Source organism: Streptomyces sp. NPDC051987, from assembly GCF_040680735.1.
Taxonomy (GTDB): Bacteria; Actinomycetota; Actinomycetes; order Streptomycetales; family Streptomycetaceae; genus Streptomyces.
Genome location: NZ_JBFAXI010000018.1, coordinates 9,065 through 64,874 on the forward strand (window position 1 = coordinate 9,065; position 55,810 = coordinate 64,874).

Here is a 55,810-nt window from a genome sequence, read left to right on the forward strand (position 1 = left end):
GGTCGATGAGCGCCAGTGCAGGGCCCGGCTGGGGGTCCGGGGGTTACCCCCCGGGAAAGCACAGTCTCAACACCACGCAGGAGGCCGGTCGATGAGCGCCAGTGCAGGGCCCGGCTGGGGGTCCGGGGGTTACCCCCCGGGAAAGCACAGTCTCAACACCACGCAGGAGGCCGGTCGATGAACGCCCGCACCAACAAGCCGCACGAGATCGTCGAGCGCGCTCTCGCACTGTCCCGGGCCGACGGCTGCGTGGTCATCGCCGACGAGCACTCCACGGCCAACCTGCGCTGGGCCGGCAACGCGCTCACCACCAACGGCGTCACCCGCGGCCGTTCGCTCACCGTCGTCGCCACGGTGGACGGCAAGGAGGGCACGGCCTCGGGCGTCGTGTCCCGGTCGGCCGTGACCGCCGACGACCTGGAGCCGCTGGTGCGGGCCGCCGAGGCCGCCGCGCGGGGCGCCGGGCCCGCCGAGGACGCCCAGCCGCTGGTGACCGGCGTGCCGGAGTCGCCGGACTTCACGGACGCGCCCGCCGAGACCTCCTCCGCCGTGTTCGCCGACTTCGCCCCGGCGCTCGGCGAGGCCTTCGCACGCGCGCGTGCCGGTGGCCGCGAGCTGTACGGCTTCGCCAACCACGAGCTCGTGTCGACGTACATGGGCACCTCGACCGGGCTGCGCCTCAGGCACGACCAGCCCACCGGCACGCTGGAGCTGAACGCCAAGTCCCCGGACCGTACGCGTTCCGCCTGGGCCGGACGCTCCACGCGGGACTTCAAGGACGTCGACCCGGGCGCGCTCGACGCCGAGCTCGCCGTGCGGCTCGGCTGGGCCGAGCGGCGCGTGGACCTCCCGGCCGGCCGGTACGAGACGCTGCTGCCGCCGACCGCCGTCGCCGACCTGCTGATCTACCAGCTGTGGTCGGCGTCCGGACGGGACGCGACCGAGGGTCGGACGGTGTTCTCCAAGCCGGGCGGCGGCACGCGTGTCGGCGAGAAGCTGACCGACCTGCCGCTGACGCTGCGCAGCGACCCGAACGAGCCGGGTCTGGAGTCCGCGCCCTTCGTCGTCGCGCACTCCTCCGGCGGCGACCAGTCCGTCTTCGACAACGGGCTGCCGGTCGGCGCCACCGAGTGGGTGTCGGGGGGCGCGCTGAAACACCTGACGACCACCCGGCACACGGCCGGTCTGACCGGGCTGCCGGTCGCCCCGGCGGGCGGCAACCTGATCCTGGACGGCGGCCTGGACCGCTCGCTGGAGGAGATGGTCGCCGCCACCGAGCGCGGGCTGCTGCTGACCTGCCTCTGGTACATCCGCGAGGTCGACCCGGCGACGCTGCTGCTCACGGGCCTGACCCGGGACGGCGTCTACCTGGTGGAGAACGGCCAGGTCACCGGGCAGGTGAACAACTTCCGGTTCAACGAGTCGCCGGTGGACCTGCTGGGGCGGGCGACCGAGGCCGGGCGCACGGGAAAGACGCTGCCGCGGGAGTGGAGCGACTGGTTCACCAGGGCTGCGATGCCCGCGCTGCGGGTGCCCGACTTCAATATGAGCTCTGTCAGCCAGGGCGTATAACCTCGTACCTGATTACGAGACCACTCAAGGAGATGCGAGAACCGTGACGGACATCGTCGACGAGCTGAAGTGGCGGGGGCTGTTCGCCCTGTCCACTGACGAGGACGCTTTGCGCAAGGCGCTCGCGGACGGTCCCGTCACGTTCTATTGCGGTTTCGACCCGACCGCGCCGTCCCTGCACGTCGGGCACCTGGTGCAGGTGCTCACCGTGCGCCGGCTCCAGCAGGCCGGTCACCGGCCGCTGGCGCTGGTGGGCGGGGCGACGGGCCTGATCGGCGACCCGCGCCCGACGGCCGAGCGCACGCTCAACGACCCCGAGACGGTCGCCGGCTGGGTCGGCAGGCTGCGCGCCCAGATCGAGCCGTTCCTGTCCTTCGAGGGCGAGAACGCTGCCGTCATGGTCAACAACCTCGACTGGACCGAGGGCCTGTCCGCGATCGAGTTCCTGCGGGACATCGGCAAGCACTTCCGCGTCAACAAGATGCTGACCAAGGACTCCGTGGCCCGCCGCCTGGAGTCCGACCAGGGCATCAGCTACACGGAGTTCAGCTACCAGATCCTCCAGGGCATGGACTTCCTCCAGCTCTTCCGGCGGTACGGCTGCACGCTCCAGCAGGGCGGCAGCGACCAGTGGGGCAACCTCACCGCGGGGCTGGACCTGATCCACCGCCTGGAGCCGCACGCCAGTGTGCACGCGCTGGCGACGCCGCTGATGACCAAGGCGGACGGCACCAAGTTCGGCAAGACCGAGGGCGGCGCCGTCTGGCTCGACCCCGAGATGACGACGCCGTACGCGTTCTACCAGTTCTGGCTGAACGTGGACGACCGGGACATCTCGGCGTACATGCGGATCCTCTCCTTCAAGTCCCGTACGGAGCTTGAGGAGCTGGAGAAGCAGACCGAGGAGCGTCCGCAGGCGCGGGCCGCGCAGCGGGCGCTGGCCGAGGAGCTGACGACGCTGGTGCACGGGGCCGACCAGACGGCCGCGGTGATCGCCGCGTCCAGGGCGCTGTTCGGCCAGGGCGAGCTCGCGGAGCTGGACGACCGGACGCTGACCGCGGCGCTGTCCGAAGTGCCGCATGTCCGGGTGGCCGAGCTGGGTCCGGTGGTGGACCTGTTCGCCGAGGTCGGGCTGGTGGCCTCCAAGTCGGCCGCTCGGCGCACCGTGAAGGAGGGCGGGGCCTACGTGAACAACGTGAAGGTGACCGCCGAGGACGCCGTGCCGGATCGTGCGGAGCTGCTGCACGGGCGGTGGCTGGTGCTGCGGCGGGGGAAGAAGAACCTGGCGGCTGTGGAGGTCGTCGGTTCTTGAGCGCCGTCGGTTGAGCGCCGTCGGGTTCTTGAGCGCCGTGGGGTGCGGGGTGCGTTGTCGGCCGCCGGTTCGATGTGGCTGGTCGCGCAGTTCCCCGCGCCCCTGACGGGGCGCTGCGGTCCGGGCGCCTCAGATGTGTTGTTTCCGTTTTCCCAGGGTGGCCATGTACGCCATGTCACCCAGGGCCACGATGATGATCGCGGCCACCAGCTGGAAGAGGTGGCGGGTCCAGTCGATGCCGGGTGTCGCCGCCACGCCGACCGCGCGGGCGAGCGCGTTGCCGGCGATGGCGCCCAGCATGCCGAAGATCGTCGTCAGCCAGAGCGGGCTGTGCTGCTTGCCCGGGATGATCGCCTTCGCGATCAGGCCCAGCACGAAACCCACGATGATCGCCCACAACCAGCCCATGACTGCCTCCTCGTACGGCTCGACGTGAGCATTACGCCAAGTCTCGGCCCGTACGCCGTACGGCGCATGTCGGTGCGGCCGTACGTGCTACTGCGCAGGGCGTTCACGCAGGCGGGCGGGCGACCCGGTCTCGAAGGCGGCGCAGGCGCGGCGTACCGTGGGAGGTGTCCTGGCCCGGTGCTGCGAGCGGGTGCGGACCGGGAAAGGGACGGGGAGAGTCCGATGCGGGCGGATGGTGGAATGTGATGCGGAAGCAGCGCGGCGACGGCAGCGTCCAGGTGTTCCGGATCACCGGGGCCCGTGCCGGCCTGGCGGAGGACGTACGCGGGCGGCAGCGGCGGTACGTCATCTCCATGGGCATCCGGACCATGTCGGTGATCCTCGCGGTGACGTTGTGGAACGTCGAGCGGTATGTCGCCGTGGTGGCGCTGGTGCTCGGGGCACTGCTCCCCTACGTCGCCGTGGTGATCGCCAACGCCGGACGGGAACGGCCGCCGTCGCTCCCGTCGACCTTCGGGGTCGCACCGACCAGGTTGATGATCACACCGCCGCGTGCGGGGACACCGCGGGCGGAATCCGCCCCGGAGGACGCGGTGCCGGACCCGGTGCGCGGGGAGCGGCCGGAGCCGGTCTGAGCGTCCGGGACCCGGGTCCGGACGGGCGGCGCCCGCGCGCGAAGCTCAAGAAAAGCTCAGATCGATCGCGCTGTTCCAGTGCCGGGCCAAGGGTGACCCATGACATACTGCGTACGCGCTCCGCATCCCCCGTCGGAGCGACGGACCGACGCCGGGCAGCTCCCCCCGTGGCTGCTCGGCGTCGCCATGTCAGGCGGGCGAGCCACCTCTGCACATCCACCGCCCGCGACCGCGCGGCACCACCGACCGTCTCGGCTAAGGTCGGTGACGTGATGCCGACCGTCCCTGACTCCGAGCCCGGCTCCCCCGTCTGTTCCGCGAAGGGCTGTCGCGCCGACGCGGTGTGGGTGCTGGCGTGGAACAACCCGAAGATCCATACGCCGGAGCGGCGCAAGACCTGGCTCGCCTGTGACGAGCACCGGGAGCATCTCTCGCAGTTCCTGGGAGTGCGGGGATTCCTCAAGGACGTCGTGCTGCTGCGGGAGTGGGAGTCGGCCGGGTCGCCTGAACAGGCCGGATAGCGGGCAGAACCGACATGGCCCGGCAGGGCCGGCATGACCGACGTGGCCGGGCTAGCCTCCGATCGCGGACATCGGTCGGTCGGGCTGCACGAACGTGGGATCGTCCAGTCCCGCTCCCGCCTTCTTCCCCCACATCGCCAGCCGCCAGATGCGGGCGATCTCCTCGTCCGCCGCGCCCGCGCGGAGGGCACCGCGCAGATCCGTCTCCTCCCGGGCGAACAGGCAGGTCCGTATCTGGCCGTCGGCCGTGAGGCGGGTGCGGTCGCAGGCCGCGCAGAACGGGCGGGTGACCGAGGCGATGACGCCGACCCGGTGCGGACCGCCGTCGACCAGCCAGCGCTCGGCCGGGGCCGATCCGCGGTCGTCCGTGTCCTCGGGGGCGAGGTCGAAGCGGGTGCGGAGCGAGGCGAGGATGTCCCCGGCCGTCACCATGCTGTCGCGCTTCCAGCCGTGCTGGGCGTCGAGGGGCATCTGCTCGATGAAGCGCAGCTCGTAGTCGTGGGCCATCGCCCAGGCGAGCAGGTCGGGTGCCTCGTCCTCGTTCAGACCGGGCATCAGGACGGTGTTGACCTTGACCGGGGTGAGGCCGGCGTCGCGCGCGGCCCGGAGGCCGTCGAGGACGTCCTGGTGGCGGTCGCGGCGGGTGAGGGTCTTGAAGACGTCGGGGCGGAGGGTGTCCAGGGAGACGTTGACCCGGTCCAGGCCGACCGCCTTGAGGGCCGTCGCGGTGCGGCGCAGGCCGATGCCGTTGGTCGTCAGGGACATCCGGGGGCGTGGGGCCAGGGCGGCCACCCGCTCCACGATGCCGACCAGGCCGGGGCGGAGCAGCGGCTCACCGCCGGTGAAGCGGACCTCCTCGACGCCCAGCACGCGGACGGCGATGTCGATGAGCCGGACGATCTCGTCGTCCGTGAGCAGGTCGGGCTTGGCCAGCCACTGCAGCCCTTCCTCGGGCATGCAGTACGTGCAGCGCAGATTGCACCGGTCGGTCAGCGAGACCCGCAGGTCGGTGGCCACCCGGCCGTAGGTGTCGATGAGCACGCGGCCCCCTCCCTCGGTCCGGACCAGATATTCACCGTCACCTGTGAGCCTACGTGACACCACTGACATCGTGAGAGGCCCGATGCCACGAGATACGGCGCGGCCGCGCCGTGGGATCCTCCGATCCCGTCGGCGCGGCCCGTCGTACGGAGTTCAGTGCGCGCCGGTGCCGGTCAGGGACCGCACCTCCAGCTCGGCGTACTTCGCGGCGTCCGGGACCTCCTTCGACAGCAGAGTGCCCACGACGCCGAGGAGGAAGCCGACCGGGATCGAGATGATGCCGGGATTCTCCAGCGGGAACCAGTGGAAGTCGACGCCAGGGAACATCGACGTCTCCTTGCCGGACACCACGGGCGAGAACAGCACCAGGCCGACCGCGGTGACCAGGCCGCCGTAGATCGACCAGAGGGCTCCGGCGGTGGTGAACCGCTTCCAGAAGAGGCTGTAGAGGATGGTCGGCAGGTTGGCGGAGGCGGCGACCGCGAAGGCGAGGGCGACCAGTCCGGCGACGTTCAGGTCGCGGGCGAGGGCGCCGAGGAGGATGGAGACGGCGCCGATGCCGACCGTGGCGTACCGGGCCGCGTTGATCTCCTGCTTCTCGGTGGCCTGGCCTTTCTTGAGCACGTTGGCGTAGATGTCGTGCGCGAAGGACGACGAGGACGCCAGGGTGAGGCCCGCGACCACCGCGAGGATCGTCGCGAAGGCCACCGCCGAGATCGTGGCCAGCAGGACCGCGCCCCAGTTGGAGTCGACGCCGCCCAGGTGGAGGGCGAGCAGGGGGGCCGCGGTGTTGCCGGACTTGTTGGACGCGATGATCTCGTCCGGTTTGATCAGCGCGGCCGCCCCGAAGCCGAGGGCGAGGGTCATCAGGTAGAAGGCGCCGATCAGACCGATCGCCCAGAGGACCGACTTCCGGGCCGCCCTGGCGGTGGGCACGGTGTAGAAGCGGATCAGGATGTGCGGCAGTCCGGCGGTGCCGAGGACCAGGGCGATGCCGAGGGAGAGGAAGTCCAGCTTGCTGGTGCCGGTGGCCCCGTACTTCAGGCCGGGCTCCAGGAAGGCGGAGCCCTTGCCGCTGTTGTCGGCGGCCTTGCCCAGCAGGTCGGAGACGTTGAAGTGGAACTTGGCCAGCACCATGAGGGTGAGCAGCAGGGCGCCCGCGATGAGCAGCACGGCCTTGACCATCTGGACCCAGGTGGTGCCCTTCATGCCGCCGATGGTGACGTAGACGATCATCAGGACGCCGACCAGGGCGACGATGCCGATCTTGCCGCCGTCGCTGGTGATGCCGAGGAGGAGGGAGACGAGGACGCCCGCTCCCGCCATCTGGGCCAGCAGGTAGAAGATCGAGACCACGATGGTGGAGACGCCGGCGGCGGTGCGGACCGGGCGCTGGCGCATGCGGTAGGCCAGCACGTCGCCCATGGTGTAGCGGCCGGAGTTGCGCAGCGGTTCGGCGACCAGGAGCAGGGCGACGAGCCAGGCGACCAGGAAGCCGATGGAGTACAGGAAGCCGTCGTAGCCGAACAGGGCGATGGCGCCGGCGATGCCGAGGAAGGACGCGGCGGACATGTAGTCGCCGGAGACGGCGAGGCCGTTCTGGAATCCGGTGAACTGGCGGCCGCCCGCGTAGAAGTCGGCGGCGTCCTTGGTCTGGCGGCCCGCCCAGACGGTGATGACGAGGGTGGCGGCGACGAACACCGCGAACAGGGTGATGATCAGGGTCCGGTGCTCACTGGCCTCGCCGGCCGCCAGCGTGATCGCGGGGGTCATGCGCCGCCCTCCATCCGGGACTTGATGGCCTCGGCCTTGGGGTCGAGCTTGGCGGCCGCGTGCCGGGCGTACCACCAGGCGATGAGGAACGTGGTGAGGAACTGGGCGAGGCCGAGGACCAGGGCCACGTTGACGTTGCCGACGACCTTGGTGCCCATGAAGTCGTCCGCGTAGTTGGAGAGCAGGACGTACAGCAGGTACCAGGCGATGAAGGCGAAGGTCAGCGGGAAGGCGAAGGAGCGGTGGGAGCGCCGCAGTTCGGCGAACTCCGGACTCTGCTGCACCTCGGCGAACTCCTCGCCGGAGGGGTGCCGGGTCTGCGTGTTCGAGGGCGGTGGTGTCTCGGTGGCCACGGGGTCTCCTCGCGATACGGACATGCGGATTCTGACCTCACAGAGCTGTGGATCGCTCGCCGACGGTGACAGTGCGGCTCCGGCGAGTGATGCCGACGGGGGCCTCGATCCTGCTGCGGCTCCCTCCTCCAGGTCACGGCGCCACGCGTGGGCAGGTTCAACGCGCCCGGGTTCTTTCGGAAGTCGGCGGCGCAACTCGCCTCCGGTCATTGCTGGCCGGTGAGTACGGGAGATAGCTTCGGCCCAGCACCTCCCGTCATGTACCTGCCCAAGCGCTGCCCGCGTCTTGGGCGGTCCCGTTTTCGGCCGCCGGCCGCCGAAGAGGAAGCAGCCAACCGAAGAGCAGGACCTCCCGCACGGCCCGCCCGTTCCGCGAACGAACTGGAGACCTCAGATGACCGCGCCCCAGCCGCGCCACCGCCGCGTTCTCGCCCTCCCGCTCGGCATGGCCCTGGCCACGGCCCTCGCCTTCCTGCCCAACGTCTCGGCGTCCGCCGCCGGCACCGGCGCGTCCGCGACCGCGGCCGACGCCGGCGATCCGACGTCCCTCAGCTATGTCGTCAACGTCCGGCCCGGGCACGGCACCTCCGCACGGGTCCAGCGGGCGATCGAGCGGGCCGGCGGTTCGGTGGTGATCGCGTACGACAAGATCGGTGTGATCGTCGTCCACTCCGCGACCCCGGACTTCGCCGCGCTGATACGCAAGGTGCCCGGCGTGGACTCGGCCGGGAACACCCGCAACGCCCCGCTGCCCGCCCAGTCGACCACCGACGTCGGCACGCCGGAGGTGCTCAGCTCCGCGCAGGTGGCGCGGGCCGACGCGCGGGCGACCGACGGGCAGGACCCGCTGGAGCCGCTGCAGTGGGACCTGCCGGCCATCAAGGCGGACAAGGCGCACGAGAAGACGCTGGGCAGCCCGAAGGTCACCGTCGCCGTCATCGACACGGGCGTCGACGACACCCACCCGGACATCGCCCCGAACTTCGACGCGGCCGCCTCCACCAACTGCGTCTCGGGCAAGCCGGACACCACCTACGGGGCCTGGCGGCCCACCGCGGCGGAGAGCCCGCACGGCACGCACGTCGCGGGCGAGATCGCGGGCGCCAGGAACGGGATCGGCATCACCGGTGTGGCGCCGGGCGTGAAGGTGGCCGGCATCAAGGTCGCCACCACCGCCGGGTACTTCTACACGGAGGCCGTGGTCTGCGGCTTCGTGTGGGCGGCCGAGCACCACATCGACGTCACCAACAACAGCTATTACACCGACCCCTGGTACTTCAACTGCACCGACGACCCGAACCAGAAGGCGCTCGTCGACGCCATCACCCGGGCCTCGCGGTTCGCCGAGCGCAAGGGCACGGTCAACGTCGCGGCGGCCGGCAACGAGAGCTACGACCTGGCCTCCGACTCGATCACCGATCCGGTCTCCCCGAACGACGGCACACCCACCGACCGGGTGATCGACCCGCACACCTGCTTCGACATACCGACCCAGCTGCCGGGTGTGGTCACGGTCGCGGCGACCGGCGCGAAGGGCCTGAAGTCGTCGTTCTCCAACTACGGCCTCGGGGTCATCGACATCGCCGCGCCCGGCGGCGACTCGACGGCCTACCAGGCGCCCCAGCCCCCTGCCACCAGCGGCCTGATCCTGGGCCCGCTGCCGGGCGGCAAGTGGGGCTACATGGCGGGCACGTCGATGGCGACCCCGCACGTGGTGGGCGTCGCCGCACTGATCAAGTCAACCCATCCGCACGCCTCCGCCGCCCTGGTGAAGGCCCTGCTGTACGCCGAGGCGACCGCCACGCCGTGCACCGACCCCTACGACATCAACGGCGACGGCAAGATCGACGCGGTGTGCGAGGGCTCCAGGAACCACAACGGCTTCTACGGCTGGGGCACGGCCGACGCCCTGGCGGCGGTGACGAGGTAGCCCCGCCCCTCCCGCCCTTCCCCGCCCCTCCCTGCATATATTGATCCAGTCAATAATGCATAGTGCAGTCATGACTGGAATCACGTACACGTGGTCCGCGCTGGGCGGCGATCCCTCGCTGTCCGCGCGGGTCACGACGGTGCCCCGCGCGGACACGCTTCCGGCCCGCCTCCCGGTGCGCCGCCTCGCCCGCGCCTGTGTCGGCGCGTGCGCGCTGGCCGCCGCCGAGCTGGCGGCGCGGCGAACCGGGGCGGCGGCCGTCCCCGCGGTGCGGGTGGACGACGGGGCCGTGGCGGCGGCGTTCACCAGTGAGCGCCAGGTGCTGGTCGACGGGCGGCCGCCGGTACTCTTCGCGCCGCTGTCCCGGTTCTGGCGCGCGGCCGACGGGTGGGTGCGCACCCACGCCAACTACCCGCACCACCGGGCCCGGTTGCAGGCCGGGCTGGGGCTGCCCGAGGACGCCTCGCCCGAGGACGTGTCGGCCCGGATCGCCGAACGCCCCGCCATGGAGGTGGAGAACGCCGTCCACGACGCCGGCGGGCTCGCCGTGGCGATGCGCTCGCCCGCGCAGTGGGCCGCGCACGAGCAGGCGATCGCGGTGGCCGCACGCCCCCTGGTCGAGCGCGGCCGTCTGGACTCGGCACGCACACGCGTGCTCCCACCGCTGGACACGGGCGCCGGCGCCCTGCTGCCCGCCGCCGGCCTGCGCGTCCTGGACCTGACCCGGGTCCTGGCCGGCCCGGTCGCCACCCGCACCCTCGGTCTGCTGGGCGCGGACGTCCTGCGCCTGGACGCGCCGTGGCTGCCCGAACTCCCCGACCAGCATGCCGACACGGGCTTCGGGAAGCGCTCGGCGACGCTCGACCTGACGACCGACCGGGCGGCCTTCGAGGACCTGCTGGCCTCGGCGGACGTCGTGGTCACCGGCTACCGGCCGGGCGCCCTGGACCGGTTCGGGCTCTCCCCCGAGGCGCTGGCCGAGCGGCGGCCCGGGGTGGTCGTGGCCCAGGTGTCGGCGTGGGGTGCGTACGGGCCCTGGGGCGGGCGGCGCGGCTTCGACAGCCTGGTGCAGGTCGCCACGGGCATCGCGGAGATGGAGGGCGCGGCGGACCGGCCGGGCGCGCTGCCGGCGCAGGCGCTGGACCACGGCACCGGCTACCTGCTGGCGGCCGGCGTGCTGCGGGCGCTGACCGAGCAGTCGTACGACGGCGGCGGCAGGTTCGTGCGGCTGGCTCTGGCGCGGACGGCGCGGTGGCTCATGGCGGAGGCCGAGGAGCCGCCGGATGCGGACTCTGCGCCGACGGACGGCGAGCCCTGCGCGGGGCCGGACGCCTGGCTCGCCGAGACGGACAGCGCGCTCGGGCGGCTCAGGTACGCGCGCCCGCCGGTGTCCTTCGCGGGCGGCCCGGCGAACTGGGCACGGCCGCCGGTGCCGTGGGGGTCGGCTCCGGCCCGGTGGGCCTAGGGACGGTCCGGACCGAAGGCGGGCGGCCTTCGGGCGTCACGCGTGGTCACGCACGGCCGCAACGCAGCGCGCGGTCGCCCGTGGCCACGCGGTCGCCAGTTGCCGCGCGAAGCCCTGTACTTGCCCGCTGTGACGGTCCTCGTCGCCGCCGTCGCCGTCCTCGGGGCGGTGGTCGCGGTGTCGGGGCTGCTGACGGCAGATCGACAGGGTCAACCGCAGCCGTCGGTCGTTGATTCAGCCGTTCGTGACGAGCACCTTCAGCGCGGTGCGCTCGTCCATCGCCTTGTAGCCGTCCGGCACGCCCTCGATGCCGACGGTCAGGTCGAAGACCGGCGAGGGGTCGATCGTGCCGTCGAGGACGTCGGGCAGCAGTTCGGGGATGTAGGCGCGGACCGGCGCGACCCCGCCGCGCAGGGCGATGTTCCGGTCGAACATGACGCCGAGGTCCAGGCCGGTGCCGCTGCCGTGCGGGACGCCGACGAAGCCGATCGCGCCGCCGTCCCGGGCGATCTCGACTGCCGTCCGCATGGACTGCTCGGTGCCCACGGCCTCGACGACGGCGTGCGCGCCCTGGCCCCGGGTGAGTTCGCGTACGGCGGCCACGGCCGCCTCCCCGCGCTCGGCGACGACGTCGGTGGCGCCGAAGCGGCGGGCGATGTCGGTACGGACCTGGTGCCGGCCCAGCGCGATGATCCGCTCGGCGCCCAGCCGCTTGGCGGCCAGCACGGCGCACAGGCCGACCGCGCCGTCCCCGACGACCGCGACCGTGGCGCCCGGCCGGGCGCCCGCGCCGAGGGCCGCGTGGTGGCCGGTGCCGAGCACGTCCGAGAGGGTGAGCAGGGCGGACAGCAGGTGGTCGTCGGAGGCGGCCTCCTTGGGCAGCCGCACGAGTGTGCCGTCGGCGAAGGGGACCCGCACCGCCTCGCCCTGGCCGCCGTCGTAGCCCACCGAACCCCAGAAGCCACCGTGCTCGCAGGAGGTCGTCAGGCCCTCGCGGCAGTAGTCGCAGACACCGTCGGACCACATGAAGGGAGCGACCACCAGGTCGCCGCGCCGTACGGTGCCCACCTCTGAGCCGGTCTCCTCGACCACGCCGAGGAACTCGTGCCCGATGCGCTGCCCCGGCTGCCGGGCCGACTCTCCCCGGTACGCCCACAGGTCGCTGCCGCAGATGCAGGCGCGCAGCACCCGTACGACGGCGTCGGTGGGCAGCTGCACCATCGGCTCGGGCACGTCCTCCACGCGCATGTCGAACGGGGCGTGGATGGTGGTGGCGCGCATGGCGAGGGTCCTTCTCGTGCGGTGGCGTGAGGGCGCTCAGGGGGTGGCCGAGCGCACTTCACGGTACGCCGTGGCCGGCGCGGGCCGCGCGTCCAGGGTGCCGCGGACCAGCAGGTACTGCGCCGCCGCATAGGTGAGCATGATCCAGAAGTCGGGTCGTGGCAGCTGCGGCCAGTCGGCGACGCCGGTCGCGATCAGCGTGTCGGAGAGCATGAAGAGCGCGCCGCCGAGCCCGGCGAGCGGGCCGAGCCGGGCGGCGGCGGTGTACGCCATGGCGGTGAGCAGCGTGCTGTAGCCGGCCACGGGGACGCGCAGGCCGCCCGGCAGGTCCGGCCAGAGCAGGACGACCAGGGCGACGAGGGCGGCCGCGTAGGCGAAGGCGAGGAGGCGGGCGCGCGCGTGCGGCGGGCCCTGGCGGCGGAAGAGGACGAGATAACAGACGTGTCCGGCGGCGAAGGAGGCCATGCCGGCCATGAAGGCGGGGCCGGCGTCGGAGAGGAGCAGGACGTCGCCGCCCCAGCCGCACAGCAGGGCGGCGACCAGGAGCCGTGGGGCACCCGCGCGGGCGGCGGACGCCGCGAGCAGGGGCATCAGGAGCACCTTGGCGGCGGCATGCCCGCTGCGCAGCCCCACGGCCAGACAGGCGAGGTCGACGACCAGGGCCAGGGCGAAGGCGGCGAGCAGTGCCCGGGACGCTCTCACGCGGCCACGGACTCCTCGGCCTGCTCCACCGCGGGCGCGGGCGCCCACCCCGGTCCCCGGAACACCCGGCCGGCCCGTTCCCGCCAGCTGCGCGCGGCCCTGATGTCCCTGGCGATGGCGACGTACTCGTGGGTGGCCACCTTGACGGGGTTGAACGTGTTGATGTTCTTGGTCAACCCGTACACGGGACGCTCGACCTCGGGCACCCAGGACCCGAACAGCCGGTCCCAGACGATCAGGATCCCGCCGAAGTTGCGGTCCAGGTAGCCGCCCTGGGAGGCGTGGTGGACGCGGTGGTGCGACGGCGTGTTGAACACGAACTCGAACCACCGGGGCATCTTGTCGATGCGTTCGGTGTGGATCCAGAACTGGTAGACGAGGTTGGCGGAGGAGCAGAAGGCCAGCGCGGCGGGGTGCACCCCCACGGCCACCAACGGGACGTAGAACGGCCAGACGGTCAGCGACGTCCAGGGCTGGCGCAACGCGGTGGAGAGGTTGAACTTCCTGCTGGAGTGGTGGACGACGTGGCAGGCCCACAGGATGCGGATGACGTGGTGGCCGCGGTGGGACCAGTAGTAGAAGAAGTCCTGCGCGAGCAGCATCAGCGGGACCGTCCACCACAGGACGGGGACGCGCAGCGGGGTCAGTTCGTAGACCGCCGTGTAGATCGCGACGATGGGGATCTTCCACACGAAGTCGAAGACGAGCGACCCGAGCCCCATGCCGATGCTCGTGGCCGCGTCCTTGGCCTGGTACCCGGCGGCGTCGTCGTCGGGATGGATGCGGTAGCTGATCACCTCGATCACGGTGAGCAGCACGAAGGCGGGTATCGACCACAGCACGACATCGGGCAGGTTCGGCATGGGGGCACCGTAGAACCGCTGGTCGGCCGCGGCTAGACGTTGTTACCCACAAGTATGGGCGGCGGTATGCGCTTGCTTCTTGGCGATCTCCGCCAACGCCGCGGATCGCGACGCCGCAGCCCGCCGACACCGCAGCCCGCCGACACCGCAGCCCGCCGACACCGGGGATCGCCGACACCGGGGATCGCCGGCGGCGGGCGGCCGCTAGACCCCCGCCGCCCCCAGCAGGCTCCCCGCCGCGTAGGTGACCCCCATGGCCAGTGCCCCGCCCGCCACGTTCCGCAGCACCGCGGGCCCCACCGCGGCCGCCCCGAGCCGGGCGCTGCTCCACCCGGTCAGGACCAGGGCGGCCAGGACGGAGCCCACGGTCACCGGCAGCCGCCAGTCCGCCGGCGGCAGGACGATCGCCAGCAGGGGCAGGAGCGCGCCGACCGTGAACGCCAGGAAGCTGGCGAGCGCCGCGTGCCACGGGCTGGTCAGCTCGTCCGGGTCGATGCCGAGTTCCACGCGCGCGTGGGCGCGCAACGCGTCCCGTTCCGTCAGCTGGACCGCCGCCTCGCGGGCCACGTCCCGCGACAGGCCGCGCCGTTCCAGCAGCTCGGTCAGTTCCTCCAGCTCGGCGTCGGGCTGTTCCTTCAGCTCGCGTTTCTCCTGCGCCAGCGCGGCCAGTTCCGAGTCGCGCTGGGTGGAGACCGACACGTACTCGCCCGCCGCCATCGACATCGACCCGGCGAGCAGCCCCGCGAGGCCCGCGGTCAGCAGGGCGTTGCGGTCACCGGTGGCGCCCGCCACGCCGACGACGATGCCCGCCGTCGACACGATGCCGTCGTTCGCGCCCAGGACGGCCGCCCGCAGCCAGTTCAGCCGGGAGCCGAGCGCTCCCCCGTGGGCCTCGTTCTCGTGCGTTGGTTCGGTCACAGCAGGGAGGATCGCACCCCGGGGCCGGTCCGCGCCGCACCGACGTCACCAGACCCGTACCGAAGCCCCTCGCGCGAAGACCGGGCTCGTGGCGTCCGCCGGCGGGTCCGGCAGCGGCTCGGCTGTCTCCGCCACCGTCGGCCCCACCTCCGCCGCGATGGGGTCCAGGAGGTCCAGGTCGAAGCCGTAGACACGGGCCGCGTTGCCGCCGAGCATCGCCGCGACCTCGTCCCGCGGCACGCCGGCGAAGGCGAAGCGCAGGCCCTCCCTGGTGTACGGGTAGGTGCCCTCGTCGTGCGGGTAGTCGCTGCCCCACATGATCTTGTCCAGGCCGATGCGGTCGCGCAGCGGCACCTCGTGCGGGCGCATGAAGCTGGCCCCGACGAAGCAGTTCTCCTGCCACACCTCGGACGGCGGCCTGCCCATCGCCTCCGCCAGCCCGACCCCGAACTTCGCCTCCGCGGTCGTCGCCTGCGCCGCCGCCAGCAGACGGCCGTGGTAGTAGTCCAGCATGGCCAGGACCCCGGGTATCCAGCCGGAGCCCTGTTCGGTCAGGACCAGTTTCAGGCCGGGATGGCGGCGGAAGGCGCCGCCGAAGACCAGGTGCCACAGCGCGCGGTGCGAGAACCAGGTCGTCTCGACCATGAAGATCGCGCGGGCGGCCGGTTCGTCGCCGAGCGGCGGGGACGCGGAGCCCGCGTGGTGGTTGACGGGGACGCCGAGTTCCGCGCAGACGGCCCAGATCGGGTCGTACACGCGCGCGTGCAGTTCGGGCAGGCCCGAGCCGGGCGGGGTGCCGGGGAGCATCAGGCCGCCCTTCAGCCCGGCGCCGGCCGCCCAGCGGATCTCCTTCACCGCCTCCTCGACGTCGTTGAGGAGGATCTGGAAGACGCCGGCCCGGCGGCCGGGTGCGGCGGCGCAGAAGTCGGCCAGCCAGCGGTTGTGGGCGCGCAGGCCCGCCCAGCGCCGCTCGAACTCCGCCGCCGTCGGCGCGGGGGCCATCAGCGAGCCGGAGGGGAAGAACGGCGGGATGGTGTTCGGGAAGATCACCTCCGCGACGATCCCGTCCTGCTCCAGCTCCGCGAGCCGCCGCGCGGAGTTCCAGTTCCGGTCCGCCGAGTCGGCGAGCAGATCCTCGTACGGGTTGACGTAGGTCGCCGCCCACACGTCGAAGTCGTCGTGGTGACGCTTCTCCAGGTACGGGCGGTAGTCGAGGAGGTCCGCCCCCGCGTGGCAGTCGGCCGAGATCACCGTGTAGCGGTCGCCGTTCACGACGTCACCCCCAGGGCCGGGAAGTCGTCGCCGGTCAGCCAGTGGCGGCCCACGGCGCGCGAGCGGGCCCAGGAGGCCTCCACCGCCGCCTGGTCGGCGGGCTGGCCGAGATCGGCGGGGGTGGGGCCGATGCGCCGGGCGAGCGGGGCCAGGCGGTCCACGTCGAAGCCGAAGACCTCGGCCGCCGCCAGGCCGAGCATCCGGCGGGTCTCGGCCACCGGGATGTCGTGGAAGGTGCGGCGCAGCCACGCGCGCGTGTCGGGCCAGGTGCCCTCGGGATGCGGGAAGTCGCTGCCCCAGAGGATGTTGTCGACGCCGATCTCGTAGCGCTGGGCGAGTTCGCGGCGCTTGGTGTTGGTCGCGCAGACGAAGACCTGGCGGTCGAGGTACTCGCTCGGCGGCCGCTTCAGCTCCGCGAAGGGGGAGAGCTTCTTGCCGCCGTGCGCGCCGAGGTAGAGGCGGTCCATGAACCACAGCAGGTTGGGCAGCCACCAGCAGCCCGACTCGGCGACGCCGAAGCGCAGCCCGGGGTGGCGTTCGAAGACGCCGGACCAGAGCAGGAACCACAGCGGCCGGGCCGGCCACCACGTCACCTCGCTGACGTAGATGCCGAGATGGTCGCCGTACTCCTCGCGCGGGGCCGCCCCCGAGTGGGTGAGGACCGGCATGCCGCACTCGGCGGCCGCCGCCCAGACGGCGTCGTAACGGCGGTCGTGGTACGGCTCCTTGTCGACCCACATGGCGGGGATCATCAGCGCGCCGAGACCGGACTCCCTCGCGCGGTGGACCTCCGCGACCACGCGGTCGGCCGGGGCCGTGATCGGCAGCAGGGCGACCCCGCAGTGCCGTTCGGGGTGCTCGGACACGAACTCCGCCAGCCAGCGGTTGTGGGCCCGCGCACCCGCCATGCCCAGCTCCGGGTCGTGGTCCCCGGACAGCCCGAGGCCGACCCCGAAGGGCGCCGCCGTGCGGCTGTCGACGGCGTCGGCGTCCGGGAAGACCACCTCCGCGGCCACGCCGTCCCCGTCCAGCTCCTTCACCCGCCGGGCGGCGTCCCAGCCGCCGCGCAGCCCCTCCTCGTTGTCCTGGAACCACTGCGCGGCGAACGCCTCGTTGCGGATGCCGAGCCGGGTCATCTCCTCCCGGCGGCGCTCCCGCCCGGCGAGGAACTCGTCGAAGTCCCGGTGGAACCGGGCCTCCAGATAGGGCCGGTACTCCTCGGTGGGCAGCCCGGCGTGGCAGTCGGAGGAGATGATCAGGTATGGGTCGTCGTACGCGGTCACCACTGCCCCCTGTTCAGTCCAGGATGAAGCTTTCGAGGTACGAGGGGTTCGTGCGCTCCAGCATCGAGCGCGCCCGCGCCCTGATCTGTGCGTCGCTGTGCTCGCTCTGCGGGAGCAGCCAGAAGCGGTCCGCGCGGATGCCCGCCACCACGAACTCGGCGACGTCCTCCACGGGCGTGAAGGCGACGTCCTTGCCCGCCGCCCGCATCGCCGTCTCCCACTGGTCGAGGCTGCGGTACGGCGTCCGGCGCGGCCGCTCCTTGGCGTAGCGGTCCGGGCGGTTGCGGTGCGACTCCCACAGGCCCGTGCGCAGCATGTGCGGCCCGGGGAAGAGCACCGAGGCGCCGACGCGCGCGTGCTCCGCCCTGAGGTGCGCGTACAGGGACTCGGTGAGCGTGACGACGGCCGCTTTGGTGACCGCGTACACGGAGGCCGTGGGGAGCGGGGCGATACCGCCGTCACCGGAGGACGTGTTGACCACATGACCGGGTTGACCCGACTTGATCATCCTGGGCAGGAAAGCCTGGACACCGTGGAAGACGCCCCACACGTTGACCTCGAACGCCCACTTCCAGTCGTTCGGTTCGTGCTCCCACATCCGGCCCTCGGCGCCCGAGCCGACCCCGGCGTTGTTGCACAGGACATGCACCGCGCCGTAGGTGTCGTAGGCCGTCTCGGCCAGTTCCAGGACCTGCTCGCGGACGCCGACGTCGACCACGCGCGCGTGCACGTCGGCGCCCTCCGCGCGCAGCGCGTCCGCGGCCTTCTCCAGGGCGGCCTGCTCCACGTCGGCGAGCACCACCTTCAGTCCCTCGGCGGCGAACCGCCGGGCCATCGCGAGCCCGATCCCGCTCGCCGCGCCGGTGACGACGGCGACCTGTCCTTCGTGCAGCTCCATCAGGCCTCGCTCCCTTCGCTGTCCTCGGGCGGCGCGTCGTGGATCTGGCGCGGGTCGTCGTAGCGCTGGTGGACGTACGGCAACAGGGCCTGGGCGTCGACCCGTTCGGCGATGCGGCCGCGCTGGTCGCTGGTCTTCTCGCCGAGGGTGAGGTCCAGCAGGCGCAGCACCGGCAGGTCGGCGACCGGGTCGTACGCCGACTCACGGAGGATCACCTCCCCGGTGAGTCGCTCCAGCCTGCGGACCCTCTCCTCGCGCACGCAGTGCACCAGCAGCGGGTCGCCGTCGAAGCCCGAACCGTCCACCGCCGGGAGGAACTTGAAGTAGAAGTCGGTCTTCGGGGCGGGCTCGGGCAGCGGCAGCGGGCCGGCGACCGTGCCGCGCACCTCCACGAAGACCACGCCGTGCCGGGCGAGGGAGGCGCGGACGAGGTCGCCGTCGCGTTCGACGGTCACCTCGCCGAGTTTCTTGGGCTCGCCGAAGACCTCGCGGCCGCCGGTGAGGGCGCGCTCGTGGGTCATCGGCATGACCAGCGGGTACCAGCCCTCGACCGTGCCGTGCGCGGCGGCGACCGCGAACGAGCCCGCGCCGAGGGGATATCCGGGCAGTTCGACCTTGCTGATGTTGACGCGGGCCAGGGGCGGGCCGGCCGGCTTGAGCGGCGGCGGCAGGACGGCGGCGACCGCGTCCGGGTCGGTCTCCCAGACGGCCACCACCCCGGTGGACCAGACGTCCGGGAGCTTCGTGGTGCGCGTGGCCGTGATCTCCGCCTCGGTCCGAGCGCCGTACCGTACGCGTGCCATCCGCCGTACCGCCCTTCCGTCGACCGTCCGCGTGCCGTACCCCCGTACGCCCGTACCGCCGTACGCCCGTACCGCCATGCCGAAGTGCCGCCGATCCGCGGTGCGGTCGTCGCCGCGTCGGCGCCGGGCGGGGTGCACGCTTGCACCGGGCGGCGAAAAGGTCCATAGCCACGCGAAGGGCGATCGGGACGGAGTCCGCCGCCGCGCGACGGGCCGTCAGGACACGCGAACGCGTGCCGGTGGAAACCGACCTGACGGACAGCGCTGTCGGCGCGGGCCCGTATCCTCAGTGACCATGCTCGAAGACCGTACGACCGCAGTGTCCCCCGGCACCCCGTGGCCGGCCGTGTATCCCAAGGGCTACGCGGTCGTCGACGTGGAGACCACCGGACTGGCCCGGGACGACCGGATCATCAGCGCGGCCGTCTACCGGCTGGACGAGCGCGGCGAGGTCGAGGACCACTGGTACACGCTGGTCAACCCCGAGCGCGATCCGGGCCCGGTGTGGATCCACGGTCTGACGAGCGAGACGCTCGAAGGCGCGCCGCTCTTCACCGACATCGCCGAGGAGTTCTCGGCGCGGCTGGACGGGCGGGTGCTGGTCGCGCACAACGCGGTCTTCGACTGGCAGATGATCGCCCGCGAGTACGCGCGGGCGCGGCGCGAGGCCCCGGTGCGGCAGCGGCTGTGCACGATCGCGCTCGCCAAGGAGCTGGCTCTGCCGCTGCCCAACCACAAACTGGAGACCCTGGCGGCGCACTTCGGTGTCGTGCAGCGCCGGGCGCACCACGCGCTGGACGACGCGCGCGTGCTCGCGGAGGCGTTCCGGCCCAGTCTGCGGGCCGCGGCCGCGGGCAACGTACGGCTGCCGCTCCTGGAGTGCCGGCCGCTGACGGAGTGGTCGGACACACCCCGGATCGGGACCCAGGCGAGCGCCGGCAACGGCGGCAACGGCGGCTACGGCGGCTACCGGCCCGGCGGCTGGCGGCCGTCCCGCAAGCGGCCGGCGTGCCCCTATCCGAACCCGGGCCGCTACGAGGACGGCAGGCCGCTGCGGCAGGGCATGCGGGTGGCGTTCTCCGGGGACACCTCGGTCGAGCGGGAGCTGCTGGAGGACCGGGCCGTGGAGGCGGGTCTGCACGTCTCCACGAGCATCTCGCGGCTCACCAGCCTGCTGGTCACCAACGACCCCGACTCGGGCACGTCGAAGGTCCTCAAGGCCCGCCAGTTCGGGACGCCGGTGGTGGACGAGGCGGCCTTCGGGCAGCTGTTGCGGGACGTGGCGCCGGCCGCGGAGAAGTGACCGCGCCGGTGGGCCGTACGCCCGCCCGCAGGGCCGTACGGACGGGTGATTGCGGGGCGACTCGCCAGGCGCCCGCTCGCCCCCGCGCGGCCGACCGCTCACCCTGTGGCGCATGGCGAAATGCGAAGTATGCGGCAATGACTACGGAATGACCTTCGAGGTGCACGCGCAGGGCGCGGTCCATGTCTTCGACTGCTTCTCCTGTGCGATCCACCGCATGGCCCCGCTCTGCGAGCACTGCAAGGTCTCGATCATCGGCCAGGGCGTCGAGGCGGACAACCAGTGGTTCTGCGGTGCCCACTGCGCCCGCGAGGCCGGGAAGGCGGGCATCGTCGACCGCGTGTGAGTCCGTGCCGACCCGGTACCCGCCCGTTCGCGCCCCACGACCGAGATGTACGGTCGTGGGGTGTACCGCTTCCTGTTGACCCGGCAGTGGGTGATCCTCACCCTCATCTCGCTGCTTCTCGTCCCCACCATGATCCGGCTGGGGTTCTGGCAGAAGCACCGGTACGAGGAGCGCAGCGCCCGCAACCGGCTGGTGGCCGAGGCGTTGGGCGCCAAGCCGGTGCCGGTCGAGCAGGTGACCGAGCCGGGGCATGCCGTGACCCGCGCGGAGCGATACCACACCGTCACCGCGACCGGCACCTTCGACACCGCCGACGAGGTCGTCGTCCGCCGCCGTACCAACTCCGACGACGAGGTCGGCTACCACGTGCTGACCCCCTTCGTCCTGGCCGACGGCAAGGTGCTGCTGGTCAACCGGGGCTGGATCCCGGCGGACGGCCCGACCCAGACCGCGTTCCCGAAGATCCCGGCCCCGCCGGCCGGCGCGGTCACCATCCAGGGCCGGCTGATGCCCGACGAGACCACCGCGGCGAGCGGCATCAAGGACCTCAAGGGCCTTCCCGACCGGCAGGTCATGCTGATCAACAGCGCGGAGCAGGCGCGCCGGCTCGGCAGGCAGGTGCTCGGCGGCTACATCGAGCAGACGGCGCCTCAGCCCAAGGGCGACACCCCGGAACAGATCTCCGACCCGGGCAAGGAAGACGCTCCGCTGAACTACGCGTACATGATCCAGTGGTGGTTGTTCGCCGCGGGCGTCCCCTACGGCTTCTTCGTACTGGCCCGCCGTGAGGCACGCGAGCGTGCGGAGGCCGCGGCGGCGCAGGAGAGGTCCACGGAGACCGAACCGGCCGCGGTCTGACCGACGCAGCGGTCCGGGAGCGGCCGCCGGTCGTGCGGGGCGTGAACCCTGAACCGTTCCGTCACTCCGCCGGCCCATTCCCCTGATTGGTCCCCCGGTCGGCAGGGAAACCGGCACCCGTGGACCGACGCATCGAGGACTACGCGCTCATCGGCGACCAGCAGACCGCGGCCCTGGTCGGCCGGGACGGCTCCATCGACTGGCTGTGTCTGCCCCGCTTCGACTCGGCGGCCTGCTTCGCCAGACTCCTGGGCGACGAGGACCACGGCCACTGGCGGATCGCACCCCGCGGCGCCACCACCTGCACCCGGCGCGCCTACCGGCCCGACACCCTGGTCCTGGACACCGAGTGGGAGACCGACGAGGGCACGGTCCGCGTCACCGACCTGATGCCCCAGCGCGACCGGGCGCCCGACGTCGTACGCATCATCGAGGGCGTCAGCGGCCGGGTCACCGTGCACAGCACGCTCCGGATCCGCTGCGACTACGGCTCGGTCGTCCCGTGGATGCGCCGCTCCGGCGGCCACCGGGTCGCCGTCGCCGGGCCCGACGCCGTGTGGCTGCGCAGCGAACCGTCCGTCCGCACCTGGGGCGAGGACTTCGGCACCCACTCGGAGTTCACCGTCGCCGAGGGCGAGCGGGTCGCCTTCGTGCTCACCTGGCACCCCTCGCACGAGCGGCGCCCCCCGCTCACGGACCCGTACGAGGCGCTGCGCGCCAGCGTCTCCGACTGGCAGCGCTGGACCGCCCGCTGCACCTACGACGGCCCGTACCGGGACACGGTCGTCCGGTCCCTGATCACCCTCAAGGCGCTCAGCTACGCACCGACCGGCGGCATCGTCGCCGCGGCCACCACCTCGCTGCCCGAGGAACTGGGCGGGGTGCGCAACTGGGACTACCGCTTCTGCTGGCTGCGCGACTCCACCCTCACCCTCGGCGCCCTGCTCGCCGCCGGTTACCACAAGGAGGCCGAGCGCTGGCGCGACTGGCTGGTCCGCGCGGTCGCCGGCGACCCGGCGGACCTGCAGATCATGTACGGCCTCGGGGGCGAGCGCCGGCTGCCCGAGTTCGAGCTGGAGTGGCTGCCCGGCTTCGCCGACTCCCGACCGGTACGCGTCGGCAACGGCGCCGTCGACCAGCTCCAGCTCGACGTGTACGGCGAGGTGATGGACTCGCTGTCGCTGGCCCGCACCGCGGGGCTGCCCACCAAACCGCACATGTGGGCCATCCAGTGCGCGTTGATGAAGTTCCTGGAGAAGGCCTGGCGGCAGCCGGACGAGGGGCTGTGGGAGGTGCGCGGCGGCCGCCGCCACTTCGTGCACTCGAAGGTGCTGGTGTGGGTGGCCGCGGACCGCGCGGTACGGACCCTGGAGGAGCACGCGGAGCTGAAGGGCGAGCTGGAGGGCTGGCGCGCGCTCCGGGACGAGGTGCACCGGGAGGTGTGCGAGAAGGGGTACGACCCGAAACGCAACACGTTCACGCAGTACTACGGTTCCCGCGAACTCGACGCCTCCCTGCTGCTGATCCCGCGCGTCGGCTTCCTGCCGCCGGACGACCCCCGGGTGGTCGGCACGGTCGACGCGATCCGTGACGACCTGGGCCATGGCGGGTTCCTGCGCCGCTACGACACCGACGCGATCGGCGTCGACGGCATGCCGGGCGGCGAGGGCGCCTTCCTGGCCTGCTCGTTCTGGCTCGCCGACGCGCTGCACATGACGGGCCGCACCGACGAGGCGAAGGAGCTGTTCGAGCGGCTGGCGGGCCTCGTCAACGACGTGGGCCTGCTCTCCGAGGAGTACGACCCGGAGACCGGGCGGCAGCTGGGCAACTTCCCGCAGGCGTTCAGTCACGTCGGGCTGGTGAACACCGCCCTCACGCTCTTCGGCGGCGAGCGGGCAGGATAGGGACCATGGATCTTGGACTGAAGGACCGGGTGTACGTCGTCACCGGAGCGACCCGCGGACTGGGCCACGCGGCCGCGCGCGAGCTGGTCGCGGACGGGGCGAAGGTCGTGGTGACCGGGCGGGACGAGAAGCGGGCCGCCGACGTCGCGGCCGGACTGGGGCCGAACGCGGTGGGCGCGGGCGTCGACAACGCGGATCCGGCGGCGGCGGAGCGGCTGATCGGCCTCGCGCGTGAGCGTTTCGGAGGGTTCGACGGCGTTCTCGTGAGCGTGGGCGGCCCGCCGCCCGGGTTCGTCGCCGACAACACGGACGAGCAGTGGCAGGCCGCGTTCGAGTCGGTGTTCCTGGGGGCCGTACGGCTCGCCCGCGCGGCGGCGGCCGAGTTGGCGGACGGCGGGGTCATCGGGTTCGTGCTGTCCGCGTCGGTGTACGAGCCGATTCCGGGGCTGACCATCTCCAACGGGCTGCGGCCGGGGCTGGCCGGGTTCGCCAAGTCGCTCGCGGACGAGCTGGGGCCGCGCGGGATCCGGGTGGTGGGGTTGCTGCCGTCCCGGATCGACACCGACCGGGTGCGGGAGCTGGACAGCATGTCCGCCGACCCCGAGGCGACGCGGGCCGAGCACGAGTCGCGGATTCCGTTGCGGCGGTACGGGACGCCGGAGGAGTTCGGGCGGGTGGCGGCGTTCTTGTTGTCGCCGGCCGCTTCCTATCTGACCGGGATCATGGTTCCTGTCGACGGGGGGACGAGGCACGGGTTCTGACGGTCGTTCGCCGGGTGCGGGCGGTGGGGGCTGGTCGTGCCCGGGCGGCGACAGCCGCACAAGCATCGACACAGCCCGCGCCCCCGAAGGGGCACTCCCGTTGGACGGCGACGTCAAGCAACCCTTTCGGCACGGTGCTTCACCGAGGTCAGTCTGACCTCCGCCGGCAGCTTCTCCAGCGCGGCCGAGTTCCTGGCATGGGTCAGTGCCTGGTTGGTGAGGTCTCTCAGGGCCGCTTCCGGGGCCACGTCCGGTTCCAGCCGCAACCACACCCGCACCTGCGGGGCCGTACGCGTGCCCCGCAGGACGGCCTCGGCGTGGGCGACGCCCTCCTGGTGGGCGGCGTCCGTCGCCAGGACGGTCTCCAGGGCCCTGCCGCGCAGCAACGCGCTCTCTCCGTCTCCGGTGTCCACCAGGACCTCGGTGAGGCGGCGTCGGCGCAGTTGGGCGGTGAGCCACCAGAGGGAGAGCAGGAACAGCACGGCCAGCGCGGCCAGGACCGTCGGCCACCACCAGCCGGCGGCACGCCAGTGGGTGCGTTCGGCCTGGCTGAGCAGGACGTCGTGCCGGCCCTGGTGGATCCACCAGGACGGGGACGGGGCGCCGAGGCCGACGGCCAGGACCGAGCCGCCGAGGGCGAGGAGCAGGAGGCCCGTGAGGGCGATCAGTACGCGGTTGACGGTGCCGAGCACCACGTCACCCCTTCCGGCCGGGGCGGATCACGTGCAGGGTCAGTGCGGGCGGACGGGCCAGCCCCAGGGCGTCGATCGCGTCGGTCAGGGACGCCTGCAGGTCGCCACGGACCGCGTCGAGTTCGCGGAAGTGGGAGACGGCGAGGACATGGGCGCGGGAGCGGTACAGCCGTACCCGCACCCGGCGCACGCCGGAGATCTCCATGGCCCGGTCGCGCAGCATCGTGGCGGCCGCGTCCCGGCGCAGCCCGGCGCGGACGTCGGGGTGGGTGCGGCGCATCGGCAGGAGGTCGCGCAGGCCGGGCGTGACGGCCAGGACCAGCAGCCACAGGCCGAGGGCGGCCACGACGGCCGCGCCCACCAGGACCCAGGTGCCGTCCAGCGGCTGCGCCGCGAGTCGGCGGGCCAGTTCCCGGCGCCAGCGCATGGCGGGGTGGTGGGCCCGTACGGCCGCGATGTCGTAGAGGAAGGCGCCCGCTACCGCCAGGACCAGGACCGCGACCAGGGTCGCGGGAGCGCGGCGCGGGGACCAGAAACGGGGCTCGCGACCGGCCGGGGGTGCGGCGACCGGTGGCGGCGGCTTCTCGATGACCGGTGTCTGTTCGGAACTCATCACGCCCTCCCCTGGGTCTGCGCCGGGTGCAGCCGCTCGACGTGCACGGCGACCTCCCGGACGTCCATGTCCACCAACGCGCCTACCCGCTCGACCACATGCCGACGCACGGCCGCGCAGCGGGCTCCGATGTCGGACGGATAGTCCAGTTCCAGGTGGACCCGGACGCGGGCCGTGTCGTGGTGGGTGACCACGGTGGCGTGCGGGGGCACGGCGTCCTTCGGGAGGGGGCCGAGCGCCTCGCGGGCCGCCTGGGCGGCGACCTTGGCCACCACCCGGTCGGCGATCCGCAGGGCGCCGCGCTCACCAGGCGCCACCTCGGTCGGGGCACCGCGCGTCTCACCGCTCGCGGAGGTCATCGCCTGCGGTCACGCCGGTCGTCGCGGGTGCGGAAGAAGTCGCCGATTTCCAGGTCCCCCTCCGCGAACCGGCCGACGACGAACCCGACGGCCCCGAGCGCCGCCACCAGCAGAAAAGCGCCGAACCCGCCGAAGTACCCGGCGAAGCCCAGCGCCATGCCGGCGATCATGCCGACGACGGCCATGCCCATGGTGCGCTCCCCTCAGCGGTCCCGGTCAGCGGTCACTGGAGCCGGGACTCCGCTTCCTCGTCCTCTTCCTCCGGAAGCTTGACATCACTCACCGCGATGTTGACCTCGACCACTTCGAGCCCGGTCATGCGCTCCACGGCGGCGATCACGTTCTCCCGGACCGCGCGGGCCACGTCGGCGATCGACACGCCGTAGTCCACGACGATCTCCAGGTCGAGCGCGGTCTGCACCTCGCCGACCTCGGCCTTGACGCCACGGGACACCGACTTGGAGCCGCCCGGCACCCGGTCGCGCACGACGCCGAAGGTGCGGGCGAGGCCGCTGCCCATCGCGTGCACGCCGACCACGTCCCGGGCCGCCAGTCCGGCGATCTTCTCCACGACTCCGTCGGCGATCGTCGTCCGCCCCCGGGTGGCCGGGTCGCCGCCACCGCGCCGGACGGTCTTCCGGGTCTGTACCGTCGGGTCCCTCTCGGGCTCAGCCGCCATCTCGGTCATCTCCGCGCGTCCCTTCCCGTCGTCGTCCTGCGACCACGGTACGTGCGGACGTCCTGTCACGCGGCGAACATGCGGCAGGCTGGAGCAATGACGGTGGACCGAGTGACCGGCAGGGTGCGGCACCCCCTGGGCCTGGGCAGGGTGCTCGCGCTCGGCGGGGCGGACGAGGGGGCCTGGGTCACGGAGGCCGCGGCGGACGCGGTGCTGCGGCGGGCGGCGGCCGAGGTGGCGGGGGTGCGGCTGGGCGGGCTCCGGATCGCCCTGGCGGATCCGGCGGACGTGGCCGAGCCCGTCGTACCGGCACCGCCCGGTGCGGTACCGCCGGGGCCGCTGCGGCTGTCGGCGGACTTCGCGGCGACGGCGGCCGAGCCCCTGCCGGCGACGGCGGCCCGGCTGCGCCGGGCTCTGGCCGGGGCCACGGGGCGGCACGGGCTGGCGGTGACCGACGTGGATCTGCGGGTGACCGACCTGCTGGAGGACGACACGGCGGAACCGGTGGCCGTACCGGCGCCCCGGCCGCCGTCGGTCCGCGAGGGGGCGGATCCCGAGGGGGCCCGGGTGACGGCGGCGGCACTGGCGGTACCGGGGGTGGCCCGGGTGACCGGGGCACTCAGCCGGGAGGTCCACTTCGACACCGCCCTGCCGCGCCGGCACGTCCGGGTGGAGGTGGCCCTGACCGACGGCCCCCGGGCCGTGGAGGTGGCCCGGCAGGTCCGCACGGCGGTAGCCGAGGCCCTGGACGACCTGCCGACAGTGACCGTGCTGGTGACCGACATCAGCTGACGAGCCCCGTGAGAGAGGCCTGCTGGTGAAGGCAGACTCCGCTGCTGACGGACATCAGCGGCAGCGCCCCGTAAGGCAGGCCCTGCTGCTGACGGACATCAGCGGCAGCGCCCCGTAAGGGGCGCGGGGAACTGCGCGACCAGCCCCCACTGGCCCGCGGCGAACCACACACCCGGCCCCACCGGCACGGCCGACCAGGCACCCGGCAGCCAACCGCACCGCAGCCGACCACGCACCCGGCGCCCGCCAACCCGCCGACCTACTCGCCCACCCCCGCGAGATCCCGCAGCCGCCGAGCCTGGGCCTGCCGTTCCGCAGCCCGCTGCTCGTCATACGTACGATCACCGGCACCTCGCAGCAGCGCCTTCGTCTCCACCACGGCGTCCCGCGGCGCAGCCAGCAGCGCCCCCGCAAGATCGCGTACCGCCGCGTCGAGCTCGCCCACCGGCACGGCGACGTTCGCCAGCCCGGAGGCCACCGCCTCCGCGGCCTGGACGTAGCGTCCGGTCGCGCAGATCTCCAGCGCGCGGGCGTAGCCCACCAGCGAGACGAGCGGGTGGGTGCCGGTCAGGTCGGGCACCAGCCCGAGGCTCGTCTCCCGCATGGCGAACTGCACGTCGTCGGCGACGACGCGCAGGTCACACGCGAGGGCCAGCTGGAAGCCGGCCCCGATGGCGTGTCCCTGCACGGCGGCGATCGAGACGATGTCGCTCTGCCGCCACCAGGTGAACGCCTCCTGGTATTCGGCGATGGCCGCGTCGAGCCCGGCGTCGTCGCGGCGCGCGAGTTCGATGAAGGTCGGCTCGCCCGGGATCCCTTCCGGTGTGAACATCTGCCGGTCGAGGCCGGCGGAGAAGGACTGGCCCTCACCGCGCAGCACGACGACCCGGACCGACCCTGGCAGCGACCGCCCGGCCTGAGCCAACGCCCGCCACAGTGCGGGGCTCTGGGCGTTGCGCTTGGCCGGGTTGGTCAGCGTCACCGTGGCGAGCGCGTCGTCGACGGTGAGCCGTACGCCGTCCTTGTCGAGAACAGGAGCGAGGTCGTGGTCGGGCGAAGCCATGGGGCGCCTCCGGTGTGTGCGGTCATCACGCATTGCCATGACGGCATGCCAAGTGACTGCACAGTAACCACCCGGCCGATCACTCGACCGACCGGGTGGCCACCATCGAAGCCGATGGGCCGCCCGGGGTCAGGACGCGGCTTTCTTGCCCCGCGTCGCCCCGCCACGCCCACGCAGCGTGACACCCGACTCGCTGAGCATCCGGTGGACGAAGCCATACGAGCGGCCGGTCTCCTCGGCCAGTGCCCGAATGCTCGCACCGGAGTCGTACTTCTTCTTCAGGTCTGCCGCGAGCTTGTCGCGCGCGGCGCCGGTCACCCGGCTGCCCTTCTTCAGAGTCTCGGCCACCCGTGCCTCCTCATGGGAAGTGCGCTCTGGTCCCCTCATGATCACCCCTCCGGGGCGTGATGGCCACCCATTCGGCAAGGTCCGTGAGACATCGTTGTGACGACAGGAGTGCGTCCCCACATACGGAATCCGTGATTCCGCCATGGGCCGTCCGTACGGCCGAACGGGTTCCTCCGAGAAGTACCAGGTCAGGCACGGACGACGGCCGACCCCTTGTCGACAAAGGGGTCGGCCGCGATTTCGATGTAGGACACACCTCGATACGAGGAGATCTCACACAGATGATGGATCACCGATAGGCCGAATGATCCATAGCCAGTGGATCAGGCATTCGATCAAGCGACGGCGACGGGTCCGGTCCTCAGGCGAGGGCGACGAGGTCCGCGTAGTCGGCACCCCACAGGTCCTCGACACCGTCGGGCAGCAGGATGATCCGCTCGGGCTGGAGCGCCTCCACGGCGCCCTCGTCGTGGGTGACGAGGACGACCGCGCCCTTGTAGGTGCGCAGGGCACCGAGGATCTCCTCGCGGCTGGCGGGGTCGAGGTTGTTGGTCGGCTCGTCCAGGAGCAGGACGTTCGCGGAGGAGACGACCAGGGTGGCGAGGGCGAGCCGGGTCTTCTCGCCGCCGGAGAGGACCCCGGCCGGCTTGTCGACGTCGTCCCCGGAGAACAGGAACGAGCCCAGCACCTTGCGGACCTCGACGAGATCCATGTCGGGGGCCGCCGAGCGCATGTTCTCCAGGACCGTGCGCTCCGGGTCCAGGGTCTCGTGCTCCTGGGCGTAGTAGCCGAGCTTGAGCCCGTGGCCCTCGATCACCTCGCCGGTGTCGGGCTGCTCGACCCCGCCGAGCAGCCGCAGCAGGGTGGTCTTGCCGGCGCCGTTGAGGCCGAGGATGACGACCCGGGAACCCTTGTCGATGGCCAGGTCGACGTCGGTGAAGATCTCCAGCGAGCCGTACGACTTGGACAGCCCCTCCGCGGTCAGCGGGGTCTTGCCGCAGGGCGCGGGCTCCGGGAAGCGGAGCTTGGCGACCTTGTCGGAGACCCGGACGGCGTCCAGGCCGGCCAGCAGCTTGTCGGCGCGGCGTGCCATGTTCTGCGCGGCGACCGTCTTGGTGGCCTTGGCGCGCATCTTGTCGGCCTGGGAGTGCAGCGCGGCGGCCTTCTTCTCCGCGTTGGCGCGCTCCCGCTTGCGGCGCTTCTCGTCGGCCTCGCGCTGCTGCTGGTAGAGCTTCCAGCCCATGTTGTAGACGTCGATCTGGGAGCGGTTGGCGTCCAGGTAGAAGACCTTGTTGACGACCGTCTCGACCAGGTCGACGTCGTGGGAGATCACGATGAAGCCGCCGCGGTAGGTCTTCAGGTAGTCGCGCAGCCAGACGATCGAGTCCGCGTCCAGGTGGTTGGTGGGCTCGTCGAGCAGCAGGGTGTCCGCGTCGGAGAAGAGGATCCGGGCCAGCTCGATACGGCGGCGCTGACCACCGGAGAGGGTGTGCAGGGGCTGGCCGAGCACCCGGTCGGGCAGGTTGAGCGCGGCGGCGATGGTGGCGGCCTCGGCCTCGGCCGCGTACCCGCCCTTGGTGAGGAACTCGGTCTCCTGGCGCTCGTACTGCCTGAGCGCCTTCTCGCGGGTGGCGCCCTGGCCGTTCGCGATGCGCTGCTCGTTCTCGCGCATCTTGCGGATCAGGACGTCGAGGCCGCGCGCGGAGAGGATGCGGTCGCGGGCGAGGACGTCGAGGTCGCCGGTGCGGGGGTCCTGCGGGAGGTAGCCGACCTCACCGGAGCGGGTGACGGTGCCCGCGGCGGGGATGCCGTCACCGGCCAGGACCTTGGTGAGGGTGGTCTTGCCCGCGCCGTTGCGGCCGACCAGGCCGATGCGGTCGCCCTTGGCGACACGGAAGGTGGCGTTCTCGATGAGGATGCGGGCGCCGGCGCGCAGCTCGATACCGGAGGCGGAGATCACGGACAGACTCCAGGGCGTACGGGTTTCTGACGGGTGGGCGGCTGAGGACGTTCCCGCCGTCTAATGCGCGAGGAGAATGGCCATGCGGTAAGTCTAACGGGGCGGCGCAAGCGCTTTTTCGGTGCGCGGGTGTCCGGGACGGTCCGTTCCGGTCGGCTGGTTGCCCAACGGTGCGCGGTGCGGAGCGATTCCGCCCAGGTCGTCCACGGCCACGAGCTGCGCGGTCCAGGCGCCGTGCGCGCAGGGCTGGGCGACGAGCAGGGCGTGGCCGTGACGTACGGCACGTTCGGGGCGGAACGCGCAGCCCGCGCGGGCGGGCAGCACCCAGCGCAGGTCGCCGTCGGTGGTGCGGTACCCGGCGATGCGGGCCGGGGTGACCACCGCGAGAATGCCGCGGCCCAGGGGGCGCAGCACGCCCGCGCCGCCCCGGGCGCGCAGCCAGCCGGTCGCGGCGGGCAGGGCGCGGTGCCAGTGCACGGAGCGGCCGTCGGTGTCGGTGACGAGCCCGTCGTCCCAGACGGTGATCGCCTGCCCGCGCGCGGGCAGCACGCTGAGCGGGCGGCGGCCCACGCGCGCGTACCGCCAGCGCAGGGTGCGCCCGTCGTACGCCTCGACGACGTCCCCCCGCGCGCGTGCGGTGGGCGCCGCCGGGCCGGGGGTGAGGTGGTCGCCGTAGGGGGCCGGACGCATCCGGTGGGCGCCGGCGAGGAGCAGGAGCACGGCCGCGGTCAGGGCGGCGAGGGCGAGGAGGGTCCTGCGGGGGTCGCGGGCCGGCGGTTCTGCCGGGAGGACGGTCGACGGCTGCGCCCGGACGGCGGCCGCGGGCCGCTCCGGGACGGTCGCCGAGGGCGGCTCAGGGACGGTGGCCGAGGACCGCTCCGGGACGGTCGCCGAGAGGGGCTCAGGGACGGTGGCCGGGGGCCGCTCCGGGACGGTCGCCGAGGGCGGCTCAGGGACGGTGGCCGAGGACCGCTCCGGGACGGTCGCCGAGAGGGGCTCAGGGACGGCGGCCGGGGGCCGCTCCGGGACGGTCGCCGAGGGTGGCTTCGGGCGGGCCTGCGTCCCGGGTGGCCCGGTCCTCGCGTGGTGCGCAACGGCCACCCCTCAGCCCTCCGGAGCCCGGTCGGGCGCCTGTGTGCCCTGCGTCAGGCGCAGAGCGTAGCCACGCCCGCGACGCGCGGGCGGACGTGACGCGGAGGCAGGGCGGGACGTCGCCCGTTCGGGCGTCGCCCTGGGCTGCCGGGGCGGGCAACGGGAGTGCGGGCCAGGGGCGTTGTCAGTGCCGGGTGCGAGACTGGGCACCAGGCCGGAACGACGGCCTTCGGGGGCCGACACACAAGGGGAGTGATCGGGATGGCGGGCACGAGTGGCAGGCGGCCGAGCATCTATCCGTCGCTGCTGTACACGGACGCGAAGGCGGCGATCAAGCAGCTGACGGAGGCCTTCGGCTTCACCGAACTGTCGGTGTACGAGGGCGAGGACGGGATGGTGCTCCACGCCGAGCTGGTGCAGGGCAACGGCGCGGTGATGCTGGGCTCCAGGGGCCGCGGCGGCCGGTTCGACGCGGCGATGGAGGGCGCGGGCCCGACCGGGGTCTACATCGTCGTGGACGACGTCGACGCACACCACCAGCGCGCCGTGGACCACGGCGCGGAGATCCTGATGCCCCCGACGGACCAGGACTACGGCTCGCGGGACTACATGGCCCGGGACGTCGAGGGCAACATCTGGAGCTTCGGCACGTACGCCCCGGAGATAGCCGTCTGATCCGGCGCCCCTAGCCGCCGGTGTGCACCTGGAAGGCAGCCCGGCGGACGGCTTTGGCCAGGGCCGGATCGGGGTGGGCGGCGGCGAGCGCGACCAGGACCTGCACGGTGCGCGGGTGGCCGACCGCGCGCACCTCGTCGAGCAGCGCGGGCACGGTGGGCTGCAGTGCCGACTCCAGGTGGCGGACGAGCAGCGGTGCCTCGCCGTGGTCGGCGACGGCGGCGGCCGTGTCCACCCACAGCCAGGTCGCCTCTTCCCGGGTGAGCACCTCGTGGGCGTCCTCGGGGTCGACCCCGTCGTGCTCGGCCAGCCAGAGCAGGGCGTAGGGCCGCAGGGTCGGCTCGTCGACGACCGCGCGGACGTCCGGTTCGGCAGGTGCGCCGACGACCCGCAGGGCCTCGAAGGCGAGGCCGCGCAGCAGCGCGTCCTCGCCCCGGGCGGCGTCGACGAGTTCGGTGACGGCGCTGCCGACGGGGCGGGCGGCGAGCCACGCGCGGTACTCGGCGCGGGCCGCGTTGGGGCGCAGCTGGGCGCAGCCGCGCAGCATCTCCTCGGCGGCGACCTCGATGTTCCCGGCGGGACTCTGCGCGGCGACGCAGATCTGCTCCAGCTTGACCCAGACCGCCCAACTGCCCAGCGGGGTGAGGGTGGCCTGGCCGTCGCCGTAGGTCAGCGCGCCGACGGAGGCGAGGGCGTGCAGGGCCCAGTCGAGGAGGGGGGCGAGCTCGGTCTCGTCGGCGGGGGCCCGGTCCTCGGCCGGGGCGCGGTCCGCCGGGTCGGCGTCGGCGGAGCGCAGGGCGGCCAGGGGCTTGGCGGCCCCGGCGCCGTGCTCGGTCTCGTAGGGGACCTCGCAGCGCTCGGTGCGCAGTTCGGTGACCCGCTGCCCCAGCAGGTCCAGGAGCTGCTCGACCGGGACGGGACCGGCGGACAGCTGGAGGAAGGAGAGCACCTGGGGCATGGCCGAGACGACCTCGGCGACGGCGGCCGGCTCGAACTCCGCGGGCTCCGGGTACGCGAGCGACCACGCGTCGAAGAGGGCGACCCAGCCGCGCAGTACGGCGCTGTCGTCGCGGTCCCAGGCGCGCAGCCGCCAGCCGGGGCGTGCGCTGTCGCCGTGCACCTCGACCAGACCGGCGAGGCGGGCGGTGTCCCAGTCGGCGCGCACCTGAGCGACGGTCAGGCCCAGGTCCTCGGACGCGCGTTCGGCGGACGCGTCGGAGAGGGTGGCCTTGCCGTCGGCGGTCGCGCCATCGCTGCCGGGCCCGAGGGCGGCGTCGGCCCAGTGGGCGACGCGTGCCGCGCCCGCCAGCCCCGAGCGTGCCATTCTGGCCAGCTCGGCGGGGGCCGGGGTGCCCTCCGGAGGGCGGGGTGCGGGGCGGCGCGCGGGCCGCTGGTTCATCGCTCGGGGGGCGGCGGCCAGGGGTCGCGTTCGGACGAGTCGAAGCCTTGAGTCGCGCGGGATACGGGACGTCACGGGTGCAGTCTTCCGGTTGACGGTCCGAAAACCCAAACGGAATGTCACGGCGGGCGACGGGGCTGGCCAACGCACGGGGCGCGAGGGGAGGCAAGGAGACATGTTCAGGCCAGTGGTACGGCCTTAAACGGAACCTCCGGAACCGGCCGGAATCGAGGTCTCCGGCCGGGGACGAGGGGAGGCCGACCGCATGAAGGGGAAGACCCCACGGGTGCGGGAAGAATCACATCGGCGCCGTCAAGGCGCGCGCTCGGGGAGTGCGCGGCACAGAGCGCACGCGGCCACGGTGGGGGCGCACGCGCCGGAGTGCGTCACATCAGGGGCGTGAGGAACCGGCGCAGCCGTTCCTCGTACTCCTCCGGGTCGGCGTTCCACATCGCGCCGTGCGGGGCGTCCGGGACGGTGTGCAGGGCCACCCGGTCGGGGCGCCGCTCGGCGAGCCGGCGGGAGTGGACCCAGGGGGCCACGGTGTCGTCGGGGCCGTGCGCGATCAGGGTGGGCACGGTGAGCTGTTCCGGGTCGACGGGGTCGGCGGCGTGGTCGGCGTGCAGGCGGGCGCGGCCCTGGGCGGCGCGCACCGCGAGCGGCAGCAGGGGCTCGGGGGTGTGCCGGGCCTGGGCGAGGGCACGCAGGGTGGCCTCCCAGCTGAGCACCGGGGAGTCCAGGACCAGCCCGGAGATCCGCTCGCGCAGCGTCGAGTGGACGGCGGCGCGCAGCGCCATGGTGGCGCCGGTGGACCAGCCGTACAGGACGACGCGGCGGGCGCCGTAGCGGACGGCGTAGCGGATCGCCGCGTCCAGGTCGCGCCACTCGCTCTCGCCGAGGTGGTTCAGGCCGTCCGGGGGGCGCGGGGCGCCGAGGTCGCCGCGGTAGGAGAGGGCGAGCACCGGCAGGCGCCGGGCGTGCAGGAACGCCATGACGTTCATGGGGTGCTCGCGGGTGGTGCCGAGGCCGTGCACGGCGATCACCCAGGTGTCCCGGTGGCCGGGCACGAACCAGGCGGGCAGCGGGCCGAGTTCGCCGGGCAGGTCGACGTCCGCGTAGTCCAGGCCCAGGGCCGTGCCCGGGTTGCCGACATGGACGTTGGCGGTGAGCCAGGCCCGGTCGCCGGTCTCGAAGGTGCCGTGGGTCACCCGCTCCAGCCGCCGCACGACGGTGTCGGCGGTCTCCGCCGCGGACTCCAGGACGGCGCCGACGACCGCGTGCGAGCCGTCGCCGGCCAGGCCGTAGGTGCCGGGGCGCAGCGAGGCGAGGTCACGGGTGAGGGTGATCCGGCCGGCCGCGGTGCCGTGGACGGTGAGCCGGGGTTCGGTGGGCAGGGGCCGGCCGGGCGGTGCCTTCAGCGCGGCGTCACTGGCGAACCGCCCCGCGGCCACGCCGGCCGCACCGGCGGCCAGGACGGCACCGACGGCGGCTGCCGTGACTTTGACTGGGCGCACCTGTCCAGTGTCCGGGCGGACTCCGGTGTCGGCCAGCGGGGGACGGAGAAATCGACGAAGCCACTGGATCCGCCTTCCCGCCAGGCCGGGGTTCACCCCTCCGTCTGGCCGTATCCCTTCAGCTTTTCCCCCGCCTCCGCCAGCTGGCCGGGCGAGAGCAGGCTCGGGGTCAGGCCCGGCACCGAGGACGCCGTCAGCCACAGGCGGCACATCCACTCCAGCTGGGCGGTGCGGTCGTAGGCCTGGGTCAGGGTGGAGCCGTAGGTGATCGTGCCGTGGTTCTGGAGGAGGCAGCCGGAGCGGCCGGTCAGGGCGCGGAGCATGTTCTCGGCCAACTCATCACTGCCGTAGGTGGCATAAGGGGCAACCCGGACAGGGCCGCCGAGGTCCGCCGCCATGTAGTGGATCGCCGGCAGTTCGGGGACGAGCGTGGAGACGGCCGTCGCGTGGACGGCGTGTGTGTGGACGACGGCGGCGGCGCCGGTGCTGCCGTAGATCGCGAGATGCATCGGCAGTTCACTGGTCGGGACCAGGGTGCCGAGGACCTGGCGGCCGGTGAGGTCGACGCCGGTCACGTCGTCCGGGGTGAGCCGGTCGTAGGGCACGCCCGACGGCGTGACCAGCACGGTGTCGCCGACGCGGACAGAGACGTTGCCGGAGGTGCCGACGACGAGTCCGTCGGACACGGTGCGGCGGGCGGTGGCGACGAGTTCACCCCAGGCCTCCGCCTCCGCCGCGCGCGCGTCCCGCCTTCGCCGTTCCGGCCCGCCTGGCGCGCCGGAGCGTCCGTCCCGTCCGCCGCGTTCGTCCCGCCCTTGCTCACCCATGGCCCGATCCTGCCAGGCGGCACCCCGAACCGGCCGCGCGGCAGGGCACCGTGGATCGTCCGGCACGGCCCGGCGCACGCGGGGACGCCGCCTGCCAAGTGACCAGAATCTCTTCACCGGGACGACGGACCGGTCGAACTCGCCCGCCCGGGGGCCGCCGGCCAAGCGGCGACTGGGGCGCCGGACCGGAAACGGAAGGGCGACCCTCTCTCATTGACACCCCCAAGCCCACCTCAGTTCACCTGTCGTTCACCCAGGTTGCCTACGGTCCAACAGCCAATGACTTCGAAAGATTGCCTGGGTAAATGGAAAGCTTCTCGCTGATCCTCGCGATTGTGGTGATCACCGCACTCGCGTTCGATTTCACGAACGGTTTCCACGACACCGCCAACGCGATGGCCACGACCATCTCGACCGGTGCGCTCAAGCCCAAGATCGCGGTGGCCATGTCCGCCGCGCTCAATCTGGTGGGCGCCTTCCTCTCCGTGGAGGTCGCCAACACGATCTCCAAGGGTCTCGTCGACGAGAACGGCATTCGTCCCGAGGTCATCTTCGCCGCGCTGGTCGGCGCCATCCTCTGGAATCTCGTGACCTGGCTGGTGGGCCTGCCCTCCAGCTCCTCGCACGCCCTCATGGGCGGTCTGATCGGCGCCACCGTCGCCTCCGCCGGATTCGGCGCGGTCCACGGCGACGTGCTCGTCACCAAGGTCCTGCTCCCGGCGGTCGCCGCCCCGGTGGTCGCGGGACTCGCGGCGGCGGTCTCCACCCGGTTCTCCTACGCGATCGGCGAGAACGCCGACGACAACGCCACCCGCAAGGGCTTCCGCGTCGGCCAGATCGCCTCCGCCGGACTCGTCTCGCTCGCGCACGGCACCAACGACGCGCAGAAGACGATGGGCATCATCACCCTCGCGCTGATCGCGGGCGGCTCGATAGCCCCCGGCTCGAACCCTCCCACCTGGGTCATCCTCTCGGCCGGTCTGGCCATCGCGCTCGGCACCTACATCGGCGGCTGGCGGATCATCCGCACCATGGGCAAGGGCCTGACCGACCTCCAGCCGCAGCAGGGCTTCGCCGCCCAGACCAGCGCGGCCACCGCCATCCTGGCCTCCTCGCACCTCGGCTTCTCCCTCTCCACCACGCACGTCGTCTCCGGTTCCGTGATGGGCGCCGGCCTCGGCCGCAAGGGCGGCACGGTCCGCTGGTCCACCGCGACCCGGATGCTGGTCGCCTGGCTGCTCACCCTCCCGGCCGCCGCGCTGGTCGGCGCGCTCGCCGAGTCCGTGACCGACCTCGGCGACTGGGGCACGGCGGTCGTCGCGGTCTTCCTGGTGGCCTCCAGCGCCGCCATCTGGAAGCTGTCCCGCCGCGAGGTCGTGGACAGCGGCAACGTCAACGACACCGGGGCCGCCGAGCCGGACGGCGTGGTGACCGCGGCGATCGCCGCCGTGACCCCACCGCCCGCCGGCCCGGTCACCGACGGCCTCACCGCCACCATCCCCGCCCCGGCCCCCGCTCCCGCCCCGTCCGCCGCTCCCGCGACCGACCCGGCCGCCACCGTCTGACCCCGAGGAAGAAGCGACATGAACATCGACTGGGCAGCCATCGGCTCCGTCTTCGGCGTCAGCCTCGTGGTCACGGTGGGCCTGGTGGCCCTGTTCACCCTCGGCATCAAGGGCCTGTCCGCCCGCGAACGCGCCACTGCCCAGGGCGGCTCGGCGACCCTGGCCGCGACGGCCGCCTGGCTCTGCTTCACCGGCTGCGCGGCCGCCGTGGCCTGGGGCATCCACCTGATCGTGGCCAAGGCCTGACTCGAGGAGGCCTCGCCGGCGCCAGGAAGGCTCCTCTCCCGTCCGTCCGGAGAGGAGCCTTCGGCATGCCCCACCCGCCTCGTTGGGCAACCGGTGTGGGCCTTCCCACACACTCCCCTCCCAGGTCAACGGCAGGTTGACGGGTCTTCCGGGGGCGTGGTGGACTGCCGGAGCCATGTACGGCGGCAAGGGAGGAAGCCGGTGTGAATCCGGCGCGGTCCCGCCACTGTCACCGGGGAGCAGTCCCCGGAAGCCAGGAACTCCCGCCGCCGTTCTCGTCGAACCAGGGCGTGGACACCCTGAGTGAGGACACAGAGCCATGCGCGGCTGCCGTTCGAGGTTCAGTACCCGGCCCCTCCGCCACCCCGCGGCCGGCTGAGCCGATGGGTGCCGATCGCGTCTTCGCGTACGGTGCCGCCGCCGGCCTTCTCGGTGATCTGCTGCTCGGCGATCCGCGCCGCGGGCATCCGGTCGCCGTGTTCGGGCGGGCGGCCGGGACGGTGGAGCGGGTGCTGTGGCGGGACCACCGCGGGTGGGGCGCGCTGCACACCGCCGTGTGCGCGGGCGGCGCCGTGGCGCTGGGAGTTGTGGCCCAGCGGGCCGTACGACCGTCCACCGCCGCGTCCGTGGCCCTGACCGGCGCGGCCACCTGGGCCGTGGTCGGCGGTACCTCGCTCGCCCGGGAGGCCCGCGCCATCGGACGTCGTCTGGCGGCGGGCGACGTCGAGGCGGCCCGCGCCCGGCTGCCCCATCTGTGCGGCCGGGACCCGCAGGCCCTGGACGCCGACGGGATCGCCCGTGCGGTCGTGGAGTCCGTCGCCGAGAACACGAGCGACGCGGTCGTCGGGGCGCTGGTGTGGGGGGCCGTGGCAGGTGTGCCGGGGCTGCTCGGCTTCCGGGCCGTGAACACCCTGGACGCCATGGTGGGCCACAGGTCGGCCCGTCACCGGCGCTTCGGCTGGGCTTCCGCGCGGCTGGACGACGTGGCCGGGTGGCCGGGGGCGCGGCTCACCGCCGCGCTGGCCGCCGTGGCCGGGGACGACCCGCGCGGGGCCGTACGGGCCTGGCGGGCCGACGCGGCGCGGCATCCGAGTCCCAACGCGGGTCCCGTGGAGGCGTCGTTCGCGGGAGCGTTGGGGGTACGGCTCGGGGGGACGTTGTCGTACGGCGGCCGGGTCGAGCACCGGCCGGTGCTGAACGGGGAGGGGCGGACCGTGCACGTGGCGGACATCGAGCGGGCGGTGCGGTTGTCGCGGCGGGTGGGGTGGCTGGCGCTGGGGGTGAGCGCGGCCGCGGCGCTGCTGCGCGGGGCGTGCCCGGGAAGGACGTCATGAACAACGGCGGTCTCCTGGTGGCCGGTACCACCTCCGACGCCGGCAAGAGCGTCGTCACCGCCGGTGTCTGCCGGTGGCTGGTGCGGCAGGGCGTGAAGGTCGCGCCGTTCAAGGCGCAGAACATGTCCCTCAACTCGTTCGTGACGCGGGACGGGGCCGAGATCGGGCGGGCCCAGGCCATGCAGGCGCAGGCCTGCCGGGTGGAGCCGACCGCGCTCATGAACCCGGTGCTGCTCAAGCCCGGCGGCGAGCGGAGCAGTCAGGTCGTGCTGCTCGGCAAGCCGGTCGGTGAACTGAGTGCGCGCGGCTACCACGGCGGGCGGCAGCGGCAGTTGCTCGGGACCGTGCTCGACTGCCTCGCCGAGTTGCGGGGCACGTATGACGCGGTGATCTGTGAGGGAGCGGGCAGTCCGGCGGAGATCAACCTGCGCCGCACCGACATCGTGAACATGGGGATCGCCCGCAACGCCGGGCTGCCCGTGCTGGTGGTCGGGGACATCGACCGCGGAGGCGTGTTCGCGTCGTTCTTCGGCACCGTCGCCCTGCTCTCACCGCAGGACCAGGAACTCGTCGCCGGGTTCCTCGTCAACAAGTTCCGGGGGGACGTCTCCCTGCTGCAGCCGGGCCTCGACATGCTGCACGGGCTCACCGGGCGGCGCACCTACGGCGTCCTGCCCTTCCGGCACGGGCTCGGGATCGACGAGGAGGACGGGCTCCGGGTCTCCCTGCGCGGGACCGTCCGGGAGTCGAACACCGCCCCGCCCCTCGGTCCGGACGTGCTGCGGGTCGCCGTCTGCGCGATCCCGCTGATGTCCAACTTCACGGACGTGGACGCACTGGCCGCCGAACCGGGCGTCGTGGTGCGGTTCGTGGACCGGCCGGAGGAACTCGCCGACGCCGATCTCGTCATCGTCCCCGGCACCCGGGGGACGGTCCGTGCCCTGGAGTGGCTGCGCGAGCGGGGGCTCGCGGACGCGCTGCGGCGCCGGGCCGCCGAGCAGCGGCCGGTGCTCGGCATCTGCGGTGGCTTCCAGATCCTCGGGGAGCGCATCGAGGACGACGTCGAGAGCCGGCTGGGCCGGGTGGACGGGCTCGGCGTGCTGCCGGTGCAGGTCCGGTTCGCCCACGAGAAGACGCTGACCCGGCCCGTCGGGGAGGCCCTGGGCGAGCCGGTCGAGGGGTACGAGATCCACCACGGGGTCGCCGACGTCCAGGGCGGTGAGCCGTTCCTGGACGGGTGCCGGGTCGGGCAGACCTGGGGCACGCACTGGCACGGCTCCCTGGAGTCGGACGGCTTCCGCCGGGCCTTCCTGCGCGAGGTGGCGGCCGCGGCGGGCCGCCGGTTCGTGCCGGCCCCCGACACCTCGTTCGCCGCGCTGCGCGAGGAGCAGCTCGACCGGCTCGGCGACCTGATCGAACAGCACGCGGACACGGACGCGCTCTGGCGGCTCATCGAGTCGGGCGCGCCGCAAGGACTGCCTTTCATCCCACCGGGAGCGCCCGCATGAGCACTGTGTTGTTGTTGTCGACCGCGGACACCGATCTGCTGGCGGCCCGAGCCGCCTCCGGTGCCGGCTACCGGATCGGCAATCCGACGCGCGTCGACGTCACGGAGGAGCTGCCCGCGCTGATGGACGGCGCGGACATCGCCGTCGTACGGCTGCTCGGCGGCAGGCGGGCCTGGGAGGACGGGCTCGCCGCGCTGCAGGCCGCCGGGATCCCGACCGTGCTGCTGGGCGGCGAGGCGGTGCCGGACGCCGAGCTGATGGCGGAGTCGTCGGTGCCCGCGGGCGTGGTCGCGGAGGCCCTCAGGTACCTCGTCGAGGGCGGCCCCGACAACCTGCTGGAGCTGTCCCGGTTCCTGTCCGACACCGTGCTGCTGACCGGCGAGGGGTTCGTCGAGCCGCGGAAGATGCCCGAGTACGGCGTCCACGGCGAGCGCCCGGTCGTGGCCGGGCGTCCCACGGTCGGCGTGCTCTTCTACCGGGCCCATGAACTGAGCGGCAACACCGGCTTCGTGGACACCCTGTGCGACGCGATCGAGGCGCACGGCGCCAACGCCCTCCCGGTGTACTGCGGTTCGCTGCGCGGGGCGGACGCCGGACTGTACGAACTGCTGGGCCGGGCCGACGCGCTGGTGGCCACCGTGCTGGCGGCCGGCGGCACGCACGCCTCGCATGCCTCGGCCGGCGGCGACGAGGAGGCCTGGGACATCGGGGCGCTCGCCGAGCTGAACGTGCCGGTGCTGCAGGGCCTGTGCCTCACCTCCTCGCGCGCGGCCTGGGACGAGTCGGACGCCGCGCTCTCCCCCATGGACGCGGCGATGCAGGTCGCCATCCCGGAGTTCGACGGACGGCTGATCACGGTCCCCTTCTCCTTCAAGGAGCAGGGCCCCGACGACGTCCCGGTCTACGTCGCCGACCCGGAACGGGCCGGGCGTGTCGCCGGGATCGCCGTACGGCACGCGGTGCTCCGGCACAAGCCGAACGCCGAGAAGAAGGTGGCGCTGGTCTTCACCGCCTACCCGACCAAGCACTCCCGGGTCGGCAACGCGGTCGGCCTGGACACGCCCGCTTCGGCGGTCCGGGTGCTGGACGCGCTCCGGGACGCCGGTTACCGGGTGTCCGGACACCCCGCCGAGGGCGACGAGCTGATCCACCGGCTGATCGCGGCCGGCGGCCACGACGTGGAGTGGCTGACCGAGGAGCAGCTGGCCGCCGCGCCCGCGCGGGTGCCGCTGGCGGACTACCGGGCGTGGTTCGCGAAGCTCGACCCGCAGCTGCGGGACGCGATGACCGAGGCGTGGGGCGAACCGCCGGGCGGCCTCTACGTCGACGGCGACGACATCGTGCTCGCGTCGCTGCGGTTCGGGAACGTCGTGGTCATGATCCAGCCGCCGCGCGGCTTCGGGGAGAACCCGATCGCGATCTACCACGACCCGGACATGCCGCCCTCGCACCACTACCTGGCGGCCTACCGGTGGCTGGAGAACAGTTTCGGCGCGGACGCGATCGTGCACATGGGCAAGCACGGCACGCTGGAGTGGCTGCCGGGCAAGGGTCTCGGGCTGAGCGCCGGCTGCGCGCCGGACGCGGTCCTCGGCGAGCTCCCGCTGGTCTACCCGTTCATCGTCAACGACCCCGGCGAGGGCACCCAGGCCAAGCGGCGCGGCCACGCCACGGTCGTCGACCACCTGGTGCCGCCGATGGCCCGTGCCGACACCTACGGCGACCTGGCCAAGCTGGAGCAGCTGCTCGACGAGTACGCGCTGGTGTCGGATCTGGACCCGGCGAAGGCGCCGGCCGTCCGCGCCCAGATCTGGACCCTGGTGAAGGCGGCCGAGCTCCACCACGACCTGCACGTGGACGAGCAGCCGGAGGACGGCGACTTCGACGAGTTCGTCATGCACATCGACGGCTACCTCTGCGAGATCAAGGACGTGCAGATCCGCGACGGTCTGCACGTCCTCGGCGGCGGCCCGGTCGGCGAGCCGCGGGTGAACCTGGTGCTGGCCGTGCTGCGCGCCTCGCAGGTGTGGGGCGGGCAGGCGAACGCGCTACCGGGGCTCAGGGCCTCCTTCGCGGCCCATTTCGGGCTCGACGAGAAGGAGTTGCTGGCCGAGCCGGGCGCGCCGGTGAAGGTGCCGGTGGAGCTGACGGACCTCGTCGAGGGCCCCTCGCGCACCGCGGCCGACGCGATCGACCTGCTGGAGCAGCTGTGCCGCCGGGTCGCGGAGGGCATGGAGCAGCGGGACTGGGCGGCCGCCGAGAGCCGTGCGCTGGTACGGGAGGTCCTCGGCACCGAACTCCCCACGGCGGTCGCGGTGCTGGAGTTCGCGTGCACCGAGGTCGTACCGCGGCTCGCGCGGACCACCGACGAGATCGGGCACATCCTCAGGGCCCTGGACGGCGGTTACGTCCCGGCCGGGCCGTCCGGCTCCCCCACCCGCGGCCTGGTCAACGTGCTGCCCACCGGCCGGAACTTCTACTCGGTGGACCCCAAGGCCATCCCGTCCCGGCTGAGTTGGGAGGTCGGCCAGTCGCTCGCGGACTCGCTGGTGCAGCGGTACCTGAGCGACACCGGCGCGTACCCGAAGTCCGTCGGCCTGACGGTGTGGGGCACCTCCGCGATGCGCACCCAGGGCGACGACATCGCCGAGATCCTGGCGCTGCTGGGCTGCCGGCCGGTCTGGGACGACGCGTCGCGGCGGGTGACCGGCTTCGAGGTGATCCCGCCGGACGAGCTGGGCCGGCCGCGCATCGACGTCACGGTCCGCATCTCCGGGTTCTTCCGGGACGCGTTCCCGCACGTGGTCGGGTTGATCGACGACGCGGTGCGGGCGGTGGCCGAGCTGGACGAGCCCGCCGAGTCGAACTACGTGAAGGCCCACGCCGACGAGGACACCGCCGAGCACGGCGACCGGCGGCGCGCGACCGCCCGGGTCTTCGGCTCCAAGCCGGGAGCGTACGGGGCCGGGCTGCTGCCCCTGATCGACGCCCGCAACTGGCGCTCCGACGCGGACCTCGCCGAGGTGTACGCGGTCTGGGGCGGCTACGCCTACGGGCGCGGGCTGGACGGGCGGGCGGCGCGCGGGGACATGGAGACCGCGTTCCGGCGGATCGCGGTCGCCGCGAAGAACGTCGACACCCGCGAGCACGACCTGGTCGACGCCGACGACTACTTCCAGTACCACGGCGGCATGGTCGCGATGGTCCGCCACCTGACCGGCGCCAACCCCGAGGCGTACGTGGGCGATTCGGCCACCCCCGACCAGGTGCGGACCCGCACCCTCGGCGAGGAGACGCACCGCGTCTTCCGAGCCCGGGTGGTCAACCCCCGCTGGATGGCGGCCATGCGCCGGCACGGCTACAAGGGCGCCTTCGAGATGGCGGCGACCGTCGACTACCTCTTCGGGTACGACGCCACCGCGGGCGTGGTCGACGACTGGATGTACGAGAAGCTCAGCGCCGAGTACGTCTTCGACGCGGAGAACCGGGACTTCATGAAGAAGTCCAACCCGTGGGCGCTGCGCGGCATCACCGAACGGCTCCTGGAGGCCGCCGACCGGGGCCTGTGGGCCGAGCCGGACGCGGACACCCTGGAACGGCTGCGCACCACCTACCTTGAGCTCGAAGGCGACCTGGAAGGCACCTCGGAGGGCGACGACCAGTGAGTACCCCGTTCCCGTTCACGGCCGTCGTCGGACAGGACGACCTGCGGCTCGCGCTGCTGCTGAACGCCGTCTCGCCGGCGGTCGGCGGCGTGCTGGTGCGCGGCGAGAAGGGCACCGCCAAGTCGACGGCGGTACGCGCACTCTCGGCGCTGCTGCCGGCCGTCGACGTCGTCGCCGGCTGCCGTTTCTCCTGCGACCCGGCCGCGCCCGATCCGGCCTGCCCGGACGGCCCGCACCACCCGCCCGGCGCCTTCGAGTCCCGCCCGGCGCGCATGGTCGAGCTGCCGGTGGGTGCCTCCGAGGACCGGCTGGTGGGCGCGCTCGACATCGAACGCGCTCTGGCGGAGGGCGTGAAGGCCTTCGAGCCGGGCCTGCTGGCCGACGCGCACCGGGGCATCCTCTACGTCGACGAGGTCAACCTCCTCCACGACCACCTGGTCGACCTGCTGCTGGACGCGGCCGCGATGGGCGCCTCGTACGTGGAACGCGAGGGCGTGTCGGTCCGGCACGCGGCCCGGTTCCTGCTCGTCGGGACGATGAACCCCGAAGAGGGCGAGCTGCGGCCCCAGTTGCTCGACCGGTTCGGCCTCACGGTCGAGGTGGCCGCCTCCCGCGAGCCCGACCGGCGGGTGGAGGTCGTACGGCGGCGGCTCGCGTACGACGACGATCCGGCCGGGTTCGCGGCGCGCTGGGCGGGCGAGGAGGCCGCCGTCCGGCAACGGATCGTGGCGGCAAGGAAGTTGCTGCCGTCGGTGCGGCTGGGCGACGGGGCGTTGCGGCAGATCGCGGCGACCTGCGCGGCCTTCGAGGTCGACGGGATGCGCGCGGACATCGTGATGGCCCGGACGGCGACGGCGCTGGCCGCGTGGGCCGGGCGGACCGAGGTGCTCGCCGAGGACGTCCGGCAGGCCGCGCTGCTGGCGCTGCCGCACCGCCGGCGGCGCAACCCCTTCGACGCGCCGGGTCTCGACGAGGAGAAGCTGGACGAGACGCTTCAGGAGTTCGCCGGGCAGGACGAGAGCGACGACGACCCGGACCCGGACGGTCCCGGCGGCGGTGGCGGACAGCCGCGGCCCGACGAGGGGCCGCAGGGCGACGGTGGCACGGACGGCGCCGCCCGGCCCGAGGCCGGGGAGGGCGACGGGGTGCCGCGGCAGGCCGGTGGCGGCGAGCAGGCTCCGGTCCGGGCCGCCGAGCCCTTTCGCACCAAGGTGCTGAGCGTGCCCGGGATCGGCGAGGGGGCCGCCGGGCGGCGGTCCCGGGCGCGGACCGAGCACGGGCGGACCACGGGTGCGCGCCGGCCGCGGGGTGCGCTGACCAAGCTGCACCTGGCGGCGACCGTGCAGGCCGCCGCCCCGCACCAGCGGGCGCGCGGCCGCTCGGGGCCGGGGCTCGTGGTCCGGCGGGACGATCTTCGGCAGGCGACCCGGGAGGGCCGCGAGGGGAACCTCGTGCTGTTCGTGGTCGACGCGTCCGGCTCGATGGCGGCCCGGCAGCGGATGAGCGCCGTGAAGGGAGCCGTCCTGTCGCTGCTGCTCGACGCGTACCAGCGGCGGGACAAGGTGGGGCTGGTGACCTTCCGCGGTTCGTCGGCCGATGTGGCGCTGCCGCCGACCTCGTCGGTGGACGCGGCGGCGGCCCGGCTGGAGTCGCTGCCCACCGGGGGGCGTACGCCGCTCGCGGCCGGGCTGCTCAGGGCACACGACGTGCTGCGGGTGGAGCGGTTGCGGGACCCGGCACGGCGGGCGCTGGTGATCGTGGTGACCGACGGCCGTGCCACCGGCGGGACCGAGCCGGTCGCCCTCGCGGGGCGGGCGGCCCGGCTGTTCGCGGCCGGCCAGGTGGCCTCGGTGGTCGTGGACTGCGAGTCGGGGCCGGTGCGGCTGGGGCTCGCCGGGCGGTTGGCGGGTGAGCTGGGCGGTACCGCGGTGACCCTCGACGCACTGCGGGCGGACTCGATCGCCGGGCTGGTGAAGGACGTGCAGGGTCGTTCGAGGAGGGCCGCGTAATGCCGCAGGGACAGCCGAGTGCGGTGCCCGACGACGGGCTGACGACCCGGCAGCGCCGCAACCGGCCGCTGGTGGTCGTGCACACGGGCGTCGGGAAGGGCAAGTCCACCGCCGCGTTCGGGCTCGCGCTGCGGGCCTGGAACCAGGGGTGGCCGATCGGGGTGTTCCAGTTCGTCAAGTCGGCGAAGTGGAAGGTCGGCGAGGAGAACGCGCTGCGGGTGCTGGGCGCCTCCGGCGAGGGCGGGACCGTCGCCTGGCACAAGATGGGCGAGGGGTGGTCCTGGGTCCAGCGCGACGCGCAGCTGGACAACGAGGAGAAGGCCCGGGAGGGCTGGGAGCAGGTCAAGCGGGATCTGGCGGCCGAGACCTACCGGCTGTACGTGCTGGACGAGTTCGCGTACCCGATGCACTGGGGGTGGGTGGACACCGACGAGGTCGTCGAGGTGCTGCGGAACCGGCCCGGGACCCAGCATGTCGTGATCACGGGGCGGAACGCGCCGGAGAAGCTGGTCGACCTCGCCGACCTCGTCACCGACATGTCCAAGGTCAAGCATCCGATGGACGCGGGGCAGAAGGGGCAGAGGGGCATCGAGTGGTGACGTCCTCGTCCGTGCCCCGGCTGGTCGTCGCCGCGCCGTCGTCGGGCAGCGGGAAGACCACCGTCGCCACGGGGCTGATGGCCGCGTTCGCCGCGCGGGGGCTCGCGGTGTCCCCGCACAAGGTCGGGCCGGACTACATCGACCCCGGGTACCACGCGCTCGCGACCGGGCGGGTGGGGCGGAACCTCGACGCGTACCTGTGCGGGCCGGAGCTGATCGGTCCGCTGTTCGCGCACGGTGCGCGCGGCTGTGACCTGGCCGTCGTCGAAGGGGTGATGGGGCTGTACGACGGGGCCGCGGGGGAAGGGGAGCTGGCGTCCACGGCCCAGGTGGCCAAGCTGTTGCGGGCGCCGGTGGTGCTGGTCGTGGACGCGTCGTCGCAGTCGCGGTCGGTGGCGGCGCTGGTGCACGGGTTCGCGTCGTGGGATCCGCAGGTGCGGGTCGGGGGCGTGATCCTGAACAAGGTGGGGTCGGACCGGCACGAGGAGTTGCTGCGGGAGGCGCTCGACGCTGCGGGGGTGCCGGTGCTGGGGGTGTTGCGGCGGGTGGCGCAGGTGGGTACGCCCTCTCGGCACCTGGGGTTGGTGCCGGTGGCGGAGCGGCGGGGGGAGGCGGTGGCGGCGGTGGCGGCGATGGCTGCGCAGGTCGCCGGGGGGTGTGATCTGGAGGCGCTGATGGGGGTGGCGCGGGGGGCCGGGGCGCTGCCGGGTGCGGTGTGGGACGCGGCTGAGGCCTTGGTTTCCTCGACCCCGCCGCCCCTGCCCGTCCCATCACCAGGGGCTGCCGCCCCCTCGACCCCGCCTTCGGGGGCTGCCGCCCCCGAACCCCCGCTCCGGCCTGAACGGCCTGGTCCTCAAACTCCCCCAGAGGGGGCACCCCCAGACGGGCTGCAGGGAGTGCGGGACGGCCTTCGTCCTCGGACGCCGGACCGGCTGGCGGGGGTGCGGGTCGCCGTTGCTGGTGGGGCCGCGTTCAGTTTCTCCTATGCCGAGCATGCCGAGTTGCTTGCCGCCGCCGGTGCCGAGGTCGTGTCCTTTGATCCGCTTCGGGACGAGCGGCTGCCCGAGGGGACGCACGGGCTGGTGATCGGGGGCGGGTTTCCGGAGGTGTACGGCGCGGAGTTGTCGGCCAACGAGGCGCTGCGCAAGGACGTCGCCGCTCTCGCGGAGCGCGGTGCTCCCGTCGCCGCCGAGTGTGCCGGGCTGCTGTACCTGTGCCGGGAGCTGGACGGGCTTGCGATGTGCGGGGTGCTGGACGCGAGCGCGTGGATGTCGGAACGGCTGACCCTGGGGTACCGGGACGCCGTCGCCCTGAGTGACAGTGTGCTGGCCGTCGCCGGGACGCGGATGCGGGGGCACGAGTTCCACCGGACGGTGGTGGAGCCGGGGGCGGGGGCGGCTCCCGCGTGGGGGGTCCGTACGCCCCGGCCACGTGTCGAAGGTTTCGTACAGCGGGGTGTGCACGCCAGTTATCTGCACACGCACTGGGCGGCCGAGCCCGGTGTCGCCCGACGGTTCGTGGAGAGGTGCCGGACGTCATGAGCAGCAGCAGGTTGGTCGGGGTCGGCGTGGGGCCCGGTGACCCCGAGCTGGTGACCGTCAAGGGGGTCAACGCCCTGCGCGCGGCCGATGTCGTCGTGGTGCCCGTCATGGACAGCGGCGAGCGGGGGCGGGCCGAGGCCACCGTGCTGCACTACGTCGGCGCGGAGAAGGTCGTACGGGTCGTCTTCGCACTGAACGAGCGCAGTGACCGGGGGCGGCGGGAGGCCGCCTGGGACGCGGCGGGGGCCCGGGTCGCCGAGCTGCTGCGGGCGCACGGGACGGTCGCCTTCGCCACGATCGGGGATCCGAACGTCTACTCCACGTTCACGTATCTCGCGCAGACCATCGGCGAGCTGCTGCCCGGTGTCGTCGTCGAGACCGTGCCCGGGATCACCGCCATGCAGGACCTCGCCGCCCGCTCCGGGGCCGTGCTCACCGAGGGGACCGAGCCGCTGACACTGGTGCCGGTGACGGCGGGCGCCGAGGTGCTCAAGGAGGCGCTGAGCGGGCCGGGGACGGTCGTCGCGTACAAGTTCGGGCGGCAGGCCGGCGAGGTCGTGGCGGCGCTGCGCGAGACCGGGCGGGTCGAGGACGCCGTGTGGGGGTCGGCGCTGGGACTGGCGGAGGAGTCCATCCGGCCCGCCGCCGAGCTGGACGGCGCCCCGCTGCCGTACCTCTCCACGCTCATCGCGCCCCCGCGCCGGGACGGCGGCAGAGGCGGGAAGCTGTGAGCCGGCGGGCGTCAGCCGGAGATCCCCACCACCAGCCAGATGAACGCCGCGCCGGCCACCGTGCACAGCAGCGTCGAGCGGGCCGGGTGCTCGTGGTGGGCCTCGGGCAGGATCTCCGCGGCGGCCAGGTAGAGCAGGACGCCGCCGAAGAGGCCGAGATAGCCGCCGAGCAGGGCCTCCGGGATGGTGACGAAGATCGTGGAGAGGGCGCCGAGGACCGGTGCGCAGGCGTCGGCGACCAGCATCGCCACCGCCCGGCGCCGCGCGTTGCCGTACAGGCTCGTGATCGTGAACGTGTTGAAGCCGTCCGCGAAGTCGTGGGCGACGACCGCGAGCGCGACCGCCGCGCCCATGCCGCCGCCCACCTGGAAGGCCGCGCCTATCGCCACCCCGTCCATCGCGCTGTGGCCGACCATCGCGCCGGCCGCCGTCAGACCCACCTCGGGCGCCCGGTGGTTGTGCTCGTCGGCGCCGTGCGCGGCCTGGCGGAGGGCCAGGGTGCGCTCCACCAGATGGGCCAGCAGGAAGCCGGCCACGAACAGCAGCAGGGCGGCCGGTACGCCGAAGACCTGCCGGCCGGCCGCGCGCAGCGCCTCCGGCAGCAGGTCGAGGCCGACCACCCCGAGCATCAGACCGCCGGCCAGGCCCAGGACCAGGTGACGACGGTCGGTCACACGCTGTGCCGTCCAGCCGCCGGCCAGCGTCATCAGGAACGCGCCGAGCGCGACGAAGACCGCCATGTGCTCTTGCTATCCGATCGACCCGCCCCAGCGCACATCCTGCAGCACCAGTAACACCCTTTGTCCAGAGAGGACCGAAATTTCATGGCCGATGCCACTGCCGCCGCCCCCACCGGCAAGGTGACCTTCGTCGGGGCCGGCCCCGGCGCCGCCGACCTGCTGACGTTCCGGGCCGCGCGGGCGATCGCCGAGGCCGACGTGGTGATCTGGGCCGCGAGCCTGGTCCAGGCGGAGGTCCTGCAGCACGCGCGCGAGGACGCGGAGATCCTCGACTCCGCGACGATGTCGCTGGAGGACGTCGTCGCCGTGTACGAGCGGGCGCGGGCGGAGGGGCTGCGGGTGGCCAGGATCCACTCCGGGGACCCGGCGCTGTGGGGCGGTACGCAGGAGCAGGTCGACCGGTGCACCGGGCTCGGGGTCGAGGTCGAGATCGTGCCGGGTGTCTCCTCGTTCTCGGCCGTGGCCGCGCTGGCCCGGCGTGAGCTGACCATCCCCGAGGTGGCGCAGTCCGTCGTGCTGACCCGGCTCGGCGGCGGCAAGACGCCGATGCCGCCGGGCGAGGAGGTGCGGGAGTTCGCGCGGCACGGCACCACCATGGCGATCTTCCTCTCCGCGGCGCGCAGCGGACAGCTGGTGCGCGAGCTGCTGGAGGGCGGTTACCCGACGTCGACCCCGGTCGTCGTCGCGCATCAGGCGACGTGGCCGGAGGAGCTGATCGTCAGGTGCACGATCGGGACGCTGGAGGAGACGGTCAAGGAGCACAAGCTCTGGAAGCACACCCTCTTCCTGGTCGGCCCGGCGCTGGACGCCCACGGCACCCGCTCGCACCTGTACCACCCTGGGCACTTCCACGGCTTTCGCAAGGCCGACCCCGAGGCCCGGCGGGCGCTGCGCGAGCGGGGGGCGAGTACGTGATCACGGTCGTCGGTACGGGGACGGGCGCACCGCTTCCGCCCGAGGTGCCGGCCGACGCCCGGCTGGTCGTCGGGGGGCGGCGCCATCTGGACGCCGTACGGCTGCCGGAGGGGGCCGAGCGGGTCGTCCTCGGGCCGCTGGCGCCGGCCCTCGACACCATCGAGGAGTACCTCGCCGAGGACCGGCCCGTGACCGTGCTGGCCTCGGGGGACCCAGGGTTCTTCGGGGTCGTGCGGGTGCTGGCCGAGCGGTTCGGCGCGCAGGCGCTGGACGTCCGCCCCGGGGTGTCGTCCGTCGCCGCCGCGTTCGCGCGGGTCGGGCTGCCGTGGGACGACGCGGTGGTGGTGAGCGCACACGGGCGGGAGCCGCGTACCGCGGTCAACGTGTGCCGGGCGCATCCCAAGGTGGCGGTGCTGACCGGGCCGGGGGCCGGACCGGCGGAGCTGGGAGCGGCACTGCGGCCCGCCTTCGGCACACCACCGGCCGGGCCCACGCCCGCACCCTCCGACCCGCACGCCGCATCCACCTCCGGCCCTGCCGAGCCTCCTGCCCCTGCCGAGCCTGCCGGCCTCGCCGTGCCTGCCGGCCTCGCCGTGCCTGCCGGCCTCGCCGTGCCTGCCGGCCTCGCCGTGCCTGCCGGCCTTGCCAGGCCTGCCGCGCCTTCCGGTCCTGCCGGGACTGCCAGCTCTGCCGGGACTACCGGGACTACCGGGACTACCGGGACTACCGGGACTGCCGGGACTACCAGCTCTGCCGGGACTACCGGTCCTGCCGGGACTGCCAGCTCTGCCGGGACTACCGGTCCTGCCGGGACTGACAGCTCTGCCGGGACTACCGGGACTGCCGAGCCTTCTGGTCCTGCCGGGACTGCCGGGTCTGCCGGGTGTTCGCGATCTTCGGTGGCCTCCGATCCTTCTGGGCTCTCAGGGCGATCGGTGGTGGCGCCGTCCGGTGGGCGGGTTCTCGTCGTCGCCTCGGCGTTGGGCTCCGCGCGGGAGCGGGTCGAGTGGGTCACGCCCGCCGAGGCCGCCGCCCGGGACTGGGGGCCGGACGTCAGCGTGGTGCTGTGCCTCGACCCGGCACGCACGCTCGGCGGTGTGCGCACGGTCGCCGGTGTGCCGGCCGGGCCCGCCGGATGGGCCCTGGACGAGCGGGAGTTCGCGCACCGCGACTCGATGATCACCAAGTTCGAGGTGCGGGCGCTGGCGCTGGCCCGGCTCGGGCCGCGCCTGGGCGACCTGGTCTGGGACGTCGGCGCGGGCTCCGGGTCCGTGGCGGTGGAGTGCGCGCGGCTCGGCGCCGCCGCCGTGGCCGTGGAGAAGACGCCGGACGGGGTGGAGCGGATCGCGGCCAACGCGCGGGCGCACGGGGTGTCCGTGGACGTGGTGTGCGGCACGGCACCGGATGCCTTGGCCGTGCTCCCCGATCCCGACGCCGTGTTCGTCGGCGGGGGCGGAGCCGACCTGCCCGCCGTCGTCACCGCCTGCGCGCTGCGCGCCCGGCGGACCGTGGTGGTCGCGATGGCCGCCCTGGACCGGGTGCCGGCGGCGCGCGAGGCGCTCACCGGAGCCGGGTTCTCCTGCGACGGCGTGCTGCTGCAGTCCTCCCGGCTCGCGCCGCTGCCGGGCGACGTGACCCGGCTGGCGGCGACCAATCCCGTGTTCCTGTTGTGGGGGACCCGAACCCCCCTCTCTGACGAAGGAGTTGCCCAGTGATCGGCCTCATTTCCGCCACCGCGGCGGGGGCGGCGGCGCGCGACCGGCTGGCCGCGGCGTGGCCGGACCGCACGCGGGTGTACGACGGTCCCGTCAAGGACGCCGTACGGTCCGCGTTCGCGGAGTGCGAGCAACTGGTGTGCTTTCTGGCCACGGGCGCGGTGGTCCGGCTGATCGCCCCGCTGCTGGGCGGCAAGGCGACCGACCCGGGGGTGGTCTGTGTCGACGAGGGCGGGCGGTTCGCCGTGTCGCTGGTCGGGGGGCACGGCGGCGGGGCGAACGAACTCGCCGTCGAGGTGGGCGAGGCGCTGGCCGCGCAGCCGGTGGTGACCACCGCGACCGACGCGGTCGGGCTGCCCGGCCTGGACACCCTCGGCCTCCCGGTCGAGGGCTCGGTGGCGGCCGTCTCCCGGGCCCTGCTGGACGGCGAACCGGTGGCGTTGCGCGCCGAGCTGCCGTGGCCGCTGCCCCCGCTGCCGCTGGCCGAGGAGGGCGCCCACGCCGTCCGGGTGACCGACCGCGCGGTCGAACCCGCCGGGAACGAGGTGCTGGTGCGCCCGCCGTCCCTCGTCGTCGGCGTCGGTGCCGCCAGGGACGTCCCCGCCGACGAGGTGCTCGGGCTCGTGGAGGAGGCGTTGCGGGACGCGGGCCTGTCCCCGCGCAGCATCGCCGAGCTCGCCACCGTCGACGCCAAGGCCGAGGAGCCCGGGATCGTCGCGGCGGCCCGGCGGCTCGGGGTCCCGCTGGTGACGTACCCCGCCGAGGAGCTGGCCGCGGTCCCGGTCCCGCACCCCTCCAACGCTCCGCTCGCCGCCGTCGGCACCCCCTCCGTCGCCGAGGCCGCGGCGCTCGTGCGCGGCGGTGAACTCCTCGTCCCCAAGCGGAAGTCACGGCGTCCGGACGGCCGGCCCGCCATGGCGACCTGCGCCGTCGTACGACGTCCCGCGCGCGGCCGGCTCGCGGTGGTCGGGCTCGGTCCCGGTGCCCGGGATCTGCTCACCCCGCGGGCCAGGACCGAACTCCGCCGCGCGGCCGTGCTGGTCGGCCTCGACCAGTACGTCGACCAGATCCGGGACCTGCTGCGGCCCGGCACCCGGATCCTGGAGTCGGGGCTCGGTGCCGAGGAGGAGCGGGCGCGTACCGCGGTCGCCGAGGCGCGCGCCGGGCATGCCGTCGCGCTCATCGGCAGCGGGGACGCGGGCGTGTACGCGATGGCCTCCCCCGCGCTCGCCGAGGCGTCGGACGACATCGACGTGATCGGCGTGCCCGGTGTCACGGCCGCGCTCGCCGCCGGGGCGGTCCTGGGCGCGCCACTCGGCCACGACCACGTCTCCATCAGCCTGTCGGACCTGCACACGCCGTGGGAGGTCATCGAGCGCCGGGTGCGCGCGGCGGCCGAGGCCGACATCGTGGTGACGTTCTACAACCCGCGGTCCCGGGGCCGCGACTGGCAGCTGCCCAAGGCGCTCGCGATCCTCGCCGGGCACCGTGAGCCGACGACGCCCGTCGGTGTCGTGCGCAACGCCTCGCGCCCCGACGAGTCCAGCCGGCTGACCACCCTGGGCGAACTGGACCCGGCCTGGGTGGACATGATGACGGTCGTGACCGTGGGCAACACGGCCACCCGGAACATCGCCGGGCGGATGGTCACCCCGCGCGGCTACCGCTGGCAGGAGCGCGCTCAGGAGGAGGGCGAGTGAACCGCGTGGTGCACCCCATCGAGCAGGAGTCCTTCCGGCGGCTGCGGGCCCGCCTGGACACCTCGCACTTCCCGCCGCTGACCCGGGCGGTGGTGGAGCGGGTCGTCCACTCCGCCGCCGACCTGGAGTACGCGACCGACCTGGTGACCGACGAGGACGCCCTGGTGCGGGCCCACGCGGCGCTGCACGCCGGGGCGCCGGTCGTCGTGGACGTGGAGATGGTCGCCGCCGGGATCACCCGCCGGGAGACCGTGTGCCGGCTGCGCGACGCCGAGCCGGGTCCCGGGCTGACCCGGTCGGCGCACGCGATCCGGCTCGCCTACGAGCAGGTCGGACCTGGCGCCCTGTGGGTGATCGGCAACGCGCCGACCGCCCTGGAGGAGCTGCTGACGCTGGACGCCTCCCCCGCGCTCGTCATCGGCCTGCCCGTCGGTTTCGTCGGCGCGACCGAGTCCAAGGCCGCGTTGCGGGCGAGCGGGCTGCCCGCCGTCAGCAACGTGTCCGAGAAGGGCGGTTCGGCGGTCGCCGCCGCCGCGCTCAACGCCCTGCTGTACCACCCCACTTCCGAGGAGACGCTGTGACCACCCCGCCCGCCCTGCTCATCGCCGGCCACGGCACCCGGGACGACGCCGGGGCCGAGGCGTTCCGCGCCTTCGTACGGGAACTGGGACGCCGCCACCCCGAACTGCCCGTCGCGGGCGGCTTCATCGAGCTGTCCCCGCCGCCGCTCGGCGACGCCGTGGCCGAGCTGGTGGCGCGAGGGGTGCGGCGGTTCGCCGCGGTGCCGCTGATGCTGGTCTCCGCCGGGCACGCCAAGGGCGACATCCCGGCCGCGCTGGCGCGGGAGAAGGAGCGGCACCCGGGCGTCTCGTACACCTACGGCCGTCCGCTGGGCCCGCACCCGGCCCTGCTGTCGGTCCTGGAGCGGCGGCTGGACGAGGCGATGGGCGGTTCCGCGCGGACCGTGGACGACCGCGCCGACGTGACCGTGCTGCTGGTGGGCCGCGGTTCGACGGACCCCGATGCCAACGCCGAGGTGCACAAGGCGGCCCGGCTGCTGTGGGAGGGGCGCGGGTACGCGGGCGTGGAGACGGCGTTCGTGTCGCTGGCGGCGCCGGACGTGCCGAGCGGGCTGGACCGGTGTCTGAAACTGGGGGCGCGCCGGATCGTGGTCCTGCCGTACTTTCTCTTCACCGGGATCCTGCCGGACCGGGTTCGGCACCAGACCGAGGACTGGGCGGCGGCGCATCCGGAGATCGAGGTGCGTTCGGCGGACGTCGTCGGGCCCGAGCCGGAACTGCTCGACCTGGTGATGGAGCGGTACCGG

Annotated in this window: 51 protein-coding genes, 2 pseudogenes and 1 riboswitch (1 of these 54 only partly in view); of the genes and pseudogenes, 28 read left to right on the top strand and 25 right to left on the bottom strand. The window is 73.4% G+C overall.

The genetic code is table 11. From position 1 onward, the window contains the following. Nucleotides 1-177 precede the first annotated feature (177 nt). Entirely contained in the window at nucleotides 178-1,572 is a 1,395-nt protein-coding gene (locus tag AB0M11_RS12620) for a metallopeptidase TldD-related protein (RefSeq protein WP_365704355.1), read from the top strand. Between the two features lie 43 nt (nucleotides 1,573-1,615). Beyond that, complete coding sequence (tyrS, locus tag AB0M11_RS12625; RefSeq protein ID WP_365704357.1) at nucleotides 1,616-2,884, top strand: tyrosine--tRNA ligase; 1,269 nt, start codon at nucleotides 1,616-1,618, stop codon at nucleotides 2,882-2,884. A gap of 129 nt (nucleotides 2,885-3,013) precedes the next feature. Here the strand turns inward: tyrS and AB0M11_RS12630 are convergent, their stop codons facing one another. Further along, on the bottom strand, nucleotides 3,014-3,292 hold the full coding sequence (locus AB0M11_RS12630) for a GlsB/YeaQ/YmgE family stress response membrane protein (RefSeq protein WP_365704359.1): 279 nt from the start codon (nucleotides 3,290-3,292) through the stop codon (nucleotides 3,014-3,016). A gap of 245 nt (nucleotides 3,293-3,537) precedes the next feature. On the opposite strand from AB0M11_RS12630, the gene AB0M11_RS12635 reads away from it, so the two are divergent. Both AB0M11_RS12635 and AB0M11_RS12640 read left to right on the top strand, forming a co-directional pair. Continuing rightward, nucleotides 3,538-3,927, top strand: coding sequence for a DUF3099 domain-containing protein (locus AB0M11_RS12635; protein ID WP_365704361.1), 390 nt, complete (start codon nucleotides 3,538-3,540; stop codon nucleotides 3,925-3,927). 272 nt (nucleotides 3,928-4,199) lie between these two features. After that, nucleotides 4,200-4,448, top strand: coding sequence for a hypothetical protein (locus AB0M11_RS12640; protein WP_365704363.1), 249 nt, complete (start codon nucleotides 4,200-4,202; stop codon nucleotides 4,446-4,448). A 51-nt stretch (nucleotides 4,449-4,499) separates the two neighbouring features. Here the strand turns inward: AB0M11_RS12640 and moaA are convergent, their stop codons facing one another. The 3 genes from moaA to AB0M11_RS12655 form a co-directional block, all read right to left on the bottom strand. Next, nucleotides 4,500-5,489: a GTP 3',8-cyclase MoaA gene (moaA, locus tag AB0M11_RS12645; protein ID WP_365704365.1), complete on the bottom strand. Its 990-nt coding sequence runs from the start codon at nucleotides 5,487-5,489 to the stop codon at nucleotides 4,500-4,502. Nucleotides 5,490-5,642: 153 nt separating this feature from the next. Beyond that, nucleotides 5,643-7,262, bottom strand: a complete 1,620-nt coding sequence (locus tag AB0M11_RS12650; protein ID WP_365704367.1) for a cation acetate symporter — start codon at nucleotides 7,260-7,262, stop codon at nucleotides 5,643-5,645. Further along, nucleotides 7,259-7,615 (bottom strand): DUF485 domain-containing protein, encoded by a 357-nt coding sequence (locus tag AB0M11_RS12655; protein WP_365704369.1) that lies wholly within the window; start codon nucleotides 7,613-7,615, stop codon nucleotides 7,259-7,261. The genes AB0M11_RS12650 and AB0M11_RS12655 overlap by 4 nt, the downstream gene beginning before the upstream one ends. A gap of 394 nt (nucleotides 7,616-8,009) precedes the next feature. Between AB0M11_RS12655 and AB0M11_RS12660 the strand changes: the two genes are divergently transcribed. Together AB0M11_RS12660 and AB0M11_RS12665 are read left to right on the top strand one after the other, a co-directional pair. Next, entirely contained in the window at nucleotides 8,010-9,545 is a 1,536-nt protein-coding gene (locus AB0M11_RS12660) for a S8 family serine peptidase (protein WP_365704371.1), read from the top strand. Between the two features lie 70 nt (nucleotides 9,546-9,615). Further along, nucleotides 9,616-11,010, top strand: coding sequence for a CoA transferase (locus AB0M11_RS12665; protein WP_365704373.1), 1,395 nt, complete (start codon nucleotides 9,616-9,618; stop codon nucleotides 11,008-11,010). A gap of 234 nt (nucleotides 11,011-11,244) precedes the next feature. Here the strand turns inward: AB0M11_RS12665 and AB0M11_RS12670 are convergent, their stop codons facing one another. The 8 genes from AB0M11_RS12670 to AB0M11_RS12705 all read right to left on the bottom strand — a co-directional run bounded on the left by AB0M11_RS12670 (nucleotide 11,245) and on the right by AB0M11_RS12705 (nucleotide 19,030). Beyond that, nucleotides 11,245-12,291 carry a zinc-dependent alcohol dehydrogenase family protein gene (locus AB0M11_RS12670; RefSeq protein WP_365704375.1) on the bottom strand — a complete coding sequence of 349 codons (1,047 nt, stop codon included), beginning with the start codon at nucleotides 12,289-12,291 and terminating at the stop codon, nucleotides 11,245-11,247. Nucleotides 12,292-12,327: 36 nt separating this feature from the next. Continuing rightward, the gene (locus AB0M11_RS12675; protein WP_365704377.1) at nucleotides 12,328-12,993 is read right to left on the bottom strand and encodes a lysoplasmalogenase; all 666 of its coding nucleotides are present in this window, start codon (nucleotides 12,991-12,993) and stop codon (nucleotides 12,328-12,330) included. Further along, the gene (locus AB0M11_RS12680; protein WP_365704379.1) at nucleotides 12,990-13,856 is read right to left on the bottom strand and encodes a sterol desaturase family protein; all 867 of its coding nucleotides are present in this window, start codon (nucleotides 13,854-13,856) and stop codon (nucleotides 12,990-12,992) included. Before AB0M11_RS12680 ends, AB0M11_RS12675 begins: the two co-directional genes overlap by 4 nt. Before the next feature lie 204 nt (nucleotides 13,857-14,060). Continuing rightward, complete coding sequence (locus AB0M11_RS12685; protein WP_365704381.1) at nucleotides 14,061-14,774, bottom strand: VIT family protein; 714 nt, start codon at nucleotides 14,772-14,774, stop codon at nucleotides 14,061-14,063. Nucleotides 14,775-14,819: 45 nt separating this feature from the next. Beyond that, nucleotides 14,820-16,046, bottom strand: a complete 1,227-nt coding sequence (locus tag AB0M11_RS12690; protein ID WP_365704383.1) for an amidohydrolase family protein — start codon at nucleotides 16,044-16,046, stop codon at nucleotides 14,820-14,822. Then, nucleotides 16,043-17,329, bottom strand: coding sequence for an amidohydrolase family protein (locus tag AB0M11_RS12695; RefSeq protein WP_365704385.1), 1,287 nt, complete (start codon nucleotides 17,327-17,329; stop codon nucleotides 16,043-16,045). Before AB0M11_RS12695 ends, AB0M11_RS12690 begins: the two co-directional genes overlap by 4 nt. A 13-nt stretch (nucleotides 17,330-17,342) precedes the next feature. Then, complete coding sequence (locus tag AB0M11_RS12700; RefSeq protein ID WP_365704387.1) at nucleotides 17,343-18,227, bottom strand: SDR family NAD(P)-dependent oxidoreductase; 885 nt, start codon at nucleotides 18,225-18,227, stop codon at nucleotides 17,343-17,345. Beyond that, the gene (locus AB0M11_RS12705; RefSeq protein WP_365704523.1) at nucleotides 18,227-19,030 is read right to left on the bottom strand and encodes an acetoacetate decarboxylase family protein; all 804 of its coding nucleotides are present in this window, start codon (nucleotides 19,028-19,030) and stop codon (nucleotides 18,227-18,229) included. The genes AB0M11_RS12700 and AB0M11_RS12705 overlap by 1 nt, the downstream gene beginning before the upstream one ends. A gap of 295 nt (nucleotides 19,031-19,325) precedes the next feature. Between AB0M11_RS12705 and AB0M11_RS12710 the strand changes: the two genes are divergently transcribed. The 5 genes from AB0M11_RS12710 (at nucleotide 19,326) to AB0M11_RS12730 (ending at nucleotide 24,202) form a co-directional block, all read left to right on the top strand. After that, complete coding sequence (locus tag AB0M11_RS12710; protein WP_365704389.1) at nucleotides 19,326-20,333, top strand: DEDDh family exonuclease; 1,008 nt, start codon at nucleotides 19,326-19,328, stop codon at nucleotides 20,331-20,333. A 112-nt stretch (nucleotides 20,334-20,445) separates the two neighbouring features. Beyond that, nucleotides 20,446-20,679, top strand: a complete 234-nt coding sequence (locus AB0M11_RS12715) for a hypothetical protein (RefSeq protein WP_089101588.1) — start codon at nucleotides 20,446-20,448, stop codon at nucleotides 20,677-20,679. 60 nt (nucleotides 20,680-20,739) lie between these two features. Next, nucleotides 20,740-21,537, top strand: coding sequence for an SURF1 family protein (locus tag AB0M11_RS12720; RefSeq protein WP_365704391.1), 798 nt, complete (start codon nucleotides 20,740-20,742; stop codon nucleotides 21,535-21,537). 119 nt (nucleotides 21,538-21,656) lie between these two features. After that, entirely contained in the window at nucleotides 21,657-23,441 is a 1,785-nt protein-coding gene (locus AB0M11_RS12725) for a glycoside hydrolase family 15 protein (RefSeq protein ID WP_365704393.1), read from the top strand. Nucleotides 23,442-23,446: 5 nt separating this feature from the next. Then, the gene (locus AB0M11_RS12730) at nucleotides 23,447-24,202 is read left to right on the top strand and encodes an SDR family oxidoreductase (protein WP_365704395.1); all 756 of its coding nucleotides are present in this window, start codon (nucleotides 23,447-23,449) and stop codon (nucleotides 24,200-24,202) included. A 113-nt stretch (nucleotides 24,203-24,315) separates the two neighbouring features. Here AB0M11_RS12730 and amaP read toward each other — a convergent pair whose 3' ends face one another. From amaP to AB0M11_RS12755, 5 genes are read right to left on the bottom strand one after another with little or no spacing between them, the layout of a single operon-like run. Then, nucleotides 24,316-24,894 (bottom strand): alkaline shock response membrane anchor protein AmaP, encoded by a 579-nt coding sequence (amaP, locus tag AB0M11_RS12735; protein ID WP_365704525.1) that lies wholly within the window; start codon nucleotides 24,892-24,894, stop codon nucleotides 24,316-24,318. Nucleotides 24,895-24,898: 4 nt separating this feature from the next. Continuing rightward, nucleotides 24,899-25,507: a DUF6286 domain-containing protein gene (locus tag AB0M11_RS12740; protein WP_365704397.1), complete on the bottom strand. Its 609-nt coding sequence runs from the start codon at nucleotides 25,505-25,507 to the stop codon at nucleotides 24,899-24,901. Beyond that, nucleotides 25,507-25,866, bottom strand: coding sequence for a hypothetical protein (locus AB0M11_RS12745; protein ID WP_365704399.1), 360 nt, complete (start codon nucleotides 25,864-25,866; stop codon nucleotides 25,507-25,509). The genes AB0M11_RS12740 and AB0M11_RS12745 overlap by 1 nt, the downstream gene beginning before the upstream one ends. Next, the gene (locus AB0M11_RS12750; protein WP_365704401.1) at nucleotides 25,863-26,057 is read right to left on the bottom strand and encodes a hypothetical protein; all 195 of its coding nucleotides are present in this window, start codon (nucleotides 26,055-26,057) and stop codon (nucleotides 25,863-25,865) included. The genes AB0M11_RS12745 and AB0M11_RS12750 overlap by 4 nt, the downstream gene beginning before the upstream one ends. A gap of 32 nt (nucleotides 26,058-26,089) precedes the next feature. Beyond that, nucleotides 26,090-26,554, bottom strand: a complete 465-nt coding sequence (locus AB0M11_RS12755) for an Asp23/Gls24 family envelope stress response protein (RefSeq protein ID WP_365704527.1) — start codon at nucleotides 26,552-26,554, stop codon at nucleotides 26,090-26,092. Nucleotides 26,555-26,641: 87 nt separating this feature from the next. On the opposite strand from AB0M11_RS12755, the gene AB0M11_RS12760 reads away from it, so the two are divergent. Continuing rightward, the gene (locus AB0M11_RS12760; RefSeq protein WP_365704403.1) at nucleotides 26,642-27,337 is read left to right on the top strand and encodes a nucleopolyhedrovirus P10 family protein; all 696 of its coding nucleotides are present in this window, start codon (nucleotides 26,642-26,644) and stop codon (nucleotides 27,335-27,337) included. 259 nt (nucleotides 27,338-27,596) lie between these two features. Here the strand turns inward: AB0M11_RS12760 and AB0M11_RS12765 are convergent, their stop codons facing one another. The 4 genes from AB0M11_RS12765 to AB0M11_RS12780 all read right to left on the bottom strand — a co-directional run bounded on the left by AB0M11_RS12765 (nucleotide 27,597) and on the right by AB0M11_RS12780 (nucleotide 31,809). After that, complete coding sequence (locus AB0M11_RS12765; protein ID WP_365704405.1) at nucleotides 27,597-28,400, bottom strand: enoyl-CoA hydratase/isomerase family protein; 804 nt, start codon at nucleotides 28,398-28,400, stop codon at nucleotides 27,597-27,599. 129 nt (nucleotides 28,401-28,529) lie between these two features. Beyond that, on the bottom strand, nucleotides 28,530-28,748 hold the full coding sequence (locus AB0M11_RS12770; protein ID WP_046727957.1) for a helix-turn-helix domain-containing protein: 219 nt from the start codon (nucleotides 28,746-28,748) through the stop codon (nucleotides 28,530-28,532). Between the two features lie 361 nt (nucleotides 28,749-29,109). Further along, nucleotides 29,110-30,708 carry an ABC-F family ATP-binding cassette domain-containing protein gene (locus AB0M11_RS12775; protein WP_365704407.1) on the bottom strand — a complete coding sequence of 533 codons (1,599 nt, stop codon included), beginning with the start codon at nucleotides 30,706-30,708 and terminating at the stop codon, nucleotides 29,110-29,112. A gap of 93 nt (nucleotides 30,709-30,801) precedes the next feature. Beyond that, nucleotides 30,802-31,809, bottom strand: a complete 1,008-nt coding sequence (locus AB0M11_RS12780; protein WP_365704409.1) for a hypothetical protein — start codon at nucleotides 31,807-31,809, stop codon at nucleotides 30,802-30,804. A 252-nt stretch (nucleotides 31,810-32,061) separates the two neighbouring features. Between AB0M11_RS12780 and AB0M11_RS12785 the strand changes: the two genes are divergently transcribed. Further along, nucleotides 32,062-32,475, top strand: coding sequence for a VOC family protein (locus tag AB0M11_RS12785; RefSeq protein ID WP_365704411.1), 414 nt, complete (start codon nucleotides 32,062-32,064; stop codon nucleotides 32,473-32,475). A gap of 10 nt (nucleotides 32,476-32,485) precedes the next feature. On the opposite strand, the gene AB0M11_RS12790 is transcribed toward AB0M11_RS12785, so the two are convergent. The 3 genes from AB0M11_RS12790 to AB0M11_RS12800 form a co-directional block, all read right to left on the bottom strand. Beyond that, entirely contained in the window at nucleotides 32,486-33,874 is a 1,389-nt protein-coding gene (locus AB0M11_RS12790) for a hypothetical protein (RefSeq protein WP_365704413.1), read from the bottom strand. A gap of 386 nt (nucleotides 33,875-34,260) precedes the next feature. After that, nucleotides 34,261-35,388: an alpha/beta fold hydrolase gene (locus AB0M11_RS12795; RefSeq protein ID WP_365704415.1), complete on the bottom strand. Its 1,128-nt coding sequence runs from the start codon at nucleotides 35,386-35,388 to the stop codon at nucleotides 34,261-34,263. A gap of 92 nt (nucleotides 35,389-35,480) precedes the next feature. Then, entirely contained in the window at nucleotides 35,481-36,215 is a 735-nt protein-coding gene (locus AB0M11_RS12800; protein ID WP_365704417.1) for a class II aldolase/adducin family protein, read from the bottom strand. A 305-nt stretch (nucleotides 36,216-36,520) separates the two neighbouring features. Between AB0M11_RS12800 and AB0M11_RS12805 the strand changes: the two genes are divergently transcribed. The 9 genes from AB0M11_RS12805 (at nucleotide 36,521) to cobI (ending at nucleotide 49,413) form a co-directional block, all read left to right on the top strand. Next, the gene (locus tag AB0M11_RS12805; protein WP_365704419.1) at nucleotides 36,521-37,780 is read left to right on the top strand and encodes an inorganic phosphate transporter; all 1,260 of its coding nucleotides are present in this window, start codon (nucleotides 36,521-36,523) and stop codon (nucleotides 37,778-37,780) included. A gap of 18 nt (nucleotides 37,781-37,798) precedes the next feature. Next, entirely contained in the window at nucleotides 37,799-38,026 is a 228-nt protein-coding gene (locus AB0M11_RS12810; RefSeq protein WP_365704421.1) for a hypothetical protein, read from the top strand. A 143-nt stretch (nucleotides 38,027-38,169) separates the two neighbouring features. Beyond that, nucleotides 38,170-38,309: riboswitch (cobalamin riboswitch) on the top strand. A gap of 100 nt (nucleotides 38,310-38,409) precedes the next feature. Further along, entirely contained in the window at nucleotides 38,410-39,360 is a 951-nt protein-coding gene (locus AB0M11_RS12815) for a cobalamin biosynthesis protein (protein WP_365704423.1), read from the top strand. Further along, nucleotides 39,357-40,868 carry a cobyric acid synthase gene (locus AB0M11_RS12820; RefSeq protein WP_365704425.1) on the top strand — a complete coding sequence of 504 codons (1,512 nt, stop codon included), beginning with the start codon at nucleotides 39,357-39,359 and terminating at the stop codon, nucleotides 40,866-40,868. Before AB0M11_RS12815 ends, AB0M11_RS12820 begins: the two co-directional genes overlap by 4 nt. After that, nucleotides 40,865-44,533: a cobaltochelatase subunit CobN gene (cobN, locus tag AB0M11_RS12825; protein WP_365704427.1), complete on the top strand. Its 3,669-nt coding sequence runs from the start codon at nucleotides 40,865-40,867 to the stop codon at nucleotides 44,531-44,533. Before AB0M11_RS12820 ends, cobN begins: the two co-directional genes overlap by 4 nt. Further along, the gene (locus AB0M11_RS12830; RefSeq protein ID WP_365704429.1) at nucleotides 44,530-46,542 is read left to right on the top strand and encodes a putative cobaltochelatase; all 2,013 of its coding nucleotides are present in this window, start codon (nucleotides 44,530-44,532) and stop codon (nucleotides 46,540-46,542) included. The genes cobN and AB0M11_RS12830 overlap by 4 nt, the downstream gene beginning before the upstream one ends. Next, on the top strand, nucleotides 46,542-47,141 hold the full coding sequence (gene cobO / locus AB0M11_RS12835) for a cob(I)yrinic acid a,c-diamide adenosyltransferase (protein ID WP_365704431.1): 600 nt from the start codon (nucleotides 46,542-46,544) through the stop codon (nucleotides 47,139-47,141). The genes AB0M11_RS12830 and cobO overlap by 1 nt, the downstream gene beginning before the upstream one ends. After that, entirely contained in the window at nucleotides 47,135-48,682 is a 1,548-nt protein-coding gene (locus AB0M11_RS12840) for a cobyrinate a,c-diamide synthase (RefSeq protein WP_365704433.1), read from the top strand. The genes cobO and AB0M11_RS12840 overlap by 7 nt, the downstream gene beginning before the upstream one ends. Then, nucleotides 48,667-49,413, top strand: coding sequence for a precorrin-2 C(20)-methyltransferase (cobI, locus tag AB0M11_RS12845; RefSeq protein ID WP_365704435.1), 747 nt, complete (start codon nucleotides 48,667-48,669; stop codon nucleotides 49,411-49,413). Before AB0M11_RS12840 ends, cobI begins: the two co-directional genes overlap by 16 nt. Nucleotides 49,414-49,424: 11 nt before the next feature. Here the strand turns inward: cobI and AB0M11_RS12850 are convergent, their stop codons facing one another. Beyond that, entirely contained in the window at nucleotides 49,425-50,153 is a 729-nt protein-coding gene (locus AB0M11_RS12850; protein ID WP_365704437.1) for a ZIP family metal transporter, read from the bottom strand. Nucleotides 50,154-50,237: 84 nt separating this feature from the next. On the opposite strand from AB0M11_RS12850, the gene cobM reads away from it, so the two are divergent. The 6 genes and pseudogenes from cobM to AB0M11_RS12880 all read left to right on the top strand — a co-directional run. Then, nucleotides 50,238-51,068, top strand: a complete 831-nt coding sequence (gene cobM / locus AB0M11_RS12855; RefSeq protein WP_365704439.1) for a precorrin-4 C(11)-methyltransferase — start codon at nucleotides 50,238-50,240, stop codon at nucleotides 51,066-51,068. Then, nucleotides 51,065-51,526: pseudogene (cbiE, locus tag AB0M11_RS12860) on the top strand (precorrin-6y C5,15-methyltransferase (decarboxylating) subunit CbiE); the annotation flags it as partial. The gene cobM and the pseudogene cbiE, both read left to right, overlap by 4 nt. 492 nt (nucleotides 51,527-52,018) lie before the next feature. Next, nucleotides 52,019-52,783, top strand: a pseudogene (gene cbiT / locus AB0M11_RS12865) (precorrin-6Y C5,15-methyltransferase (decarboxylating) subunit CbiT); the annotation flags it as partial. Beyond that, nucleotides 52,780-54,483 carry a precorrin-3B C(17)-methyltransferase gene (gene cobJ / locus AB0M11_RS12870; protein ID WP_365704441.1) on the top strand — a complete coding sequence of 568 codons (1,704 nt, stop codon included), beginning with the start codon at nucleotides 52,780-52,782 and terminating at the stop codon, nucleotides 54,481-54,483. The pseudogene cbiT and the gene cobJ, both read left to right, overlap by 4 nt. Beyond that, the gene (locus AB0M11_RS12875) at nucleotides 54,480-55,064 is read left to right on the top strand and encodes a precorrin-8X methylmutase (RefSeq protein ID WP_365704443.1); all 585 of its coding nucleotides are present in this window, start codon (nucleotides 54,480-54,482) and stop codon (nucleotides 55,062-55,064) included. The genes cobJ and AB0M11_RS12875 overlap by 4 nt, the downstream gene beginning before the upstream one ends. Next, nucleotides 55,061-55,810 carry the 5' portion of a sirohydrochlorin chelatase gene (locus tag AB0M11_RS12880; RefSeq protein WP_365704445.1) on the top strand. The gene runs 177 nt beyond the window's last position, so 750 of the gene's 927 nt are visible here — the first part of the coding sequence; it begins with the start codon at nucleotides 55,061-55,063; the stop codon falls past the right edge of the window. The genes AB0M11_RS12875 and AB0M11_RS12880 overlap by 4 nt, the downstream gene beginning before the upstream one ends.

What these genes read in the sequence shown, in the direction of transcription:
- AB0M11_RS12715 (WP_089101588.1), top strand. Translation starts at nt 20,446, where the DNA reads ATGGCGAAATGCGAAGTATGCGGCAATGACTACGGAATGACCTTCGAG.
- AB0M11_RS12815 (WP_365704423.1), top strand. Translation starts at nt 38,410, where the DNA reads ATGGGTGCCGATCGCGTCTTCGCGTACGGTGCCGCCGCCGGCCTTCTC.
- AB0M11_RS12765 (WP_365704405.1), bottom strand. Translation starts at nt 28,400, where the DNA reads ATGGCTTCGCCCGACCACGACCTCGCTCCTGTTCTCGACAAGGACGGC.
- AB0M11_RS12640 (WP_365704363.1), top strand. Translation starts at nt 4,200, where the DNA reads ATGCCGACCGTCCCTGACTCCGAGCCCGGCTCCCCCGTCTGTTCCGCG.
- AB0M11_RS12755 (WP_365704527.1), bottom strand. Translation starts at nt 26,554, where the DNA reads ATGACCGAGATGGCGGCTGAGCCCGAGAGGGACCCGACGGTACAGACC.
- AB0M11_RS12740 (WP_365704397.1), bottom strand. Translation starts at nt 25,507, where the DNA reads ATGAGTTCCGAACAGACACCGGTCATCGAGAAGCCGCCGCCACCGGTC.
- AB0M11_RS12710 (WP_365704389.1), top strand. Translation starts at nt 19,326, where the DNA reads ATGCTCGAAGACCGTACGACCGCAGTGTCCCCCGGCACCCCGTGGCCG.
- AB0M11_RS12670 (WP_365704375.1), bottom strand. Translation starts at nt 12,291, where the DNA reads ATGCGCGCCACCACCATCCACGCCCCGTTCGACATGCGCGTGGAGGAC.
- AB0M11_RS12680 (WP_365704379.1), bottom strand. Translation starts at nt 13,856, where the DNA reads ATGCCGAACCTGCCCGATGTCGTGCTGTGGTCGATACCCGCCTTCGTG.
- cobO (WP_365704431.1), top strand. Translation starts at nt 46,542, where the DNA reads ATGCCGCAGGGACAGCCGAGTGCGGTGCCCGACGACGGGCTGACGACC.
- AB0M11_RS12850 (WP_365704437.1), bottom strand. Translation starts at nt 50,153, where the DNA reads ATGGCGGTCTTCGTCGCGCTCGGCGCGTTCCTGATGACGCTGGCCGGC.
- AB0M11_RS12790 (WP_365704413.1), bottom strand. Translation starts at nt 33,874, where the DNA reads ATGAACCAGCGGCCCGCGCGCCGCCCCGCACCCCGCCCTCCGGAGGGC.
- AB0M11_RS12650 (WP_365704367.1), bottom strand. Translation starts at nt 7,262, where the DNA reads ATGACCCCCGCGATCACGCTGGCGGCCGGCGAGGCCAGTGAGCACCGG.
- AB0M11_RS12745 (WP_365704399.1), bottom strand. Translation starts at nt 25,866, where the DNA reads ATGACCTCCGCGAGCGGTGAGACGCGCGGTGCCCCGACCGAGGTGGCG.
- AB0M11_RS12660 (WP_365704371.1), top strand. Translation starts at nt 8,010, where the DNA reads ATGACCGCGCCCCAGCCGCGCCACCGCCGCGTTCTCGCCCTCCCGCTC.
- AB0M11_RS12635 (WP_365704361.1), top strand. Translation starts at nt 3,538, where the DNA reads ATGCGGAAGCAGCGCGGCGACGGCAGCGTCCAGGTGTTCCGGATCACC.
- AB0M11_RS12630 (WP_365704359.1), bottom strand. Translation starts at nt 3,292, where the DNA reads ATGGGCTGGTTGTGGGCGATCATCGTGGGTTTCGTGCTGGGCCTGATC.
- AB0M11_RS12620 (WP_365704355.1), top strand. Translation starts at nt 178, where the DNA reads ATGAACGCCCGCACCAACAAGCCGCACGAGATCGTCGAGCGCGCTCTC.
- AB0M11_RS12810 (WP_365704421.1), top strand. Translation starts at nt 37,799, where the DNA reads ATGAACATCGACTGGGCAGCCATCGGCTCCGTCTTCGGCGTCAGCCTC.
- AB0M11_RS12820 (WP_365704425.1), top strand. Translation starts at nt 39,357, where the DNA reads ATGAACAACGGCGGTCTCCTGGTGGCCGGTACCACCTCCGACGCCGGC.
- AB0M11_RS12760 (WP_365704403.1), top strand. Translation starts at nt 26,642, where the DNA reads ATGACGGTGGACCGAGTGACCGGCAGGGTGCGGCACCCCCTGGGCCTG.
- cobM (WP_365704439.1), top strand. Translation starts at nt 50,238, where the DNA reads ATGGCCGATGCCACTGCCGCCGCCCCCACCGGCAAGGTGACCTTCGTC.
- AB0M11_RS12730 (WP_365704395.1), top strand. Translation starts at nt 23,447, where the DNA reads ATGGATCTTGGACTGAAGGACCGGGTGTACGTCGTCACCGGAGCGACC.
- AB0M11_RS12805 (WP_365704419.1), top strand. Translation starts at nt 36,521, where the DNA reads ATGGAAAGCTTCTCGCTGATCCTCGCGATTGTGGTGATCACCGCACTC.
- AB0M11_RS12665 (WP_365704373.1), top strand. Translation starts at nt 9,616, where the DNA reads ATGACTGGAATCACGTACACGTGGTCCGCGCTGGGCGGCGATCCCTCG.
- cobN (WP_365704427.1), top strand. Translation starts at nt 40,865, where the DNA reads ATGAGCACTGTGTTGTTGTTGTCGACCGCGGACACCGATCTGCTGGCG.
- AB0M11_RS12785 (WP_365704411.1), top strand. Translation starts at nt 32,062, where the DNA reads ATGGCGGGCACGAGTGGCAGGCGGCCGAGCATCTATCCGTCGCTGCTG.
- AB0M11_RS12750 (WP_365704401.1), bottom strand. Translation starts at nt 26,057, where the DNA reads ATGGGCATGGCCGTCGTCGGCATGATCGCCGGCATGGCGCTGGGCTTC.
- AB0M11_RS12700 (WP_365704387.1), bottom strand. Translation starts at nt 18,227, where the DNA reads ATGGAGCTGCACGAAGGACAGGTCGCCGTCGTCACCGGCGCGGCGAGC.
- AB0M11_RS12800 (WP_365704417.1), bottom strand. Translation starts at nt 36,215, where the DNA reads ATGGGTGAGCAAGGGCGGGACGAACGCGGCGGACGGGACGGACGCTCC.
- AB0M11_RS12705 (WP_365704523.1), bottom strand. Translation starts at nt 19,030, where the DNA reads ATGGCACGCGTACGGTACGGCGCTCGGACCGAGGCGGAGATCACGGCC.